At 48.9% G+C, this 57,671-nt stretch carries 47 protein-coding genes and 1 tRNA gene (1 of these 48 running past the window's edge); 21 read left to right on the top strand and 27 right to left on the bottom strand.

The features are described from left to right. Positions 1-75: 75 nt before the first annotated feature. Positions 76-8,610, top strand: a complete 8,535-nt coding sequence (locus ACP15Y_RS14655; RefSeq protein WP_424983854.1) for a hypothetical protein — start codon at positions 76-78, stop codon at positions 8,608-8,610. 47 nt (positions 8,611-8,657) lie between these two features. On the opposite strand, the gene ACP15Y_RS14660 is transcribed toward ACP15Y_RS14655, so the two are convergent. Continuing rightward, a complete protein-coding gene (locus tag ACP15Y_RS14660; RefSeq protein ID WP_424983855.1) occupies positions 8,658-9,989 on the bottom strand; it encodes an HlyD family type I secretion periplasmic adaptor subunit in 1,332 nt (443 codons plus the stop codon). A gap of 117 nt (positions 9,990-10,106) precedes the next feature. Between ACP15Y_RS14660 and ACP15Y_RS14665 the strand changes: the two genes are divergently transcribed. From ACP15Y_RS14665 to ACP15Y_RS14680, 4 genes are all read left to right on the top strand, one after another. Beyond that, complete coding sequence (locus ACP15Y_RS14665; RefSeq protein WP_424983856.1) at positions 10,107-12,365, top strand: peptidase domain-containing ABC transporter; 2,259 nt, start codon at positions 10,107-10,109, stop codon at positions 12,363-12,365. A gap of 9 nt (positions 12,366-12,374) precedes the next feature. Beyond that, positions 12,375-13,139 carry a hypothetical protein gene (locus tag ACP15Y_RS14670; RefSeq protein WP_424983857.1) on the top strand — a complete coding sequence of 255 codons (765 nt, stop codon included), beginning with the start codon at positions 12,375-12,377 and terminating at the stop codon, positions 13,137-13,139. Positions 13,140-13,251: 112 nt separating this feature from the next. Further along, entirely contained in the window at positions 13,252-14,637 is a 1,386-nt protein-coding gene (locus ACP15Y_RS14675) for a hypothetical protein (RefSeq protein WP_424983858.1), read from the top strand. Between the two features lie 6 nt (positions 14,638-14,643). Beyond that, entirely contained in the window at positions 14,644-15,057 is a 414-nt protein-coding gene (locus ACP15Y_RS14680) for a PilZ domain-containing protein (protein WP_424983859.1), read from the top strand. Positions 15,058-15,121: 64 nt separating this feature from the next. Here ACP15Y_RS14680 and ACP15Y_RS14685 read toward each other — a convergent pair whose 3' ends face one another. Further along, on the bottom strand, positions 15,122-16,186 hold the full coding sequence (locus tag ACP15Y_RS14685; RefSeq protein WP_424983860.1) for a DUF2336 domain-containing protein: 1,065 nt from the start codon (positions 16,184-16,186) through the stop codon (positions 15,122-15,124). Positions 16,187-16,682: 496 nt separating this feature from the next. On the opposite strand from ACP15Y_RS14685, the gene ACP15Y_RS14690 reads away from it, so the two are divergent. Next, positions 16,683-17,894, top strand: a complete 1,212-nt coding sequence (locus ACP15Y_RS14690) for a tyrosine-type recombinase/integrase (protein ID WP_424983861.1) — start codon at positions 16,683-16,685, stop codon at positions 17,892-17,894. 384 nt (positions 17,895-18,278) lie between these two features. On the opposite strand, the gene ACP15Y_RS14695 is transcribed toward ACP15Y_RS14690, so the two are convergent. Beyond that, entirely contained in the window at positions 18,279-19,877 is a 1,599-nt protein-coding gene (locus ACP15Y_RS14695; RefSeq protein ID WP_424983862.1) for a winged helix-turn-helix domain-containing protein, read from the bottom strand. Positions 19,878-20,121: 244 nt separating this feature from the next. Here ACP15Y_RS14695 and ACP15Y_RS14700 point away from each other — a divergent pair, with 244 nt between their 5' ends. Both ACP15Y_RS14700 and ACP15Y_RS14705 read left to right on the top strand, forming a co-directional pair. Further along, on the top strand, positions 20,122-21,036 hold the full coding sequence (locus tag ACP15Y_RS14700; RefSeq protein ID WP_424983863.1) for an MliC family protein: 915 nt from the start codon (positions 20,122-20,124) through the stop codon (positions 21,034-21,036). Positions 21,037-21,123: 87 nt separating this feature from the next. After that, positions 21,124-21,582: a hypothetical protein gene (locus ACP15Y_RS14705; RefSeq protein ID WP_424983864.1), complete on the top strand. Its 459-nt coding sequence runs from the start codon at positions 21,124-21,126 to the stop codon at positions 21,580-21,582. Between the two features lie 750 nt (positions 21,583-22,332). Here ACP15Y_RS14705 and ACP15Y_RS14710 read toward each other — a convergent pair. Further along, on the bottom strand, positions 22,333-23,184 hold the full coding sequence (locus tag ACP15Y_RS14710; RefSeq protein ID WP_424983865.1) for a LysR substrate-binding domain-containing protein: 852 nt from the start codon (positions 23,182-23,184) through the stop codon (positions 22,333-22,335). Between the two features lie 125 nt (positions 23,185-23,309). Between ACP15Y_RS14710 and ACP15Y_RS14715 the strand changes: the two genes are divergently transcribed. Both ACP15Y_RS14715 and ACP15Y_RS14720 read left to right on the top strand, forming a co-directional pair. Beyond that, positions 23,310-24,014, top strand: a complete 705-nt coding sequence (locus ACP15Y_RS14715) for an SDR family oxidoreductase (protein ID WP_424983866.1) — start codon at positions 23,310-23,312, stop codon at positions 24,012-24,014. Beyond that, positions 24,004-24,255: a DUF6552 family protein gene (locus ACP15Y_RS14720; RefSeq protein ID WP_424983867.1), complete on the top strand. Its 252-nt coding sequence runs from the start codon at positions 24,004-24,006 to the stop codon at positions 24,253-24,255. The genes ACP15Y_RS14715 and ACP15Y_RS14720 overlap by 11 nt, the downstream gene beginning before the upstream one ends. A 79-nt stretch (positions 24,256-24,334) precedes the next feature. Here the strand turns inward: ACP15Y_RS14720 and ACP15Y_RS14725 are convergent, their stop codons facing one another. Beyond that, positions 24,335-24,613, bottom strand: a complete 279-nt coding sequence (locus ACP15Y_RS14725) for an ArsR/SmtB family transcription factor (protein ID WP_424983868.1) — start codon at positions 24,611-24,613, stop codon at positions 24,335-24,337. 304 nt (positions 24,614-24,917) lie between these two features. Between ACP15Y_RS14725 and ACP15Y_RS14730 the strand changes: the two genes are divergently transcribed. The 4 genes from ACP15Y_RS14730 to ACP15Y_RS14745 all read left to right on the top strand — a co-directional run bounded on the left by ACP15Y_RS14730 (position 24,918) and on the right by ACP15Y_RS14745 (position 31,013). Further along, on the top strand, positions 24,918-26,231 hold the full coding sequence (locus tag ACP15Y_RS14730) for a putative bifunctional diguanylate cyclase/phosphodiesterase (protein ID WP_424983869.1): 1,314 nt from the start codon (positions 24,918-24,920) through the stop codon (positions 26,229-26,231). A 167-nt stretch (positions 26,232-26,398) separates the two neighbouring features. Further along, positions 26,399-27,550 (top strand): HPP family protein, encoded by a 1,152-nt coding sequence (locus tag ACP15Y_RS14735; protein WP_424983870.1) that lies wholly within the window; start codon positions 26,399-26,401, stop codon positions 27,548-27,550. Between the two features lie 315 nt (positions 27,551-27,865). After that, positions 27,866-29,701, top strand: coding sequence for a putative bifunctional diguanylate cyclase/phosphodiesterase (locus tag ACP15Y_RS14740; RefSeq protein WP_424983872.1), 1,836 nt, complete (start codon positions 27,866-27,868; stop codon positions 29,699-29,701). Positions 29,702-29,933: 232 nt separating this feature from the next. Next, positions 29,934-31,013, top strand: a complete 1,080-nt coding sequence (locus tag ACP15Y_RS14745; protein ID WP_424983873.1) for a GGDEF domain-containing protein — start codon at positions 29,934-29,936, stop codon at positions 31,011-31,013. 302 nt (positions 31,014-31,315) lie between these two features. On the opposite strand, the gene ACP15Y_RS14750 is transcribed toward ACP15Y_RS14745, so the two are convergent. Further along, complete coding sequence (locus ACP15Y_RS14750; protein WP_424983874.1) at positions 31,316-32,158, bottom strand: SDR family oxidoreductase; 843 nt, start codon at positions 32,156-32,158, stop codon at positions 31,316-31,318. Positions 32,159-32,388: 230 nt separating this feature from the next. Further along, a complete protein-coding gene (locus ACP15Y_RS14755) occupies positions 32,389-33,117 on the bottom strand; it encodes a DNA alkylation repair protein (RefSeq protein ID WP_424983875.1) in 729 nt (242 codons plus the stop codon). A gap of 167 nt (positions 33,118-33,284) precedes the next feature. Between ACP15Y_RS14755 and ACP15Y_RS14760 the strand changes: the two genes are divergently transcribed. Further along, the gene (locus ACP15Y_RS14760; RefSeq protein ID WP_424983876.1) at positions 33,285-33,641 is read left to right on the top strand and encodes an iron chaperone; all 357 of its coding nucleotides are present in this window, start codon (positions 33,285-33,287) and stop codon (positions 33,639-33,641) included. A gap of 274 nt (positions 33,642-33,915) precedes the next feature. Here the strand turns inward: ACP15Y_RS14760 and ACP15Y_RS14765 are convergent, their stop codons facing one another. The 14 genes from ACP15Y_RS14765 to ACP15Y_RS14830 form a co-directional block, all read right to left on the bottom strand. Further along, the gene (locus ACP15Y_RS14765; RefSeq protein WP_424983877.1) at positions 33,916-34,494 is read right to left on the bottom strand and encodes a super-infection exclusion protein B; all 579 of its coding nucleotides are present in this window, start codon (positions 34,492-34,494) and stop codon (positions 33,916-33,918) included. Positions 34,495-34,505: 11 nt separating this feature from the next. Then, the gene (locus ACP15Y_RS14770) at positions 34,506-35,834 is read right to left on the bottom strand and encodes an ATP-binding domain-containing protein (RefSeq protein ID WP_424983878.1); all 1,329 of its coding nucleotides are present in this window, start codon (positions 35,832-35,834) and stop codon (positions 34,506-34,508) included. After that, positions 35,824-37,665, bottom strand: a complete 1,842-nt coding sequence (locus ACP15Y_RS14775; RefSeq protein ID WP_424983879.1) for an ATP-dependent nuclease — start codon at positions 37,663-37,665, stop codon at positions 35,824-35,826. The genes ACP15Y_RS14770 and ACP15Y_RS14775 overlap by 11 nt, the downstream gene beginning before the upstream one ends. A gap of 583 nt (positions 37,666-38,248) precedes the next feature. Further along, complete coding sequence (locus tag ACP15Y_RS14780; RefSeq protein WP_424983880.1) at positions 38,249-39,091, bottom strand: HpcH/HpaI aldolase/citrate lyase family protein; 843 nt, start codon at positions 39,089-39,091, stop codon at positions 38,249-38,251. 9 nt (positions 39,092-39,100) lie between these two features. Further along, on the bottom strand, positions 39,101-40,309 hold the full coding sequence (locus ACP15Y_RS14785; protein WP_424983881.1) for a CaiB/BaiF CoA transferase family protein: 1,209 nt from the start codon (positions 40,307-40,309) through the stop codon (positions 39,101-39,103). Continuing rightward, the gene (locus ACP15Y_RS14790; protein WP_424983882.1) at positions 40,306-41,214 is read right to left on the bottom strand and encodes a ribokinase; all 909 of its coding nucleotides are present in this window, start codon (positions 41,212-41,214) and stop codon (positions 40,306-40,308) included. Before ACP15Y_RS14790 ends, ACP15Y_RS14785 begins: the two co-directional genes overlap by 4 nt. Next, positions 41,214-42,278: an ABC transporter ATP-binding protein gene (locus ACP15Y_RS14795; RefSeq protein WP_424983883.1), complete on the bottom strand. Its 1,065-nt coding sequence runs from the start codon at positions 42,276-42,278 to the stop codon at positions 41,214-41,216. Before ACP15Y_RS14795 ends, ACP15Y_RS14790 begins: the two co-directional genes overlap by 1 nt. Before the next feature lie 11 nt (positions 42,279-42,289). After that, a complete protein-coding gene (locus ACP15Y_RS14800) occupies positions 42,290-44,386 on the bottom strand; it encodes an ADP-ribosylglycohydrolase family protein (RefSeq protein WP_424983884.1) in 2,097 nt (698 codons plus the stop codon). Positions 44,387-44,407: 21 nt separating this feature from the next. Next, positions 44,408-45,607 carry an ADP-ribosylglycohydrolase family protein gene (locus ACP15Y_RS14805; RefSeq protein WP_424983885.1) on the bottom strand — a complete coding sequence of 400 codons (1,200 nt, stop codon included), beginning with the start codon at positions 45,605-45,607 and terminating at the stop codon, positions 44,408-44,410. After that, entirely contained in the window at positions 45,604-47,013 is a 1,410-nt protein-coding gene (locus ACP15Y_RS14810) for an extracellular solute-binding protein (RefSeq protein ID WP_424983886.1), read from the bottom strand. The genes ACP15Y_RS14805 and ACP15Y_RS14810 overlap by 4 nt, the downstream gene beginning before the upstream one ends. Before the next feature lie 29 nt (positions 47,014-47,042). Then, positions 47,043-47,939 carry a carbohydrate ABC transporter permease gene (locus ACP15Y_RS14815; RefSeq protein ID WP_424983887.1) on the bottom strand — a complete coding sequence of 299 codons (897 nt, stop codon included), beginning with the start codon at positions 47,937-47,939 and terminating at the stop codon, positions 47,043-47,045. Then, a complete protein-coding gene (locus tag ACP15Y_RS14820; protein ID WP_424983888.1) occupies positions 47,939-48,844 on the bottom strand; it encodes an ABC transporter permease in 906 nt (301 codons plus the stop codon). The genes ACP15Y_RS14815 and ACP15Y_RS14820 overlap by 1 nt, the downstream gene beginning before the upstream one ends. A gap of 87 nt (positions 48,845-48,931) precedes the next feature. Next, complete coding sequence (locus ACP15Y_RS14825; RefSeq protein ID WP_424983889.1) at positions 48,932-49,999, bottom strand: LacI family DNA-binding transcriptional regulator; 1,068 nt, start codon at positions 49,997-49,999, stop codon at positions 48,932-48,934. A gap of 355 nt (positions 50,000-50,354) precedes the next feature. Continuing rightward, positions 50,355-50,687, bottom strand: coding sequence for a helix-turn-helix domain-containing protein (locus tag ACP15Y_RS14830; RefSeq protein ID WP_424983890.1), 333 nt, complete (start codon positions 50,685-50,687; stop codon positions 50,355-50,357). Between the two features lie 87 nt (positions 50,688-50,774). On the opposite strand from ACP15Y_RS14830, the gene ACP15Y_RS14835 reads away from it, so the two are divergent. Together ACP15Y_RS14835 and ACP15Y_RS14840 are read left to right on the top strand one after the other, a co-directional pair. Continuing rightward, the gene (locus ACP15Y_RS14835) at positions 50,775-51,053 is read left to right on the top strand and encodes a hypothetical protein (RefSeq protein WP_424983892.1); all 279 of its coding nucleotides are present in this window, start codon (positions 50,775-50,777) and stop codon (positions 51,051-51,053) included. Continuing rightward, positions 51,050-51,424 (top strand): hypothetical protein, encoded by a 375-nt coding sequence (locus ACP15Y_RS14840; protein WP_424983893.1) that lies wholly within the window; start codon positions 51,050-51,052, stop codon positions 51,422-51,424. Before ACP15Y_RS14835 ends, ACP15Y_RS14840 begins: the two co-directional genes overlap by 4 nt. Here the strand turns inward: ACP15Y_RS14840 and ACP15Y_RS14845 are convergent. The 3 genes from ACP15Y_RS14845 to ACP15Y_RS14855 all read right to left on the bottom strand — a co-directional run bounded on the left by ACP15Y_RS14845 (position 51,421) and on the right by ACP15Y_RS14855 (position 53,728). Beyond that, positions 51,421-53,022: a tyrosine-type recombinase/integrase gene (locus ACP15Y_RS14845; RefSeq protein ID WP_424983894.1), complete on the bottom strand. Its 1,602-nt coding sequence runs from the start codon at positions 53,020-53,022 to the stop codon at positions 51,421-51,423. The two genes, ACP15Y_RS14840 and ACP15Y_RS14845, sit on opposite strands and share 4 nt — an antisense overlap. Positions 53,023-53,024: 2 nt before the next feature. Further along, positions 53,025-53,387, bottom strand: coding sequence for a helix-turn-helix transcriptional regulator (locus ACP15Y_RS14850; protein ID WP_424983895.1), 363 nt, complete (start codon positions 53,385-53,387; stop codon positions 53,025-53,027). 251 nt (positions 53,388-53,638) lie between these two features. Continuing rightward, a tRNA-Ser gene (locus tag ACP15Y_RS14855) sits at positions 53,639-53,728 on the bottom strand. Positions 53,729-54,018: 290 nt separating this feature from the next. On the opposite strand from ACP15Y_RS14855, the gene ACP15Y_RS14860 reads away from it, so the two are divergent. The 4 genes from ACP15Y_RS14860 (at position 54,019) to ACP15Y_RS14875 (ending at position 55,930) form a co-directional block, all read left to right on the top strand. Further along, positions 54,019-54,276 carry a hypothetical protein gene (locus tag ACP15Y_RS14860; RefSeq protein WP_424983896.1) on the top strand — a complete coding sequence of 86 codons (258 nt, stop codon included), beginning with the start codon at positions 54,019-54,021 and terminating at the stop codon, positions 54,274-54,276. Between the two features lie 15 nt (positions 54,277-54,291). Then, positions 54,292-54,930 (top strand): peptide-methionine (S)-S-oxide reductase MsrA, encoded by a 639-nt coding sequence (msrA, locus tag ACP15Y_RS14865; protein WP_424984023.1) that lies wholly within the window; start codon positions 54,292-54,294, stop codon positions 54,928-54,930. Between the two features lies 1 nt (position 54,931). Further along, positions 54,932-55,282 carry an MmcQ/YjbR family DNA-binding protein gene (locus ACP15Y_RS14870; RefSeq protein ID WP_424983897.1) on the top strand — a complete coding sequence of 117 codons (351 nt, stop codon included), beginning with the start codon at positions 54,932-54,934 and terminating at the stop codon, positions 55,280-55,282. A 75-nt stretch (positions 55,283-55,357) separates the two neighbouring features. After that, positions 55,358-55,930 carry a DUF2799 domain-containing protein gene (locus ACP15Y_RS14875; protein WP_424983898.1) on the top strand — a complete coding sequence of 191 codons (573 nt, stop codon included), beginning with the start codon at positions 55,358-55,360 and terminating at the stop codon, positions 55,928-55,930. A 70-nt stretch (positions 55,931-56,000) separates the two neighbouring features. Here the strand turns inward: ACP15Y_RS14875 and ACP15Y_RS14880 are convergent, their stop codons facing one another. The 3 genes from ACP15Y_RS14880 to ACP15Y_RS14890 form a co-directional block, all read right to left on the bottom strand. Continuing rightward, complete coding sequence (locus ACP15Y_RS14880; protein ID WP_424983899.1) at positions 56,001-56,636, bottom strand: peroxiredoxin; 636 nt, start codon at positions 56,634-56,636, stop codon at positions 56,001-56,003. A gap of 141 nt (positions 56,637-56,777) precedes the next feature. Further along, entirely contained in the window at positions 56,778-56,978 is a 201-nt protein-coding gene (locus ACP15Y_RS14885; protein ID WP_424983900.1) for a hypothetical protein, read from the bottom strand. Positions 56,979-57,145: 167 nt separating this feature from the next. Next, positions 57,146-57,671 carry the 3' portion of an amino acid ABC transporter permease gene (locus ACP15Y_RS14890; protein ID WP_424983901.1) on the bottom strand. The gene runs 302 nt beyond the window's last position, so only the last 526 of its 828 coding nucleotides appear in the window; the start codon falls outside the window, past its right edge; the stop codon is at positions 57,146-57,148.

The raw sequence follows: 57,671 nt of genomic DNA on the forward strand, positions 1-57,671 counted from the left end.
GCTGGTGCTGATGCGCTTGATGGGGGTGCGGGTACAGACACAGCCTCTTATGCCGGGTCGGTCTCTGCGGTTGATGTGAACCTTTCAACAGGTGTTGGCGCAGGTGGTGATGCCGCTGGGGATACGCTGACCAATATTGAGAACCTATTGGGGTCATCAGGGGATGACACGCTAACAGGTGATGCCAATGCCAATAGCCTCACTGGCGGGTCCGGGAATGACATTTTGATCGGCCTTGGCGGCGGGGACACTCTGGATGGTGGCTCGGGATCAGACAGTGTGGATTATTCCGCCTCAGCGTCAGCGGTGACCATCAATCTGGCCACCAACACCGCTTCTGGTGGCGATGCGGCTGGGGATAGCTTTACCTCCATTGAGAACATTTTAGGCTCGGACTTTGATGATGATCTGACCGGCGACAGCTCTGACAACAGTTTAACTGGTGGCGCGGGCAATGACCGTCTGGTGGGCCTTGGGGGTGCGGATACCCTTATTGGTGGCACCGGAACAGACACAGCAGATTACGCCGCCTCCTCTGGCGCGGTGAATGTGAACCTATCCACCGGCACAGGTTCGGGTGGAGATGCCCAAGGCGACACGCTTTCCGAGATTGAGAACATTGTGGGCTCTGCTCAAGATGATGGTTTGACCGGCAACAGCTTGGACAACCAACTCTTAGGTGGCGATGGTGATGATAATCTTTCCGGCAATGGTGGATCTGATGATCTTCAGGGGGAAGCTGGTAATGATGTTCTTGAAGGTGGTGCGGGCGCTGACACATTAGATGGCGGCACCGGAACAGATACAGCAACCTATCAAGGTTCAGGGTCAGCGGTTAGTGTTGATCTGTCCACCAACACCGCATCTGGTGGGGATGCCGCAGGGGACAGCTTTACCTCAATCGAGAACCTTGAAGGGTCTGACTTTAACGACAGCCTGACAGGCGACAATAACGCCAACACCCTGAGCGGTGGTGCGGGTGATGACACCCTGATTGGTCTTGGCGGCGCAGACACTCTGGACGGTGGATCAGGTATCGATACCGCAGACTATTCCGCGTCAGCTACAGGGGTGGACATCTCTACCGATGGTTCCGTCGGATCTGGCGGCGATGCCGATGGCGATAGGCTGACAAGTATTGAAGTTATTAATGCCTCAGGCCAAGATGATGTGCTGACTGGCTCGTCCGCCGATGAAGGTTTCTATGGCAATGCTGGCGATGACCTCATTGAGGGTAAAGGCGGTGCCGATGTGATTGATGGCGGCACAGGTACGGATACAGCGTCCTATGCCTCCTCATTGGCTGGCGTGAATATCGACTTGGCGGCAGGCACCTCCGCGGGCGGCGATGCCCAAGGCGACAGCTTCAATTCTATTGAGACGATTATTGGCTCATCCCATGCAGATAATTTGTCCGCTGCCGCTGCCGGAAATACGCTTATCGGCGGCGCGGGCGATGATGTGCTAACTGGCAATGCTGGTGTTGACGACCTTCAAGGTGGAGCCAATAACGACACGCTTGCCGGCCTCGGCGGTGCGGACAATCTGGACGGTGGCACAGGAACAGATACCGCCGACTATTCTGCGTCTGACAATGGGGTGCAGATCAACTTGGCAGCAGGCACCGGAACGGGCGGTCACGCCGCCGGCGATACATTGTCCAATATCGAAAATGTCACGGGGTCTGACTATGACGATAGTCTGGTGGGTGACAGCGCAGTGAACCAACTGATCGGTGGCGACGGCGACGATTTGCTGGAAGGCGCAGGCGGTGCCGACAGCCTTGATGGCGGTGCAGGCAATGACACGATCACCTACACCAACGCCACGGCGGGCGTAAATGTGTCGCTGACCACAGGCAATGGGACAAACAACGAAGCTCAGGGCGACTTTATCCAGAATGTTGAAAACATTATTGGGTCTGGTTTTGCCGATACATTGACGGGCGATTCCGGCATCAACGCCCTCACAGGGGGCAGTGGCGATGACACGCTCATTGGATTGGGCGGCGCTGATATATATGATGGTGGCGCGGGCACGGACAGCGTGGACTACACAGCCTCAGCGTCAGCAGTAACTATAAATTTGGCGACAAACACGGCTTCAGGTGGCGATGCAACCGGCGATAGCTTCACGTCTATCGAGCGCATTGTTGGCTCTGCATTTAACGATGCTCTAACTGCGGCGGCAGGTGGCAGCACGTTGCTGGGAATGGACGGCAATGACAGCATAACTGGTGGAGCGGGCAACGACACGCTGGACGGTGGCGACGGTGACGATACAATTGATGGCGGCGACGGTGATGACACAATTGATGGTGGCGCCGACGATGATAGCATCGTTGGCGGTGCAGGTGCAGATGATATTGATGGTGGCACGGGCACGGATACTGCAAGTTATGCCGCTTCAGAGGCGGGTGTAACAGTAAATTTGACGACGGGCGTGGGCACTGGTGGTGACGCGGAAGGTGATCAGCTTAGCTCGATTGAAAACTTGGTGGGCAGTAGTTCAGCCGATCAGTTGACGGGGAACACCCAGATTAATGATCTGGATGGCGGTGATGGTGACGATATCCTTGATGGCGGTTTTGGGGCTGATGTACTCGATGGCGGCTCAGGCACAGATACCGCTAGTTACGCCAATTCAAGTTCAGGAGTGACCGTTAACCTTGGCAGTGGGACGGGCATTGGCGGCGATGCGCAAGGCGACAGCTTAACCTCGATTGAAAACCTAACTGGTTCTGCCTTTGACGACAGCTTAATCGGTGATGCTGGCGTCAACCTGCTTACAGGTGGTGACGGTGATGACAGCCTTGAAGGGGCTGCAGGTGCCGATGTGCTGGATGGCGGTTCAGGGTCGGATACGGCCAGTTACGCCAATGCGGCAAGTGGCGTTACGGTTGATCTGGGCACCCCGGCAAACAATACGGGTGATGCGCTTGGCGACAGCTATATTTCGATTGAGAACCTTGAAGGTTCTGGCTTAGCTGATGAGCTGACGGGCGATGCAAACGCCAATATTCTGTCCGGTAATACAGGCAATGACCAAATCTTCGGCGGTGATGGCGATGACACGTTAGAGGGCGATGCAGGCGACGATATATTGGAAGGTGGCGCTGGCGCAGACAATATTTATGGCGGCGTGGGCACCGATACTGTCACCTACTCTCTTTCGAGTGCAGCGATTGTCTTGTTCCTTTCTGGCGCTGCGAGCGCTGGCGGCGACGCCGAAGGCGACCGCCTATATGATATCGAGCATGTCATTGGCAGCGATTATGATGATGTTTTCAACGGCACTGCGGGCTCCGAAAGTTTCGAAGGTGGCGATGGAGATGACCGCTTTAACGATTCAATGGGCGCGGATATCTATGTCGGTGGCAATGGTATTGATATTGTCAGCTATTCCAGTTCGTCGTCAGGCGTAACCGTTAGCCTAACGTCTGGCACAGGTGTGGGTGGCTATGCCGATGGCGACAGCCTGAGCGAGATCGAAAATTTAAGTGGCTCCGGATATGGCGATGTTCTGACGGGTGATGCAAATGTCAATGTTATCAGTGGTGCAGGCGGTGATGACACCATCTATGGCGGCGCAGGGAATGATGATCTACGCGGTGGCTCTGGCGATGACACCATCTATGGCGAAGCTGGCGACGACACACTAAGCGGTGGCGATGGCTCTGATCACCTTTATGGTGGCGCGGGCGACGACAATTTGGACGGTGGCGACGGTGACGACACACTGAACGGCGGCACAGGCGCCGATGTCATTGATGGCGGCTCCGGCGTTGATACTGTTGATTATTCCGATGCAGCATCGGCGGTTGCGGCAGATCTGGGCGCCAATGTTGGAACACTTGGCGATGCGCTTGGTGACACCTTTACTTCGATCGAAAATATCACGGGCTCCGACTTCAACGACACTTTGATCGGCGGAGTAGGCAACAACGTCATTTCGGGCGGCGATGGTGATGATTTTATGTCTGGCCGTGAGGGCAGTGACACGCTAATCGGCGGGAATGGTGTGGACACCGCTGATTATTCGACCGGTGGTGTCGCGGTGAATGTGTCATTGCTGAATGGCGGTACCGCAGGTGATGCGCTTGGTGACACTTTCGATTCAATCGAAAATGTGACCGGCACAAATTACGGCGATACGATTGAAGGCGACAACTTCAATAACCAGATTGATGGTGGTGCTGGCGCTGACACACTTTACGATCTTGATGGCGATGATGTGGTGAATGCGGGCACCGGCAACGACTTGGTTTATGACGGTGCTGGCAACGACACACACAATCTGGGCGACGGCAACGATGAGATTTATGGCGGCGCGGGGAGCGATGCCATTGATGGTGGTGCGGGCACTGACACTTTGCGGTTTGACAATTCCAACACTGCGGTGACCGTTGATTTGCTCAATGGCACAGGCACTGGCGGCAATGCCGATGGCGACACATATGCCAATATCGAGACCCTTTATGGCTCTCAGGGCAGCGACACACTTACAGCCGATAATAATGGGAATTTGATTTACGCCGAAAATGGCAATGATGTTGTGACCGGTGGTACGGGCATTGATGAACTTCACGGTGACGATGGCAACGACATCATAGATGGCGGCGGCGGGGACGATCGCATATATGGCGACGATGGTAGCGACACCTTAACCGGCGGTGATGGCGACGACCAGATTTATGGCGGCAATGGCAATGATGTGTTCATTGGCGACGCGGGCAGCGATGCGCTGTTTGGCGGCAGCGGTGGCGATGACAGGGTTGATTATTCCGGGTCAGGTTTTGCGGTAAATGTCGACTTGGAAGGTGCTGGCACTGGCGGCACCGCTGAGGGCGACACATACAGTTCTGTCGAAAATGTCGATGGCACCGATTATGATGATACGATTTTAGGCAATAGCAGCAATAACGAGTTAATCGGTGGCGATGGTGATGACAGTCTAAATGGTCGGGGCGGCGCCGACATCCTAAATGGTGGCTCCGGCACAGATACTGCAGATTATTCAATTTCAGGTGCCATCAATATCAATCTGACCACAGGAACCCACACGGGCAGCCATGCCGCAGGTGACACCCTAATTTCCATTGAGGAAATCATTGGGTCAAGCAACAATGACAGTTTTACAGGTGGTGCCGCAGGCATCACATTTGATGGTGGCGATGGCAATGATGTTGTAGCCAGCCTTGCAGGCAATGACATTTTGATTGGTGGCTTGGGCGTAGATACGCTTAACTATTCCGCATCGGCATCAGCGGTAACCATCAACCTCGCAAGCAACACTTTGTCCGGCGGTAATGCGACAGGTGACACGATTTCAGGCTTCGAAAATATCATTGGCACAGCCGGGAACGATGATCTAACTGGCGATGCAAATGCAAATGATTTTGCAGGCGGTGCAGGTGATGACACGATGGACGGTGCAGCCGGCAACGACACAATTGATGGTGAAGATGGTGACGACACGATCGATGGTGGTGATGGGAATGATGTGATCACTGGCGGCGAGGATAATGATACTATTTACGGCGGCGCAGGCACAGACAACCTTTCTGGCAATGACGACGACGACATCATTTATGGCGGTGATGACAATGACATCATCGACGGTGGCGACGAGCAAGATCAACTCTTCGGCGATGCCGGGGATGACACCATTATTGGTGGGGCGGGCGACGATATAATCGCTGGCGGTACTGGCAGCGATAATTTGGATGGTGGCACTGGCAACGATACTTTGGATTATTCAAGTTCAAGCGCCAGCGTAACCATAGATCTAGGCGCGAACAGTGCGACTGGCGGCGATGCAACTGGCGATACAATTGCAAACTTTGAGCACATCATTGGGTCTGCCCAAGCCGATAATCTGACAGGTGATGCGAACAATAACAGCCTGACGGGCGGTGCGGGTGACGACGTATTGATTGGCCTAGGCGGCGCTGATGAATTGGATGGCGGCGCCGGCACCGACAGCGTAGATTATTCCGCGTCTGGGGCGGGTGTAAACGTACAGCTAAATGGGCTGACATCAAGTGGTGGCGATGCTGAAGGGGACTTGCTTACCTCCATCGAAAACATCACGGGTTCCGGTTTCGACGACACCATCACTGGTGTTGGCGCTGATGAAACTTTATCAGGTGGCGATGGCAACGATACGCTCAGCGGCAATGGTGGCGCAGATGTGCTCAATGGCGGCGACGGCGACGACATTTTGAATGGCGGTGCGGGCGCGGATGCGCTTGATGGCGGTGCAGGCACTGACACCATTGATTATTCAAACTCCAGCACATCGATCCAAATTGATCTAGACGCGGGCACAGGCACTGGCGGCGATGCGCAAGGCGATACGATCTCCAACATCGAGAATGTTACCGGATCACTGGTTTCGGACACGATCGCAGGGGATGGCAGTGACAACCGCCTGGACGGCCATGCAGGCAACGACACTATTACTGGTGGCGCAGGCAACGACACACTGATCGGCAGCGATGGGAATGACGACCTGCAAGGCGGTGACGGTATCGATACGATTTCCGGCGGCAATGATGATGACACCATCTCTGGTGGTGCGGGCGATGATATTCTGGATGGGGATGCCGGGGACGACACATTCACTGCCGATATTGGTGCAGACACCATTGATGGCGGCACTGGCACGGACACAGCAGACTATAGTGGCGCCTCCTCTGCCGTTACGATCAACCTAGATGGCACAGCATCTTCTGGTGCCGAGGCTGCGGGTGACGTGTTGACAAATGTTGAGCGTGTGATCGGCACAGGCTTTGCTGACCAGCTGAATGGAACTGCTGCCAACGAAACGCTTGAAGGCGGCGCAGGTGCAGATGTTTTGAACGCAGGTGCTGGTGACGACGTGATGATCGGCGGCACAGGTGACGATATCTTCGTTGCCGACGCCGGCGCAGATACAATGGATGGCGGCATTGGCAACGACCAAATCGACTATTCATCGTCAGCCAGCGGTGTCACGGTTCATTTGGATGGCACCACTTCTTCAGGTGGGGACGCTCAAGGCGATGTGTTGACCAATATCGAACAGGTCACAGGATCCGCATTTGATGATCAACTTAACGGCACCGCAGGCGCAGATACGCTGATTGGCGGCGACGGAGATGACGTTATTGCCGGGGGCGGCAGCGGCGATACGCTGCAGGGTGGCAGCGGCAATGATACGTTGGATTATACGGGCTCAAGCGCGGGTGTAACGGTTGACCTTGCAAGCAACACAGCCAGCGGGGGCCATGCAACGGGTGACACAATCACTGGTTTTGAAAATGTCACTGGGTCCGCTCATGGTGATGATCTAACTGGCTCGAGCGCCAACAATGTGATCAATGCGGGTGGCGGTGATGACACCATTGCAGGTGGTGCGGGCAACAACACAATCAATGCAGACAGCGGCAATGACACCATAATTGCGGGTGCAGGCGTAGATGTTATCGATGGCGGCAGCGGCAATGACCATGTGGATTATAGTGGGTCTGCTGCTGGCATAACCGTTAATTTGGATGGCACTGCATCCAGCGGCGGCGATGCGGCGGGCGACCAGCTAACCAATGTTGAAGAAATAACAGGCTCCGCCAGCAGCGATGTCTTCAATGGTACGGGTGCAAGTGAAACATTCAACGGCGGCGCTGGCGATGACGAGTTTAATGCTGGAGCAGGCGATGATGTGCTCAATGGTGGTGCGGGCGATGATTTGTTCCACGGCGATGATGGCGCTGACATTATTTCGGGTGGCGCCGATACCGACAGCGTAGACTATTCAGGGTCGAGTGCAGGCGTCACCGTAAATCTCGATGGCTCTGTTTCTGCTGGTGGCGATGCCGCAGGCGATCAGCTTTCGGGTATCGAACATGTCATTGGTTCGGACCACAACGATGTGATCAACGGCACCAATGCCAACGAAACATTGGACGGTGGAGCTGGCGATGACATCTTGATCGGCGGCGGTGGTGCCGATGTGATTACTGGTGGCGCTGGCACGGATAGTGTGGACTATTCCGCATCTGGTTCAGGCATCACGTTGAATTTGGATGGTAGCGCTTCATCTGGCGGCGACGCGGCTGGTGATCAAGTTTCGGGCGTCGAAAATGTCATCGGGTCTGGTTTTGCTGACACCATCAATGGCACTGCAGCAAATGAAAGTTTCACCTCCAATGGCGGTGCGGATAGCCTCATTGGTGCAGGTGGCGGTGACAGTTTCTTGGTTGATGCAGATATGTTGGATCTGTCGGCCACTATTGATGGCGGCACAGGCAGCGACAGCGTTGAGTTTGCTGCAGGCACAGGCACCATTGACGATGAAGCAATTTTAGATAGTCTCCTGACCGATATTGAGGTGATTGACTTCACCAATGCTGGAGTGGACGCGGACTTAGAGTTAAGCGCGTCTGATATTCAAGGCATGACGGACAGCAACAATGTGCTTACGCTTGACACCGATGTCGGTGATAGCATTGCCATCACGGACCCAGGCGCAAATGTTGTTGTGACGTCTGGTGCGGGTACAACCACCTACACGATCTATGATGACGCAACTCACACCACAGAAATCGCGCAATTGGTGGTCAATAGCTAGTTAGCGGGGCGATTTCTGACGTCACCTCAAAGCTAATTAAATCGGGATTATTGTCTGAAAGCGTTCGACTGCAAGCGCCGCACCGGGCGGAGCAAATAGTCCAACACAGTGTGAGAGCCAGTTAAGATATTCACCTCAGCCAACATGCCGGGCACAATGGGATTGTTGTCGCCCAGTGTGGCGCCATCGGCGCGCACGCGAACACGGAAGTAGGGATTGCCCTTTTCATCTTGCAATGCGTCGGGCGATATCTCGACCACCTCCCCTTTTAGGCCGCCATAGACTGTGTAGTCATAGGCGCTAATCTTGATCACCGCTTCCAAACCTGGCCATACATTTGCGCGGTCCTTAGGCGAAAGGCGCGCATCAACAGCTATCGTTAAATCGTCCGGAACAATCTGCGCCAACACTTGGCCCGGCTGAACCACGCCATTCACGGTTGAAACAAGCAATCGATTGATCCGCCCGTCAATTGGGGCCACAACATTGGTTCGGGATTTCCGATCCACCATGGCAGTGATCGCCTCATTCAATTTAGCGATAGTCACTGCAACTGCTGCGGCCTCTTTTTCGGCCTCCGCGCGTGCGCGCGTGGTCAATTCATTTTGTCGGCGCGACACTTCATCCAGTTCGGATTGGATGGATGGCACGCGAAACTCAAGATCATTTATTTGCGTAACCACTTGCTGCAAGCTGCTTTCACGTGACAAGAGTTCGTTGCGCGAAGCGGCGCCAGATTTGACTAGACCGCGATAACTTTCAACCTGTTGAAGCAGTAGGTTATATTCTTTGCGCTTATTTTCGAGACGCAATTTGTGTTCCGACAAGCTCAGACGTTGTTGCCGTGCCTGATCTTCAAAAATCAAAAATTGGTCTTTTAAATTGGCTTGGCGGCGTTCGAAAATCTGCTGTTCATTCGCAACGGCCTGTGGATGGTCTGCAAATAAATCATCGGGGGGCACCATTTGGGTTGCGCCTTCTGCTTCAGCAATAAGCCGCACTTGTCGAGCACGCTGTGATGCAAGTTCTAAACGAGTTTGTTCGAGTTCAGCTCTGGAAAAACTATTTTCGATGCGAAGCAGTACGTCTCCTCGCTGAACACTCTCCCCTTCTTGCACCAAGATATCAGAAATGAGCCCGCCCTCCATATGCTGGATGTTGCGATTTTGCTCAGTCGAGATGATCCGACCGCCACCACGCGTCACTTCATCAAGGCTCGTAAAAGCCGACCAAATGATAAACAGGAACAGGCCTGCACCAATCACCATCAAAAACAAGCTATTTGCGTGACGATCAATTTGGTCCGTACGGCGGGCAAAACTAGAGTCCCGCTGGATTGGATTGATCGGCGTAGGCAATGTTGGATTTGCGTTGTCCATTGGTGAAAACCGAGTCATTTCGTGAATGAAACGATTAGACCTTATTAACCTTAACTAAATATTTAAACAGGTCGGGTTAGCTAGAAATAACATAGTGATTTAAAAAAGTTACATATTTTGTCTCAGCAACTGGCCAAATCGATAGATGCGGGTGCAGCGTCGAACAAACCATCGTCCGTGGCGGTGGGTGAGCTAGATTTGCGCAAAGAGAAATGGACAGGGACGCAAAATCCCTCCACTTCTAACACCGTCGCCATTGCTGGTTTCTTTTTCCCGATTGCTGTTTGCAAAATTGCCAAAACCTGGCTTGGGCCCAATGCGCCTTTAGAAAGCGAAATTCTAGCGCGGTTTGGTGCCTATCCAGCACAGGAAACTTTAAAGAGTTTGGCAAATGAGGTGCAGGCTGAACTCGGCTTTCACCGAGACCGTCCGCAGCAATTGCTACGTCAAACGTTCCCACTATTGGCTGAACTGAATGACAATAAAGCACTCATCATATTAAGTGCTGAACATGACCACTTTAATGTGCTGGGAGAAAAAGGGCGGCAAAAGATAAGCGCCGAGCAGCTCGTGCCAAACCTCACGGGCAATTGGTTGCGCGTGCACCAAACCATCGCATCTGATCAAAACACAAATGGTGGCAGCGATCAGGCAAAATCGGTGCCGCAAGAAACCGCACTGTGGCCAGCCTTAAAGCGTTTGATGGCGATGGCGACACAGAATTACCGTGCATTTTTTGTACGGTTGCTTACAGCGGCATTTTTATCAAACCTTCTGCTTGTTGTGCTGCCCTTATTTATCACCATCGTTTATGACCGCGTGGTGCCGCACGGGGCGTTTGAAACATTGACGGCGCTGACCCTCGGTGTGGTGCTCGCGCTCATGATTGACGTCGGCCTGCGCGCAGCTAGAGTGAATATGCAGGAGGCAATTGGCGTCAAGCTCGGCCTTAATTTGCAATCGGCTCTCTATCGAAAGTTGGTAAGCGTACCTTTGGCAACGGGCCAACAATTTGCGAAGGGCTTCACTTCCACAATTAATGAGATGGACCATGCATCATTGCTGGTACCAACCCTAGTTACTGGGCTATTGGCGGACCTGCCCTTTGTCATCTTAATGCTGGCATTGGTTTATGCACTCACTGGCATCGTCGTTCTGGTGCCCATATGCGGCATTTTGATCATTGGTGCCGCAGTGGCTTGGGGAAGTTTCAACACGCAAAAGAATGCACGCGCGACACATGATGCGCGTATCGAGGTGCAAGATCAAGCCATAGAAACCTGCGCCACTTTAGCAACCGCAAAAGCGACGAGAACCGAGCATTTATTGCTCGATAAATGGGAACGCCGCACGGATAATAGCGCCTATCTAAATCACAAAACACGCCAAGCCAGTGCGTTTTCTACGCAGCTAATGCTCAACATCACTCAATTGACAATCGTCATGACCATTGTGGTTGGTGCGATTGAAGTCAATGCTGGTATGATGACATTGGGCAACCTCGCGGCCGCCACCTTGCTCGTGGGTCGCATTATCTCTCCCATCAGCCAATTGATCATGCAATTGGGCCAAATTGGCAATTTGAAAAGTGGCATCACCAAGGCCATGGCTTTATTGGAACTGCAGGAAGAAACTGGCGGTGACAGCGCACATTCTAGTGCGCGTATTGAGGGCAATATTGCCTTGCGTCATGTGCAATTTTGCTATCCCGGAGCCGCCGATCCGAGTTTAAAAAACATTAGCCTGGATATTCGGGCCGGTGAACGCATTGGTGTGATCGGGCGCAATGGGGGCGGCAAATCCACTTTGCTCAAACTTATTCCTCGCCTCTACGCACCGACCCAAGGGCAACTCATGTTTGATGGTTATGATGCGCGTCAAATATCGCCATTTTTGTTGCGTCAATCCATTGGGTATATGAGCCAAGATACAGTGTTGGTGAACGATAGCGTTCGCGCAAATATCGTGAACGGCGTGGACAATATTGCCCATGATTGGATGGCTAAAGTTTCCAACATTTCTGGAGTTAGTGACATCGTACAGCGTCATCCACAAGGGTTTAACCTTACGGTCGGTCCGCGTGGTGAGCATTTGTCTGGTGGGGAACGGCAAGCGGTTGGCTTAGCGCGCACTTTGGCTGCCAATCCGAAGATATTGTTGCTAGACGAGCCAACTTCGGCCATGGACAACACCACCGAAGCCGCATTGATACAAAAGCTGCCCGAAATCTTGCAGGATCGCACCTTGATTTTAGCCACTCATCGGATGCAACTTTTGCGTTTGGTCGATCGGATCATTTGGATCGAAAACGGCACCATCATGGCAGATGGTCCCCGCGATCAAGTGCTGCAAAAGCTGCAGTCAAAGGCGAGTTAGGAGAACATCATGGCGCGCCGACTTGAAGAAGAAGACAATCACTGGCCCGGCTTTGTGGATGCGCTCTCCACCATCGTAATGGTGGTGACTTTTTTGCTTATTATTCTCGGCATTGTCATTTTTGCTATCTCTCAGCAGATTGCAACAACTGTCATAACCGCCGACGTCTCAGGTAAACCGCCAACCGAAAAAGTTGAAAACGACATTCTTGAAGCCGACACGCCGCAAGTTGCTGAGGTGAAACCCGAAGCGGACCCCGTTGAAAAACAACCCACTCCCGCACAAAGCGAAGTGGGCGTGATAGAACCTCAGCAAAGTGACACTCTCACCCAGTCAGAAGCAATTGATTCTGACAATGAACTGCAAATTCAGTCGCGCCGCATCATCGAAGAAAAGAAAATTGTGGTGGCAACCGAGGAGGAGAACTCCAAGCAGACACCTGACGAGGTTGTTGTTGAAAGCGCAGCGCAAATTCTCACTGTGTTGTTTAAAGGCAAAGGTCTGGAAGTAACCGACGAAGCAGGAGCTGAGATTCAAACCTTTTTGGATGAGAACCGTGAGCAGCTACGCGGCGCGAAACTCACCGCTTGGGGCTTTTACGATCCAGCAAGCACGGCCCAATCTCAAGCAAAGCGCAAGGCGTATTTCCGCGTTCTTTCTGTGCGCAATGTCTTGATCAATTCTGGCTTCGAAGGCGAGAGCCTCACAATAAATGTACGCCCCGCAACGCGCGATGAAGAAATCGATCAGGTGCGCGTTTTCGTGGGTGAATAATTCTTAAAACTGAATGTCATAAATAGACTGATTAGTTGCAGCTTTTATTAACTAAATCTGCATTTATCCCTGTCAGCCTTAGACCAAGTTTTGCGTATCTAGGTATTTTCGAATGATCAAGACCATTCACACCCCGCTAATCCGCATGTCCGTCGTGTTCGGCGTATTGATGCTGTTGTCGCTTTGGCAGTATGAATTCATCATTTCTGCGACTTCTGCCAATGTGATGCTCAATGTCACGATTTTTGCGACATTTTTCTTTGGGGTTGCACTAACCTATCGCAATATTCTACGCCTTAAGAACGAGCAGCTTGCCTATCTGGCAATGCGCGAGCATTACGATGATTGCATGATTGAAAAACGCGGCAATGTTTTAGATCCATTGTGGCGTCATTATCGGTGCAAAGAATTGGCGGCTGTTTACCAAAAGCCGGAAGTGCTTGGCCCGACCTATCAGCTCATCACCGAAGAGTTGATGAAGAATAAGGACATTAACCTCTCGCCTGCCACCATGCAGACCTTGTTGGATGCAATTGATGCGCGGTTGGCCGACCGCAAATCATTGACCCAATATGTTGCAGGCATTTTGGTTTTGCTTGGTTTGATCGGCACCTTCTTGGGCCTCATGGTGACATTGGCTTCTGTTGGTGAAATCTTGGCGGCTATTGATCTAACCGGTGGCGATCCTTCGGCTGCCATTCAAAATCTGATGAAAAAACTTCAAGTGCCGCTCCAAGGTATGGCAACGGGCTTTAGCTCATCATTGTTTGGTTTGGTGACATCGTTGGTTCTGGGGCTTATGGTGCGTTTTAGCTCAATGGCCTTTTCTGAATTTGTGCAGGATATTGAAGGTTGGATGTCCACTATTGTGGAGATCGATGCGGAGAGCAAAGTGACCGCTGGCACGCCTGCTGCACAGGCAATGATTGAAGAAAAACGGCTCAGCTTGATTATGCGCACTGCCCGCCTTAGCGCGGCCTCCAATACACGCATCAACGAGAAGCTGTCGCGCCTGACCGACGCTATTGAAGATTTGACATTGGATACGCGCGAGCAGCGCCAAGCCCTCAACGCCTTGGTCAGCGTGCAAAAGCAGACGAATGAATCTCATCGCCTTCTGCACGGCGCAATGCATAAAACGATCGATGCGGTTCACTTTATTTCCGCCAATCAGAATATGAAAAATGAATTGGTGGACACAGCCAACAGCTTGTCTCGGCAACTTGAATTGCGGGATGAAGCCGTAACTGATCAGCTTAGAAGCATTGACTTGCAAATCGCCAATCTCAACCGCAATCATGAGCAGGTTTTAAAGGTTGAACATGAGATCGATGCGCTGGATCCATATGCCTTGCTAAAAGAAATTAAAGCCAGCCTATCTGAAGGTGACATGCAGGGCGTTCGGCATCACATGGCCGAGCATGAAGCGCCCACACCTCAAAAAGAAGATGTTAGCGATGCACAACAGCACTCTTCTGCCACAAATGCTGCGCGTTAGGAGGACATGATGCACAACCCTCAAGGTCAAGACATGCAACCTAAGCCTGTCAACGAAATAGTCGCAAAGCAATCCGAAACGTTGCGCCGCCGGATCGATAAAGATCAGGAAAAGAATGCACACAAACGCAAGTTTCAGCGGCACCCAACATTTGCGGTCTCCACGCTCATGCTCTTGGACAATTCTCACATCTTTGATGGTGTGATAACTGAGGTGTCCTCCGGCGGTGTGAAATTCCGCCCTGCATCCTCGTTCTTGCAAGAGAGAAATGGAGAGCGCGTGGCCGTCAAGATTGATGAGATCCAATCAACTGGCGTTATTCGTGCGTCACGCGCAGACGGATATGGCATCCAACTCCTTGAGAAATTTTCAAATGAGGAGATGGATCATATTCTGCAAAACTATGGTGTGAAGGATTAATCACATTTAGGGCGTGGCCAAAACGGGATTAGCCTCAGAAAACCACACAGAGATGTCAGGCCTATTAAGAGTGGGCGCTCACTACATTCGCTAGACGCAACACGCGCTGTGTCGCCTCTTCTTCCAAATTGCTATAATTGGCATAAGACGAATTTTTGTCGGGCGTTGGCAAGCGCAGTGTTTCGCAACGCAGGGCCTCGACTTGACTGTAAATCGAGAATGGCATTTCCGTTCCGCGGCATATCATTGCAAGCAAGTCACCACTTACGCTTAGCAAGCTATGATAGACCTTTGTTTCGGAAAGCTGTGATTTTTGCGCAAGCAGATACGCAATGCATTTTGGACGGCGCTCCTGCACCAAGCGTATAATTGCTTCTTCAAAGGACATGCGGCCCTGTTCGATATCGGCATAGATCGACTTCGCATCAATCCGAAGCTTCACATGATTGATCTTTTGGTTGCTCGCCATTTCCTTAGACTTGGCAACAAGCGCACTAAATTTTCCATCTTGGCCTTTGAGCATGTTTTCCAAACTGGCTTTTCCAGTTTCATCCAACTGACTCATGATTTCGTCAGCGACGGACTCATCAATATCATCCCGACTAATCAGAGATTTCAGAAGCGTCTCATCCCGTGCGGATTGTTTCGACAAGCTGGCAAATCCGTCGGTTGAAATCTTGGCAGAAGTGTTTGCTGCCACCGTGCGTAAAACTTCTACTTCATTATGGCTGATCAGTTGATCGGTGACTTTTTCCGACAAGTTCTCTCGACGCCCAACAGCTATGCGGTGTTCTTTGCTTTTTCGTGCGGTGATGTTCAACAGATCTTCGTCGGTTAGAACAGTTGAGAATTCCAAAATTGGCTTCGCGATCTGGATGTCTTCTTCGGCCAAATCTCGCGTCAGATTATGCGGCGCATTCGGTGTATGCGCCATTTGCGATGCAAGTTGCGCTTTGCGATCGGGCGCCATACTCACCAATAATTGACACAAAATGTCGCCAAACTGGTCTGCACTTTTTTCAAGATTTCCTTGTCGTTCTGCCTCAAAAAATAAGTTGGCAACTTCGTAAGCGACTGCTCTTCGCTCTTCGCTGGTTAAACCAGATTTAACTTTATTCAATAACGACATACATCTGAAACCTTAAGTTGTCTCTGTGCAGATGCTAACGAAGAACTGTTAAGAAGATATTTCACAATATATTGAAGTGACAGCACATTTTCGCATTTCGTCAATGATGCAGCTGAAATCAAAGTCGGCAAATGGCTGCACATCCCAAATGATAATTCAGTGTACCTTCGCAACGTTGCACTTCCGAAGCGAACCTTTAAACATCACGATAGCGAATTGGAATTTAAGTTAGCCAACGAATTTGCTGTGCTTCGCAAAATGCTGAAAGAGCTGTAGTTGAACGCAATCAGCACTTCTTACAAATGGACTTAATCTGAGAAAGTGAATGGCGGAGAGAGAGTCTGTATTTTAAGGTGTAAATATCAATCAAAATCGGTCAAAATCGATCCGACTTATATCTTTATATTCAACACCTTATTGATTTCTTCTATCAAAATATGTCAAAATTAAAATCAGTAAATCAAACCTAGGCTGGTGGGCTAGATGGTGGGCTGAAATGACATTGACAGATACTAAACTAAAGAAGATTTCACCAAAATCTAAGCCGGTCGCGGACGTTCATGTTCAAGGCCTATATTTTTATCCTTCTGCTACAAAGGTTGGTAATGGGAAATGGCTTTTTCGTTACACTTCCCCACTCACGCGAAAGCGACGCGAAATGGGTCTGGGAACGTTTCCTGAAAAAAGCCTCAAAGTTGCAAGGCGAGAAGCATTTGAGCACCGCATTGCTGTGGAGGACGGGCTAGACCCTTTGCGTGAAAAGGAACTCGCCGAAGCCAACGCTCGTGCTGAACACGATATTCCCGATTTTGCTAGTATTGCCCGCAAGGTTTATCGAGAAATTTCGCCCTCTTTTAAGAATCCAAAGCATTCTGCCCAGTGGATAAACACCATAGAAAAGTTTGTTGTCCCTCAGATTGGCTCGATCAAAGTCAATGATCTTCGTCCAGTGGATTTTGCCGATTGTTTGAGGCCCATTTGGCTGACCAAGCCAGAGACCGCCTCTCGCGTTAAACAACGTTGCGACAGGATCATGAAATGGTGCGCTGCCCATGGCTACATTTTAGCAAGTCCTGTCAGCGTTGTAGATGACCTTTTACCTCGTCAGCCAAGCAAGAGAGAACGTGTTGTTCATCATCCAGCGCTCCCTTGGCGTGAGGTCCCAGGCTTTGTTGTAAACTTCCTGACTGAAGGGCACCTTAGCTCTACGCAAATCCTTCTCAAACTGCTGCTGTTAACGGCAACACGCTCAGGTGAAGTTCGGGGAATGAACTGGTCAGAAGTTGATTTCGACAATTCAGTTTGGATTATCCCCGCAGATCGGATGAAAGCGAGCGCTGCACATAGAATTCCACTTGCGAAACAGGTTGTCGAAATTCTTCACGAAATACACTGTCACAGAGATATCGATACAGACTTGGTTGTTCCTTCGTCTCGAAATAGCCCACTTAGCGATATGGCATTCACCAAGTTTTTGCGAGAGCAGAATATACCGAGCGACATGATTGACAGACATGCCACCGCACACGGTTTCCGCTCCTCTTTTCGCGATTGGGCATCAGAGAATGGCTTCCAGCGCGATCTTGCTGAACGTGCCCTCGCCCACACAATTAAGAGCAGCACCGAGGCCGCATATCACCGCACTGATTTACTCGAACAGCGCAGAGCAATGATGCAGCATTGGGCTGATTTTTGTTTGGGGAATTAGTTTCACATTTTCAATTTTGTCTTCAATTATAAGAACAACTTCCGGCCAGATTTGTTATAATGACAATAATGCGGAAGCGTTATTTTGCTTTGCACTGAAATCCTCCAGGGAAAAATTCCCAAAAGCAGAAATTGGGATCACTTGCATTGCTTCCTCAAAGCAGACCTTCGACGAATGCCTTGCCCGGATTTGTTTTAAAGGCGGCTTTGCGGACAAAGCGACCAAGCCCAAATGTGAGGCATGCGGTCGCCTGATTGATCATGCGCCTGAAGATTTAAATTCGAAAAGCGGATATTGGACGAAAGCAATGTACCCGTTTTCGGTAGACCGCTGCGAGCAAACATCGAGTATTCAGGAACATACTGAGTGTTCTCATTGGAGCCACTAAACTTGTGCCAAGGTCCTCGAACTTGCTTCAGCATTCTCACTGTTTCGTTTTAAGAACCGAGTGATTTCCTCAGGAACAATTTCTGTGCCAAACTGCCTTGAGAAAAGTGATACTGGCGTGGCATACGCGTTGGCAGCATGAGTGGGGTTCTTAAAAAGTCGCCCATAGACATAGTGCATAAGCATAAGCATACCGTTTGCTTGTGCGGGTGACATGTTGACTAGCGCTTGCTGAGCAATTTTGGATGGTTTTTCTTCACTGGTAAACAAGACATGCATCAAGACCTCGATTTGGGGAACATAAGTGCAAACCTTTTCTAGAATTTGGTCCAAACCATGACGATTTGCTACTGCGACCATGGCTTCACATTTCAAGATCAACAAATAGACCTCATATTGCGATCCTGGATCACAAAGCTCTAAGGCATGATCAAGCGCAACTTGCCCTTCTGTATTATGCCCAGCGAACACTCGCATCTGTCCAACCACAGGCAGTGATGCTGCTAAGGAAGTGCTTTCCTTGTGCAAGCGCTCTGCCATTTTAAAAGCCATATCATTATATCCGCGATCAATAAAATACAGCAATTTGGCTGCTGGCAGCAAAAATGATGGTTGGTTTTGAAGGTGTGGCAAGCTTGAAGTGACAAGCGCTTCAATTTCATCTTCATCGCTTTTGCGAGGATCGTGGTTGGAACTGAAGATTTGCACACTGTCTTGCAGATACTTGGTGTGGATGTTCGTCGCGAGCATAATTTTGGCGTGATAATCAACTGGATTATCCTCTACCTGCTTGCGCAAGCTCTTTTCACCCTCTGACCAATGTCCTTTTATGCCCGTAAATGTTTTTCCGGCTTCGATCATGCCAACGGCCAGGGGAACGTGGCCTTTTGCCTGCTTCGCAAGTGCAGTTCTTAGCGTACCGGAAATCTCTTCGGCTATGGTTTCAATATTGGGTTCCAGCGATTTGGAAACACAAATTCTTTTCGCAAAAAGAGTTTTATCTGAACTGAATTGATAGCCGCGAAACACACATTCTAATTCGCCATCGACGAGAACATAGCTGAGCTCAACACCGACTTCCGGTGCTTCCGATACAAGCGTTTGCGACGCCTGAACATCAGGATGAAACTCAATAAGCAATTTATCGTCAAAGTGTTTTTCGAAATTCTTGTGAAACTGCTTGGAAAACGCAAGGGCTGCGGCTCGCTCCATGCCGATATGATTGAGACCCAAAATAGGACCGACGACAGCATGGCAATCTTTTGCCAAGGATTGCTCATTGGTTTGTTTGGCCAGCCAGATGTATCCCTCCCCATATCGAGTAGCGATAAAGACTGGTGTTTTGGCATTGTCGCCAAGCTTTTGCCTTAGACGATTGATCAAAAAATCAATGCTTCGATCTAATTTCTCGTCGCTACCGAAGCTAACCACATCTAGTAACTGGGATCGACTTTGAAGTCGCATGGTATGTTGAGTGAAGTGCCTAAGTAGACTCGTTTCCGCCTTGGTAAAGTTTACTTGCTTACCATCATCGCAAGTGGCCGAGAAGAATGATTCATCAAACTTCAGATGTCCAAGTCTAATTGAACGCTCCATGCAATTACTCCCCGACGCGTCACACAATGGATTTTTAGACTATGTACAATATCTACCAATCTCAAGGCCTGCAAATATTTCTACAACAATTGTTGCCTAACGTTTCTCATAGACATTTCAATATGTTTGCAAGTGAATGATCAACCAGACTGCATTCATATTGAAACTACTAACAGTATTGCGTTGCTTGCTCGCGGTGAAAGAATAACGGGTGCATTGGCCTACATTTGAATTCGGAGTTGTTATGCGCGGTTTGCTTATATTTTTCCTTCTCACTCTTTTGTTTTCCCCCACCACCATTCAGGCATCCCCGGATGTTGATTTCCCTCAGGAGGGATATTCCTATGGCGGGAAAGTCCGAAGTGGGCCGTCAATGAACCACAAACAGGTCGGCAGTCTTTTCGAAGGCGACCGCATCCTCATTTTAAATGGCACAGGTGCCATGATGAACGGATACGAATGGTTCAAAATCCGCTATCGTAATGGTCGTGTGGGTTATCAATGGGGTGGGATCATGTGTTCACAAAACCCATATCCTACCATTTTCCGTGTTTGCAATGGCCCAAAACTGCAACCGGAACAGCCTGTAAGCCAACAATTCCCAGTGTTTCCAAGTGTGAACGGATACGTAGTTAGCCAAGTCAATCACGCATTGGGCAGCTTTGCAAATGCAGGCAACGGACAATGGCATGAAATAGATATGCAAGGACAAGTGACTTTTCAGTTCCAAGAAGAATATCGGGATGAATGGTCCGTCTATCTATTTGACGCATCGCGCAATGTATCCATCCAAATTGACCTTTATCGAGGTCAGATTTCTTACGCTGTAGGATCTGATCCAAAAACTGATCTTTATTCCATAACCGATGCATTTGATATGTCAGGAGTTGCACGGACAGGCGGCGACACGCCTTTAGCGGCGACGTCAACCACCGTGCGTTACACCTGCGCAGAAGGCCTGCCGCTGACGGTCACCTATGTGAACAGAGGCAATGGCCACGTGATCTTCAGCATCGACGGTTCGCCGGAACGGCGCCTCGAGCAGGCTGTTTCCGGCTCCGGGTCCCGTTACACGGACGGTAGGTTCACGCTCTTGAGCAAAGCGAGTTACGTGACGCTCCAGCACCCTAGTGGTGTCGACAGTTGCGTTGAACAATAACCGGCAGGTAACCACTGAATATTTCAAGAAAATATCCAACACGCCCATCGACGATGCACTGGGCGTTCCAACCAAAAGGAACATAAATTGATCCGTAATATGAACAAGAATCAGACAAACAACCTGGCTAGAGCGGCGCTTTCAGTTGCGTTTTTGCTCGCGGCAAACGCGGGGACGCTGACAAGTGCATATGCGCAGCAAATTCTGCTCACCTGCACGCCGCCCCTGGTGGCAAACAGCGACGGTACTGATTGCGTGCGTCCAGCCGCCCAGCAAAAGACGCCTGACCGCCTGACGGCATTTTCAATTCGGGCCGGGGATGGAAGGCATTTAGGTCTTTATGTAAAAACAGGTAGCAATACTTGGACAGGTCCAAGCCTGGATTCCAACGTTACAGTCCAATGGTCACAGGAAGATGCCGGTTCAGCGAGCTTGGTTCTTTACACCGAAACACCCAGAATTAGAACATTAATTGTTCATGACAATGACGATGTCAGTTCCTCTGGCTTGCCGGGCGGTTCAGTGCTGGGAGAACGGGCCTACTAACGGCCATTGTCAAGCTACGCTGTTTCCGATCATCAAAGCGAGCATGTACGGTGAAGTTGCAAAGGCACCGTTGTTTCAGGCAAGAAGCCGAGCGCCGGCTTTGCTCGGAACAACCATTGTCCTTCGACCTTACCCACACAGCATGTTTGCAACACTAAGCCTCCTTCACTTGTCTTTGGGTGATGGAGCCGCTCAATGTTTCGCTCGAACTGGAGTAACACCATGAGAATTCTTCATTCTTCTCTGAAACTCGCTTTTGCTTCCGTCGCTTTATTGGCCCTTTCGAACACGGCACAGGCTGAATTCTGCAGCAAATACAAGCAAACGCACTCAAATGCGGGCCAATGTGACAATTGCTACGTAACAATAAAGTCCCTACCAAGCCAACAGCTATACTCCGCTACTGGGAGCAACGGATGGCATTCTGAATTGAATTGGGTCGAAGGCGACTCTTCCGTCGCCACTGGTGGTGGCCTGTGGGTCGGAGCACCAGAATCTGAATTTTTTCAAATGGACTTGGAGCAACAAGGCTCAGAACTGTTCATGACTATGCAAATGTATAAGAACAAACAACGAGATATCTTAGTAAAAGCACGCTTACGCTGTATAAAGCCATAACTGCAAGTGTCTAAGCATACTTGCTGGTAAGAAGTGTCGAAGGTCTTGAATAGGCTCACAATAGTCGTCGGCTTGACGGACCTTGCTGCCGTTGGAGAGAATGATCCAAATTACCGCATTCAATCAACGTTCTCAGATATCTTCGGTAGAGCATGACTTGAGCCAAGCCATGACGTTGGCCACCGACTCGTTCTCTTTGGCAGTTCGCGGCATGAGGACATAAAAGTCATTTTTATCTGCGTTCCAGGCTGAGCCAACCTCGACTAAACGTCCGGCTTCAAGGTCATGTGTCACTAGAAATCGGCTTACCAAAGCTACACCTTGCCCGGCGATGGCTGCATCAACCGCAAGCGACGTTTGGTTCAGATGAAAGTGTCGAGTAGTCTGATCTTGTACACCCAAATGCGCAAGGTAGCTGGGCCATAGATCATGAGTGTCATGGATTTTTGGCTCGTTAGCGAGAGTTTCTGAATCAAGAAGATTATCGCCTTTGCCCCTAAATTTGGGCGCCGCTACCGCGATTAGCGATTGTTTGAACAAAAGCGTTGCATCCAAAGATGCGCCAAACGGCGGCGACCCTTGGCGCACTGCGAGGTCTATTCCGTCGCTATGGAAGCTCGAAACTTTTTCCGTCGCCATAATCCGCAAATCGATATTTGGGTGTGCTGCCGTGAACTCTGGTAGGTTTGGGATCAGCCATTTTGCAGCAAAGGTTGGCGTGACGCTGATAACAACTTTGTCCGGCTCTGGTCTAAGTTCAGCCGTTGCGGATCGAAGTTTTGCGAAAACCGCGGTAATACGGTTGTGAAAGCGGCGTCCGGCAGAAGTTAACCTCAGCCCCTTCGGCACCCGTTCAAACAAGGTCACATTGAGATGTGCTTCGAGCAGGCGCACTTGTTGCGCAACGGCGCCTTGCGTGACTCCCAATTCATCGGCAGCCGAGCGGAAACTGAGACGGCGGCCTGCCGCATCAAAAGCACGCAAACTGTTGAGTGGTGGGAGCTCAGTCATTCTGCGATAGTATTTCTATTGTCATGCAACACAAACTCTCAATCGAATTTATTCATTAAACCCATTATAAACAACCAAAATTCGAAAGGATACCGAAAATGACAGTAGAAAAAGTGGCATTGATTACAGCAGGCGGCAGCGGCATGGGTGCGGATGCGGCTCGCAAATTGACGGGAAATGGGTTCAAAGTTGGTATCTTATCTTCGTCCGGTAAAGGTGAAGCACTTGGCAACGAACTTGGCGGCTTTGGCGTAACTGGTTCCAACCTTGATTGTGAAGCGCTTAACGCTTTGGTCGAGGGTGCGAAAGATCGATGGGGTCGCATCGACGTCTTAGTGAACTCAGCCGGCCATGGACCAAAAGGACCAGTGCTCGAAATAAGCGACGACGATTGGCATCAAGGGATGGAAATCTATCTTATGAACGTGATCCGCCCGACCCGGCTTGTCACACCTACAATGCAGGCGCTTGGCGGCGGAGCAATAATTAATATCTCAACCTTTGCGGCATTCGAACCAGATCCGATTTTTCCGACCTCAGGCATTTTCCGCGCCGGGCTTGCTGCCTTCACGAAGCTCTTTTCGGACAAATATGCGTCAGAGAATATTCGCATGAACAATGTCCTCCCTGGCTTCATCGACAGCTTGCCTGAAACGGAAGACCGCAAGGCGCGTATACCCATGGGACGTTACGGCCATGCTTCAGAAGTATCGTCACTCATTGCGTGGCTGGCCTCAGAAAATGGTGGCTACATGACAGGACAGAACCTGCGCATCGACGGAGGGTTAACCCGTGCAGTCTGATACCGTGGCCCTCGCTTCACCTCGCAAACGCATTGTCTTTGCGGTCAAGTGGGGAGCGTCCATCGTTCAAATCATGGGATACACTGCGACGGGATTTGGCTGGACGCCTTGGAACCTCTACCTGCTTCTCGTTGGTGTCGTGGGATGGTTCGCCGTTGGCGCGCTATGGAATGATAAGGCGCTCATGCTTGTCCATCTTGTCGCGCTCGGCGCAATGATTGCAGGTATGGCAAGCAGCTGATAAGCGAAAGCGGCGCTTCGGACATTATGTAACATTCGGTAGGTATTGTCTCAAACAGTCATTTGGTGCTTGGGTCTTGTCAATTGCGCAACAATGCACATAGTACGGATCTTACATACTCTGTGTGTTCCAGGCGGTAAAAATTGGAATGTCCACGCCTGAACGCGCGTACAATCTTGAGACGCCTTAACAATTGTAAATGTTGAGAACAGTTTGCCGCGGTATATTCAGTTAACTTAGCAAGTTCCTCGACACACCTTTCGCCTTGAAGCAGTTCAAGGAGAATTTGCATGCGAGTGGTGGACGAAAAAGCATGGGCAAGACTGGCAGCATCTTCAATTTGTTCACGGCTTAGCATACCGACCTCTCTTCAAGAAACGACTAATACTATTATGCATCTAATTTTTTGAATGTGGATATAATGGGGCACATTGCCACCTGATATTCAAGTATAATTGTTTCACACAAAACAAATTACAGCGTCATTTTATTTCGTAGTGCGAATAAGCCGATCGTTGCTGAACTGTTCGTGGAGGAGATTGCGCAGAAATTCAGAAATATGATGGCGTTTATTCAGTTCGCAGTTAACCCAACGATAATTGTAACTAAGTTATGTTTAATTAAACTCGAATTTCATCGACTTCTCACAATATGGGGTTTTTGTGGAAATCCAGACAGAATCCGCTTCAGATTTTAGTCAGCGAATGGCAAAGGCCTACATGTATGGGGCGCTGTCTTTTGTGGCGATTGGCATTGCATGGGCCGCTGTATTTATCATTATGGGCTGGTGGCTTGTCGTCGGGATGGACTTAATCATCGTGGCGCTTGGAGGTGTTATCTACTTTTCTATGCGAAAAGGTCACCTCAGGTTTGGAGTTTTTTTGGCTCAGGTCGGACTTCTGCTTGTTGCCATCACAATGGGCATCCTTTTAGACGTCCCAACGGCTGAATATCCGCGGGTGGTTCATATATATCTGCTTTCACTTGCTTCGCTTGGGTATCTTAACTATCAGCGAGAGAAATCTAACATCCAACTCCTGATTATTGTGATTTGTTTGTTGGCCTTTATTGTCTTGTCTTGCGCACCCTTGGCATCACCTTATGTTCTACAAATGCCAGATTTACTTAGGACAGTTGGTACATGGGCAAATGCGACAATGGCCACAATCATATTGGCAGCGTCAGTTCATGCGATCCATTCAGAGCTCGTTCGGAAGGACAAAGATAGTCGACGCCTAATGTCGGCTTTGTGGAACAAAGAGTTTAAACTGGTTTTCCAACCGCAGGTAGATAAGTCAAGGAAAATCATAGGCGCAGAAGCTTTGATAAGGTGGCATCACCCTGATAAAGGCGAAATCTCACCAGCATCGTTTATTCCTCAGGCTGAGCAGCTCGATTTGATGCCGGATATTGGCAAATGGGTGCTTGAAGAAGGCTGCACTGTGTTGAAATCATGGGAGCAAAACCCCAAACTTCAACATATGAATTTGTCTCTTAATGTTAGCGCAAAACAGCTAATGCATGACGAGTTTGAAGAGAATTTGAAAAAGATATTGAATCGCACAGGCGTAAATCCCGAGAGGCTCACATTGGAAATCACTGAAAGCGTGCTTGTAACCGGCTTTGAAATAGCGAGAACAAAATTAGCAACATTAAATGAGCTGGGCATCACCGTTGCGCTAGATGACTTTGGAACCGGTTACTCCTCTTTATCCTATCTTCGACAATTGCCCGTTCAGCACGTTAAAATCGACCGCAGTTTTGTACGGGATGCATCACTGAATGATGGCAGCAAAACCTTTGTCAAAAACCTGGTTCAGCTATGCAATGATCTTGGACAAAATGTAGTGGCCGAAGGTGTGGAAACCGAAGAACAGCATAAGCTTTTGTGTGAATTTGGCGCTTCCGACTTCCAGGGATATCTTTATGGGAAGCCTACAGATTTAGAGAATTTCGAGAGCCAAAATCTCGCTTAGAAGATTTGTAGAAATTTGGGCACTAATCCCAATACTCGTCATCTTTTTGTTTTGAGACACATTTTCTATTTTTTCGCCGAAAAAAGCCAATGCATATCTGGCTTTTTCTAAGATGACAGATATGTTCCCTCAAGATTGACAACATAGCGTGACGAATTTTTGTGAACTTGAGTAAGCCAAATATTTTTCCAGCCCTTGCCCCTGTGAGTAAGCGCGAAATGTTCCGCGCGTCATTAGGTGCATTTCTTGGTCTTTTGGTCTCCGGGTTTACAACCGGCATGTTTATGACGGACCAAGCAGCCATTGGTATACTTGTTGCACCGATGGGCGCCTCTGCTGTCTTGCTATTCGGAGCACCAACAAGTCCATTTGCTCAACCCTGGTCAATATTAGCTGGCAACACTGTCGCACTTTTGAGTGGGTTAATCATCTTACTGGCCGTAGACGATGTAGTTTTAGCAGCCTCATTGGCTGTTTCGCTCACAATCGGCTTAATGTTCTTTTCAAATTGCATACACCCACCTAGTGGTGCTGTAGCACTTACCGTTATCTTAAGTCAGCCTACAATATCTGAATTCGGATATCACGCGGTTGTTGCACCCATTTCCCTGAATTCATTGATTTTGCTTTCAATGGCAGTCCTATTTAACAATCTGTCAGGCAAAAAATACCCGCATATTCCAGTAACTGATACAGGTGAAAGGAGCACTCAATTAGATAGTCTTCATTTGTCCACGCTACCGGATGATCTGAACCAAGCACTTAAACGGTATGATGAGGTTTTGAACGTTAGTCCTGACCAATTGGATTGGATAATGGATCAAGTCCAATTGCAATCATATCAACGCAAGTTAAAAGGTTTTTCTTGTGGTGATATCATGGAGCCTTGCGGCATCACATTGTCACCTAGACTTCGCCTCAACAAGGCATGGTCAACCCTTAGAAAGTCTGGATTAAATGCACTGCCGGTCGTTGATGAAAATTCCCGCCTTGTGGGCATTGTTAGCCAACATGATTTCGTAAGATCTCGTGCACTCAGTGTTGAAGGGCAAGTTGGGGGCACACTCACCTCAAATGTTGAAAGTCTACTTTCTGGAACACGATTTTTGCGAGTGGAAGACATCATGACCCGAACTGTTGTCTCTGCAGATTCAGACACACCTATTGCGAAGCTGGTGCCCGCACTGGCGGAAAAAGGACTTCACCAAATTCCGATCATCGATATAAACAGTAAAGTTATCGGCATGGTCACACAGGCAAATCTTATAGGTGCCCTGCTCACTAGCCAGGAAATGGTGACATCTAGCAAATGCGCTTAAGCAGGTATCAATAATTCCTTCATTTGCAGGATGATTTCACAACACACCTAGACGCAATCCGCATCTAATAGCAGACACAACCTAAGCAAAACATCAAAGACCCTCCCCCGGCTTATTCAATTGGCCAGGCGGTTCTCGTGCGAACTCTTCATCAAATAAAAACCAATACTGGTTAGACTAACACGCCATTAGGCAAATTGGTGGATGATGATATCGCGCGCTATTAGCAAAGTTGGCACATATTTTAGCTTGAGGCATGACTCGAGCGCAGTGATCTTCGCGCGCCATAGAACGGCACAACGTCAAGTTCCGCTCATGTATTTGATTTTGAGCATCAATATGCTCTCGCTTTGCGTGACGCATCTTAATTTGGCGCCGCGTCATTTGACAGTTTATTTCCCTGCTTTCCTACTCTTGTTGAGCGGCGTGAGGACACTTAGTTGGCTTCACAAACGAAACGCCCAAATCAGCCTCAGACGGGCACGAAATGCGCTGAGAATAACGCTCATATTTGCAATCGTGCTATCAGCAGTTTTTGTAACTTGGTCGCTATCCCTGTTCACTTACGGCGACGCATACACAAAAGGTCAGGTTGTTTTTTTCATAGGCGTTACCCTTACAACAATTATCACCTGTCTGATGACAATTCGGCAGGCCTCAGCCATTATGTTTGCCATTGTTGTCATACCGACATCTTTATTTTTGATAACGCAACCGGAGCCCGTTTTCCACGCGATAGCTGTTAATATGGTGTTGGTCATCGGCGCTATGATCTTTGTCCTTGATCGCGCCAATCAACATTTTCGAAACAGCATTGAAAAACAATCAGAGTTAAATGCGGCAAATACTAAAATTCGCAAAATTGCAAATTTGGATAGCTTAACTGAGCTAGCAAATCGAAGACATTTTTTCCACTTCCTCCAAACTCGAATTGAAGATCCTGATTGTGAGAAATTTGCACTAGTCCTTCTAGACCTAGATGGGTTTAAACCTATCAACGATGTTTTTGGGCACCCAACCGGCGATAAAACGCTGGTTGAAATCGCGGCAAGACTGAAAAATTGCTTGCCTCCCAACTCATTCCTTGCCCGTTTGGGGGGAGATGAGTTTGCAATCATCATTTGGGAAACGCCACACCAAGTCGTTGTTGATGTAATTGAGAGAACTTTAGGCGTTATTTCCTATCCAATTTTATTTAACGAAGGCAGCGCCGTTGTGTCAGCCACGGCTGGCATCGCATACTTTCCTGACGCCGCTGAAGAAGCCGGATTGCTTTTTGAACGGGCAGATTTTGCACTTTGTTTTGCAAAGCAGGAAAAAAGAGGTGAGATTGTTGAATTCAATCTACATCATGAAGAAAATATTTTATCATCAGCAAACTTGGCAAAGAACCTAAGAGAATCCGACTTTGAAGCAGAATTCTCGATGGTGTTTCAACCCATTTGGGATATAGCGTCCATCAACATAATTGGCTTTGAAGCACTAGCTAGATGGAACAGCCCATCCATGGGGGCAGTCCCGCCAGATCATTTCATACCTGCTGCTGAGCAAACGGGCCTAGTAAGCAATCTGACAAAAATTCTAATTGGCAAGTCGCTTGATGTTGCCGAAACATGGCCCCAAAATCTAAAACTAGGGCTCAATCTTTCGGCGGTGGATTTGTGCTCACACGAAGCCATAACCCAAATATTGTCTTTAATAAGGGATCGAAAATTTGATCCGAAACGCATTACGATTGAGATCACAGAAACCGCAGTGATGCGAGATTTTGAACGCGCCGTCCAATCGCTTAATCGATTGCGCAAAGCTGGTATGCAAATCGCGTTAGATGACTTTGGCTCTGGCAACTCGAGCTTAAGCTACTTGCAAAAGTTGCCTTTGGATCATGTCAAAATCGACAAATCGTTCATACAAAACGCCGACCATGATCCTCGCGCCCACGAAATCACACTGACCATAGTGAGACTGTGTGCGTCGTTTGGCATGACTTGCATAGCGGAAGGTGTAGAAACAGCAGATCAAATAGAGTTACTTTCAAAAATTGGCTGCTCTACGCTGCAGGGATATTTTTTTGCCCGACCAATGTCTGCAAATCGTGTAGATCAGTATATTGCAGAAAACTCGCCAGTACTCTCTATTGGATTCGGTTAAGTCTGAATCACAAATAAGTAATACGATTTCCCAAAGCGGACCTTCAAATCATGTGAAGCGCATTTTACTGCAACGCACTATACTTTTGGAAAAGTTCGCCTTTCCATGCAAACACAATCCGCACTTGAGTGACGCTTTGTTAACCTCCTTAAAGCAATGCACCCAGATGCCTCAAATTTGTTAATATTCTGAAGGCAACATCTTTACGAGCACATTTTTGTTGGGGGAGAATATGTTTGAGTTCAAATTCATCGTAAGTCTGATAGAAGCCATGGGGATATTGGCACTGATATCACTCGTTTACGGCGTGATTGTGAGAATGAACTTAGGCTCCAACATTAAGTCGGTGTTGATCGGATTGCTATTTTCATCTGCTGCACTTCTCGCAATGTTCACACCCGTTGAGTTTGCGCCTGGCATCATTTTTGATGGGCGTGCCATCATGGTAGCGCTAGGTGCAGCGTTTGGGGGGTTGCCAGCCGCGGTAATTGTTGCAATTTTTGCGGGAGCTGCTCGGCTGTATATTGGCGGCGCCGGCGCACTCAGTGGGACCGTTGGAATTCTACTGTCAGCGTTGCTCGGATATCTCTGGATGCGTGCCTACGCGCGCAGCACCAGACCTAAGTTTGTCAAGCTTGCTACTGGCGGTGCGTTCATTTCACTTGAATTTCTGGCGATCTTTATCTTGCCGCACGACATTGCTATTGGTCTATTCCTGAATTTGTATCCAATTATCATCACTTCGTTCATCCTTATCACCGTGATTTTAGGGCTATTAATTGAAAGAGAACACCAGATCATTGAATTCACAGACCAGCTAAATACCGCTGCAAACACCGATCATCTAACTGGCCTCTTGAATCGGCGCGGATTCGAAGAACATCTAGAAACACTGTCAAAAAAAGATGATTTGTCGTCCCTTATTGTGCTCGATCTTGATCATTTTAAAGCGGTGAATGATGACTATGGCCATGATGGTGGCGATCGCGCATTGGTTTCGATTGCCGAAACGATCAAAACATATACTCGCCCCCAAGACATTGTTGTTCGACTTGGCGGAGAAGAGTTTGCAATCTACATGCCAAAAGTAGACTCCAAAGCCGCGACAATTTCTGCGGATCGGATTCTGGATCACATCCGATCTACTAAAATAGTTTCAGGAACTCACAAGTTTTCAGTCACAGCTAGCGCCGGGATAGCAGACTATTGCCCAAAGCTGACAGAGTTCTGGCAAGCTATTAGAAATGCTGATCAAGCACTTTATCGCGCTAAGCGCGAAGGTCGAGACCGCGCAATGTCAACACTCACTTGACAAGCTCACTTCAAAGCTAAGGCCTCAAAAGTATTTCCTTACCGACTAACATTAGGTTTCAGCTTGAAATCCTTACGAAAAATAGGTGAAACACACTCAATCTGCTAACCTGCGTCAGCAGACATGTTGCAACATATTTTAGCACACCCATTTGTCACGTAACTTCCTTGTAAAAAAAAATGCCGCATTTTGTTCTCATTGAGAGCGAAGCTAATAACTCTATGCCGCAAGAAGGCATTCGCTTTGCGGAGGAGAGATACGCGTTTTAAGTTATTTGTATCTCCTGCAAGACACCTCGTTTCTCACCTGTGCTTGTTCAAAAGCTCAATTCGCTTTCGCAATGCGAACTCCTCAATCGTTTCCGCAGACCGACCAAGTATCTTTTCGATTTCAGTAGCATTGTTTTCCAGCGGTTTGGTGAGGCGAGGAAAATAGTGAAGCAAGAGCATCACAAAAATATAGCTCCATTTTGCATTTTGGCGTTTCATATAAAAAATGTATGGAAACAATAATGCCGGCGTGTACTGAAACGAAGTCCCAATTGTGGTGTTGATCTTATCGCAGACTTCCTCGAACCCCAATTTATGCCCGCTGCTCGCCGTAATCTGATTTGCACTAGTTTCACGCAACAATGCCTTTGTACAAAGCTCTGCAACATCTAACACAGAGATCCAATCAAGTTTCAAATTGCCAGCTGGCAGATAGACCCGGTTTCGCTCGGAAAGCTCTTCAAACAAAGTCGTTGCAAGGTTTTCCATGAAATAGCTTGGGCGGACAAAACAATAGTCAAACCCCATTTCGACTATCACTTTTTCGATTTTTGCGTGAGGCAGATAGCTCAACTTATCCGCGCCCTGCACACTCAAAAATACAATTTTTGTATTGCGTTCAATTGGGTCAAGAAGTCGCCTAAATAACGCTGGATCAGTCAATTGAGGCGGACGAACCAAGAATATTGCGTCAAACTTTGTTTGCAGCACTCCAGGTTTTTCAAAGTCCACTATATTGGACGGGTTTATTGGCGAGGCCCAGTCATTTGGTAGCTTCCGAACACCTGCAACAGCATCATGTCCTTGAGCTCTTAGCAGCTTAAGTACTTCACTGCCGACATTGCCAGTTGCGCCAGTAACAAGATAACTTGCCATTTCTCCACATCTTCACGTTATGCATTGACTTGGTATGGCTATCACACTTTTTATGGCGCGTAACTTCATAAGATTTCTACCTAAAAAAAGCGATCCAAAGCTTGTGCTCAGCCAATCCCAATCACGATCCAGGGTTAACAAAAAACCACGAGTGACGGCGGAAATCTTTGCACGCGTTATATTCAACATTGGAATTTGACCCACCAATTTCATCTGGACGACCACAAACTTTAAACCAGCCCAAGCTTCTTCTGAACATACTCAGCAGTAAGGTGTTTTGACACATCCATAGGATCACATCTGCCATCTGGATCAAAGTCGACTGGGCCGATTTTTTTCGCAACTTTTACGGCAGCTGCATTTAAAGCCGCAGTACGTTTGCCGATCCCCATAAGGGCAGAAGCCATCGCCATGAGTATATTGATGCTTTGGCTGTTGTAGCGCTTATCTATCTTATCGATGTGCGCCAGAAAATATCGCTCGTCAGGTGCACTCTTGCGCTGATCTTTTGATATTTCATACAGCAACCCGTAACCACAACGCACGCGTTGATGGTCGTCACTTTCGATCCATTTATCTGCCAATTCCACAACAAAAGGCGTTTTTGCCAATCTCGCATCACACGAAGAAAAAACATGCGCCAAATATCCACCATTCAGCTGTTCCACTTGGCGCTCGGCCTGCTCGATAGTGATCTTTTTGGGATCATCGATAAGCAACGACAAAATTTTCATTTCATAAATATCAGTTTGCCAAAGCTCGTCGGCAAACTCCGCGTCGCGGCCTATCGTTTTGGCAAATTTTCGCAAACGCGTGAGACCAATACCGAAACTTTTCAGGCCACCTGATTTATCGACATGCTTTTGCCAATGGGCCATGCCACGTTCATCTTGGTTCGACTGCAAATATTCAAGGATGTCTAATTTGTTCATGCTGCTCGCCTCGCCACTTGATTGCATTCAGTATGCATCTAAATGCTCGATTAGGACATAACTGCCATCCAAATTATTGGAACACTCAGTTCACGCGTTTTAAGTGCCCGCATCGTTCATCAACAACAGGCATCGTGCCGTTAGCTCGCATTTCGTTTTGTTGTACACTAACTACTTTTGACCTAGGCTAAAGCATGCCAAAATTTTCTGATCATGATGCATACATAGCTGCAGCGCCAGAACAGTACCGTCCACTTTTGCGCCACCTGCGAAAGCAATTGGCACAAGCCCTCCCTGACGCAGAAGAGCGGATAATGTATGACATGCCGGGTTTTGCGATTGGAAACTCAATTGTCGTCGGCTATGCAGCGTTCAGCAAACAATGCGGGTTGTATTTCAGCAAAGGTGCCATTGCATTGCATGCGAAAGACATCACCAATGCGGGCCTCAAGGCGAGCAAGACAGGCGTGACCTTCACAACCCGCTACCCCATTACGGATGAACTGCTTAAGAAACTGGCCATATCTTCGCGTAAAGATCTTCGCCTTTAAAGATCAAGGCCAATTTCAGGGCATCGCAAGCATAATTTCTACCTCACAGCTGGAAACTATTTTGTTTTCCGAATTTCGTTCTTGCTGACTGATTTTCACTATATGCTGATTATCCCAATAGCTGACATTCCTTGAGTGTCCTTTGCGCTTAATACTCCATCCCAATAGCTGACGTTAAACACCTAGCAGATTGCAGCAATAGTAGCTGTGTGAAGTGATTCTTGCCCATCTGAAATCGTGACTTACAGATATATGATCGCTGGGCAGATTAACTTCAAACGCGCCAGTCTGTAGAACGGCGCACAATCTCTCGGACATCATCTTCAAAAGTTGCAGAGTTCCGAAAATCCTCGGGCATGCGTTCATAGCCGAGCTCCGCTACAAGCTCGTAAAGTGCGTCTGACATATAGTGATGTGCCTCATTCACGTTGTGGGGGCCGGGCAACAAGTCCAAGGCATCTTTTTGTCTGAGTGATACCATCACATGGTTATTATAATCAGCTTTTATAGTTTTCGTGCCGTGTTGGGTCATTACCCAAAGCACACAAAGCTCCTCGAGGTTTAAGGAATAGAATATCTTTTCAATACGTTCATGATAAGCCTTCTCTTTTGCGCGCCTTTGGAAGGGAGCACGGATTGTGAGAACCGCCCAAATCACGATCTCCAAGACAAGAATTGCCGAAGACAAATAGAAAACCAATAAGATTTGCGTCTGGTAAGTATCAGTAAACTCGGGCTGCTCTAACCCCAATCTGTCAATAGGAACAAACAAGAGCGCTCCACTAAACAAAAACAGTACAAAAGCAGTTTTGGGCGACTTCAACGCCTGAAAGAATTGGGTGATGAATTCCATGCAAAACCTCTTTAAGATGGTGCGAACGGGACCGAATTTAGTCGCCCTTGTCCAAGAACAATGACCGTACAATGGTTTTTCGCTCGGGTCATTGCATTGTATAGCAAGCGCCTCTTGTGCTCATCGCCTCCGGTAACCGACTGCGGCCACAGAACGATAACCCTGTCAAACTCTCTGTTTTTTGCTCCATGGATGGACATGGCCTTAATCTTCGCACTTTTCTTGAAGCCAAGACGTGTGTTGGTTCTGACCGCATCAGAGATAAATGACACCAGTTGAGCTTTCTCGAATTCTCTTTGGCCCGTTACCTTGTGAAGTCTGCGGACACGCCGGTCTACTGATTTGACCGTTGGCTCCTCCAAGTGCTTTTCCAGTAATTCACACACCTCATCGTATGAAGCCGAGGCAGGAAAACCTATCTCCGCCGACAAATCATCCGCAATGCTGTTGTCACGGCCTTCCCAACTGACTGGGAATGCGTTGTGTGGCCATGGACCTTGCTTTTCTGTGACCGAGTTTATTGCGTTACGTATGATCGTGTTCTTCGAGTCCGGAGTGAGGATTGCAACGTCGTGAGAGCCACGTCTCAATTGAAACGCCAAATTCCAGGCGAGCAACCCTGGATTATTGGCCTTGGCTGGAACTTCCAAAAGTTCGATACCTTCACCGACCCAATGAACCCTGTCAGTCTTCCCGATAGTTTCCTCATTCAATACGTCTAGTGTGTTTTCACCTCTCCTGACAGCCAATGCGGCGGCTAGCAAACCTTCCTTTGTTGTCCTGTGACACTGGGTGAGAGAATGAGTGGTTCCCGCGTGTTCTAGCTGGGCGATGAAATTCGCTGTCTCTTGACCGTCAGTCAAGCACTGGAAGCTGTCTGCAGCAACAACAGCCGTGCAATACTCCTTTAGACCGAGAATTATTCCTTGCCGATGGACATCAAGGTCTTGAGCCTCGTCGACCAGAACCAAGGGGTAAGTTCTTGCCACCCAACGGAGCACCTCTGCATCTTGCAAGAGTTGGCTGGCCAAGAAACAAGGCCCGTTAAATTGGCCCAACTCCTCTGCCTGCCGCCGCATTTCGTTGGTCAATTTAGCGCTTCTACGTCCGGCCAATGACTGAGCAAAAGAATCAAACGTGAGACAGTCGAACTTCCGTCTGAATGACGCTTCGGCATTTAGGCTTGCAGTCAGCCGTCGTCTCGCGCCATTCATAAAAGTAAGGGCAAGCATACGCTGCCCCTCACTCAACGCATCGTTCTCGATTAATTGACGGGCGTGCGCCACCATATTGAAGGTCTTTCCTGACCCAGCAGGTCCTTCGAAGAAATCAAACGTCATTGGGCGGATCGAACCGGAAGGTGGGCATTGCATCGCTATCTTCGGCCTCCCGAACTAAAATTGGAGAACTCTGAACTGACGGATCAAGTAAAGTGTCGCAGAGCGCATTAAGTAGTTGCGCTGCCCGCTTGCGGCATGCGGCTTCGCTCATCAGAATTGCCGACGTGATTTCTTGTGTGGGGGCGTAGGACTTCCTATCTTCCAAGAAAGCAGAAAGCTCTGCCACATTACCGATTGTCTCGCCACTGGCTTCAGCTATCCGGGGTAAAACCTGAGCAATGTTCGCTTCCGCGATCCACGTGACAACGTGTTCTATTTTCCAATCGTTTGGCCATATGATTGCCGCCCTAGGCGATGGATCAGCCGCGTTCAGTTCCGCTAGATACTCCTTACCGGCTTGATCTCCGTCAACAAGGATTGAGCAATGACGATGGACCTGTCTAACCACATCGTGCGTCTCAGCGATCTTTGCGTCGTCTGTGGGCACAACCCCAACAAACGTCGAAAACCTCGATTGTTCGTCTTCAGGCGAATCCCAACTTTGCCTAAGCTCCAAAGCAGTTTGGAGCGCCTCTAACCAAGCGACATCACTGATACCCTCTGGGATCAAAACACGCTGATGCATCAACGCCGCAATCAACTTTTGTCGCCAAGCAAAAAAGAGGTGTTGCTTGTGATTGGTCGGACCAGCGGGTGTTGTCTTTGACAATGGCGAAACAGACATTTGTCCACCGTCATTATCAACAAAGTAAGTTGCTTCGACAGGGAACATCGCCGCGACAAGTGGTGAGTGTGTAGTGACAATAGTCTGATCGCAGAGCGCGTTTAGCCGGTTGACTAGCCGCTTTTGTTGAGAAGGTTGAATGTGTAGTTCAGGCTCCTCAACCGCAAGGACGAATGACTTATTCGCATCTGCTCTGGCTTTTCCGAATTGCATCAGCAATAGAAGACTTTGCAATGAAGTCAGACCAGTTCCCTGCCGGGCGGAAGGGAGGGTTGGGCCGTCGCCGTGCGCAAAGTGAGGCACAACACTTTCAAGAACTGAGTTGCTGTCTGTCCCTGTAATCCGAAGCTGAAGCCTTGGTGATGAAGGCATGAGCTTTCCAAGTTCATCATTGGCCTGCTCTACAATTGCCGTGAGGCCATCTTGTTCTTCTAGTCGCTGGCCTGCTCCCGGTTCCCAAAGACGTTCCCGTGCATCGCGAATTGCAGTCGCAGGTAAACCACCTAATGTCGCTACGAGACGCCGAAAAAGCTCTGACGTAAACGAAATCCACTTGTCCCATGTGCGGGACGCCGGAACCATGAAGAATCCAAGTTCTTGAAGCGTCTTTGATGAAATCAGAGTGTAGTTTGTGTCTTCATGGAACGGATCACTAAGGGTTGCTTCATCATCCACAAAAAATCTGATGGTTTCGGCTTCGAGTTCGTGGATGTCAAATCGGGCCGCGAATGCAATCTGAACACTAAGATCTGTGTGTTCCTCATCCGCCGATGCGGCCAGCTCACCTGTGCTTGGGTTGAGCCACTTTTCAACCCCTCCGTGGCCCATCGCAAACCAAGAGGGACTATGCTGCGGATCGTTCTCCGGAAAACCTGAGACGGTCGCAATAATTAGGATCCGCGATGTTTCGATGGGACGACTTTGGTGAAAGTCATGTTCCGTCAAGCGCCGAACCAAACGATCCCGCCCAAGCAGCAGAGCAAGTGCCTCGACAATTGTTGTTTTGCCGCTATTATTTGAGCCAACAAGAACGGAGTGTTTCCCAAAAGTAAAATCTGCTTTTTGCACCCCACGCAGGCCCGAAATCTTGAGACGATGGATATGCATCAAATATTCCCGTATTGGTCAAGGTTAGAAATCTGGTGACTAGTATTTGGCGATCTTATATCGATGTGCATCGGTTGGAAATGCGATCCGCACTTAAAACTACCATTATGCAACAATCTCGAAGGGCGAAGCGTCAATTCAGGTAATGGAGATTTCCATAACGGTGTGATTTCATATTATGCAGCTAGCCAAAGCTTGCCTTGTCCGCATAACTCGCGTTGATGCCATTTGTCGCGAAGGTCCGCTCCGCGTACTTGGTGGGTACTGGCGACAAAGACATCCAACGGCAGCTTTCCGCCCTATTTACCAATTCGAAGTTCCTTGCAATGTATCAAGATGTTTGCATCGTCTGCCCCTTCTTCCAAACAGTCACCAGACTCTACGCCGAGGGCTCCGACGAGTTCAACATGCAATGTGATGTGCTAGCCATTCTTGCTCTTTATTTGGCCCCTTTTTAGAGACCTTGAAGTGTCATTTCCGTAAAACATTAAATAATGGAAACCACTCGCAGTGCGCAAATCAACGCTTTACTAATGCACTGAATGTTTGCTGAGACAATTTAAATTGAAACTTGGTAATCTTTTCATATCAAATCGTGATTGGCAGTAGCCAATATCTTGCGCGCGCGCTCAAGCACGGGTGCGTCAACCATTTTGCCTTCAAAAACAAATGCGCCACTCGTGATATTTTTGCTCCCCGCAATTAGACGCTTTGCCCAAGCAACATCTTCGCTTGTGGGCGAAAATCCTTTATTGAGCGCGGTAACAGCATTTGGGTGGACACAGGTGGCCCCATCAAAGCCATGAGATTTGGCTTCGGCAGCGGCAGCTTCTATCGAGCAAACATCGTTGTAGTCAGTTACGCTGCGGAACAGACCAAATGACATTTTTCCGTTCGCCTTGGCAGCATAGTGTAAGAGCAACTTGGGATATTTCAAAGTGCCGGGCACTGGATCAGCGCCAATTGATGTGGCGAAGTCCTCACTACCTAGAGCCAAACCCAATATACGATCAGATTTAGCAATTTCGTTGGCCGAGATTAAGCTTTCAGCATCTTCGATCAAACCAATAATACTCGTTGACACCTTCGCATTACCCCGCTCAAGCGCACCCAAAGTCTTTTCAACTCGACTCAAACTTCTGATGCTAATTTTGGGCAAAAAAAGCGCGGTCGCATTTGCGGCGATTGCGCTATTTAAATCGAGCTCCAGATTGGCTTCGTCGGCATTAATCCTCACAAAAACTGGCGCGTTTAACTGCCCGGCACTTTTTACGGCTGCATCAAGATTTTCTCTCGCAAATGCCTTGTGTTCAGGCAATACAGAATCTTCTAAGTCCAAAACCACAGCATCAGCACCGCGCAAATGCGCCTTAGCGACAAAATTCTCATTATTTGCAGGCACATATAGCATTGAACGGAGGCGCATTCTGTTCACCTATTCCACAGACAAAGCGTCAGCAATAACGTCACTCGATAGACCCAATTCAGCCAGAATAATTTGCCCATCCGCGCCCAAATCAGGCGCAGCGCGGTAAAAATTCCCAGGGGTTTCGGAAAGGCGCGGCAAGATATTATGCATGGGCATAAAGCCATGCTCAGCGTCTTCAAGCTTCGTGAAAACTTCACGCTGATTGAAATGCGGGTCGTAATTGGCGTCGGCGATCGAGTAAATCGGCCCAACGGTCGCCCCCGCATTCCGCATGATTTTCAAAGCTTCATCGCTATTGTGCGCCGCAAACCAACCACCAATGGCAGCATCTACCAAAGAGCGGTTTTCGATGCGTGCCGAGTTTGTTTTGAAACGCGGATCCTCATTCATATCTTCGCGACCGATAATGTTGAAAATCCGTGCGGCAACACTTTGCGTTGAACCAGACAAGGCCAAATGCTTACCGTCCTTGCATTGATAAACATTGCGCGGACATGAAGTATGAGAAGCCGAGCCAAACCGCTCTTTCACCTGCCCCGTATGCTGGAAAATCGCAGCTTCCGGCCCAAGCACAGAAAAGATCGGTTCCAGCAAAGAAAGGTCAATCACCTGACCTTTGCTCGTGCCCTTCTCACGCGCCAAAAGTGCCGTTGCAGTCGCCGAGGCGCCATAAATACCAGCAATCATATCTGCCAGCGCAAGTGGCGGCAAAACCGGCTCACGATCAGGAAATCCGGTACGATAAGCGTAACCCGACATGGCCTCAACTATGGTGCCGAACCCCGGCATTTGCGCATATGGGCCGGTTTGGCCAAACCCAGAAACCCGCACTAAAATTAAATTTGGATTACGCTCGCGTAACTTTTGAGGACCCAAACCCATTTTTTCAAGTGTGCCCGGCCGATAGTTCTCAATAAGAACATCCGCACCCTCAATCATTTTCAAAAGTACGTCCATTGCGGGTTTACGCCGCAAATTGAGCACGATTGAACGCTTGTTGCGGCCATAAACTTTCCAATAAAAAGATACATCATTCTCTTTCCACGCCCGCAGCGGGTCACCTGTCGGCGGCTCAACTTTGATGACGTCCGCGCCGAAATCTCCCAACTGCAAAGAAAGCATGTTCCCGGCGACAAGACGCGACAAATCGATAACCTTTATGCCCTTCAAGGGGCCTGGTGCATCAGGCGTGAACTTTCGGGATTGTTTTGTCAATTTATTGTTTCCAGTTCGACCAGTGTTGGCATTCCTGTCTGCGCGCCTAGGCGTGTGCATGCGACGCCCCCCGCTTTACACGCCTTGTGAAGTGCAACTTTCAGGTCAGTTTTCTGCGCCAGCAGCGCTGCCAAAGCGCCCACAAATGTGTCGCCTGCCCCGGTCGTATCGACCACGTTTATTTTGGGCGACGCCGCACCAATCATCTCGCCATTCGGCAAAAAGCATTTTGCGCCATCGGGCCCTAACGTAAGGATCAATGTGAGATCAAACCGCTGAGCAAGCGTGCCAACTTCTTCATTCAAATCCATAATGTCCTGAAGTTCTTTCGCTTCATGTTCATTGACAACCAGAAATTGAATTTGCTCAAGAACAGCTTCAAGCTGCTCGCTTTGAATCTGCGGTACTGGCGCAAGGTTGAGCATAACTTGACCGGCTTTATTGGCATCGCGAAAACGCTCTATCGCAGCTGCTGTTTCTTCAAATGCAATTTCCCCCTGGCAAAGGAAAATGTCAGAATTTGTGAGCACTCCATCTGCCAACGCATCAGCGCGCACCAAATCATTCGCACCACCAATCAAAGTGATGGCGTTCTCGCCTTCGCTGTCGAGCGAAATCATCGCCACGCCTGATGTGCCCTCATGTTGCGAGACGCCCGATGCGTCAACACTGTTGTCTGCAAAATTGCGTAACACATCTTCAGCATATTCATCATTTCCAACCGCGCCAATCATCAAGATTGGCAAACTGGCTCCGGCAACCCGCGCTGCCGCAACAGCTTGGTTCGCGCCTTTGCCGCCAAACGTTACCGCTTCTAGCTCGCCTTTAATCGTTTGGCCGGGACGCGCCGTTTGGTGAACGCGGATGACTTGATCTACATTAATTGAGCCAAAAACACTGAGCATTAGGCAATCCTTTGCCCGCTTTCAGCATTGAAAAGAAGCGCCTTATTTGCCTGTGGCATAATATGGATTTGGTCTCCTTCATTAAGCGCATCCTTTTGGTGCGCAACAACGGAAATTTCGATCTGCCCGACCTTAACGGAAAGTTCTTGCTCCTCTCCAGTTGGTTCCACCAGAATGACTTCACCAGCCAAACCAGCATTTGAAGTTTCGATATGCTGCGGTCGAATGCCGTAAGTGACCGCACTACCGGCCACTAGTCCGCTTGGCGTGGCCAATGGCAATCGCGTACCATCCGCCAATTCAACTTCGATCGCATCTGGCCCAAGGCTAATAGCATCTAAGAGGTTGATTTCTGGGGTGCCGATAAACCCAGCTACAAATGTATCAGTTGGGTTTTGATAGACTTCAAGCGGCTTACCAACCTGCACGATCTTTCCGCCGTTCAAAACAACAATACGGTCAGCAAGTGTCATGGCTTCGGTTTGATCGTGTGTCACATAGACCATGGTACGCTGAAGCCGCTGGTGTAGCTTTTTGATCTCACCCCGCATTTTAACCCGTAACTTCGCATCAAGGTTCGACAAAGGTTCGTCAAACAAAAACGCTTGTGGATCGCGCACAATGGCTCGGCCCATGGCCACGCGCTGGCGTTGCCCGCCAGATAGCTCGCGCGGCAAACGATCAAGCAGTTGATCCAGCCCCAAAATTTCAGCCGCTAAATTCACACGTTTGGTGATTTCAACCTTGGGTATGCCAGCAAGTTTCAGCGCAAAGCTCATGTTGTCGGCAACTTTCATATGCGGATAAAGCGCATATGATTGAAACACCATGGCAAGATCGCGCTGCTTGGCGGGCAACATATTCACAACCTTGCCGCCAATTGAAACAGAACCGCCGGTAATGTCTTCCAGCCCTGCGATCATGCGAAGCAATGTTGATTTGCCACAACCGGACGGGCCAACAAGCACAATGAATTCGCCCTCTTCAATTTCAAGTGAAATGTTATGCAGAACGTCAACCACGCCATAGCGCTTTTGAACATTTTGTAAGCTGATACTTGCCATGGTGTAGGTTCCTAATGCTCGTGAATTGAAAACGCGCCGATGGAGATGCGCCCTGCACTTTTAAGACGGACACCAGATTGGCCATAGGCGAAGCTATCGTCTTTCGCCTCAAGCAATTGTTTGCCATCCACGCTGAGCGAAATTTTGTCGCCAATCACATCCACTTCCACCTGGTAGCTCTTACCGAATTCCACCGGGAAGTTGGTTTCAGCGAGTACAGTGGTGCCAAAATCTTCTTTCAAGATGACCGCTTTGCCATTTTCAAAACCAGCAGCATAAAAGCGGCTAGTGCCTTGGGCACGAACGCTCAAAAGATGTGATTTGCCAGATTGAGGACGCATATTGGCGCTTGTTTTGGCATCTCGGGCATAAAGGTGGCCTGTCCAGATATCCGCGTCAGAAGCGGTCAAACCCTCAATGCAACCATCTTGAAGTGTCCAATAGCCACGGTTCCAAGTGAAGCGCGAAATCGCTTCCCATTCTTCCACTTCTTTAGCTGGCACAATGTTGGTTTTGCCAGCACCAGAAACCTCAAAGTTTGCCAAATACACTTTGCCCAAAAACTTCTTCCGGCCAAAATACTCTATTTGCAAACCAATTTCGTCAGCCGCTTCATCGTCGAGTTCAGGCACAACAAATTCAATGCGTGTCCATTTTCCTGGTTCTGGCTGTTCCCATGCGCCGGTCTCTTCAATCCGCTCAGACATGGTTGCCCGCACATATGGGGAAACCCGAAGGTGTTCATCGCCTTCCCAAGGCTCAAGCAAAATGTCAAAACTAACCTTCTGCCCCGCAGCAACGAGTGGCGAGAACATCGGGCGGTAACGCTCATCATCAAAATCTGATTTACGATAAAACGGCTTCCAGAAAACGCGACCTGCATGACCGCGTTCAAATCGATCTACTAAAATTTCAAGTGCACCATTGCCATTTTCTGTTTCTTTGTCCGCCCATTTAAGCTCAAGCGTATTGATGCCTGCAGTGCGGAACCCGTGGGTTGCGCCATTTAGCGCAAAGTCAAACCGCACACCACGACGCACCATATCATCAAGCCATACTTGCGGCACATCTTGGCCATCGAGCTGCAATGCAAGCACTGTGAGTTCCCGCGCAAACGTTGGAATATCAACAATATTCAACGCGCCCGTTACACCGGAAGTCACGATCATATCATTGATGGGCTTACGATACTTATCCCATTGTGGCTGCACACCTTGCAAAGTGCCGATGATCGCACCTGCATTACCTGCGTTGCAGTCGGTGTCCCAACCCGCCATAGTTGCGATTTCGACAGTAAAGGGTAAATCACCCTGCCCGTAGACCATGGCCATCGCTAAGACACCCGCGTTAGGAATGATATGGCAAACGCCCGGGTAGCGGTCATATCCAAAATCTGCGTGCAGCATTGCCAAGCAGGCACGCCAATCTTCCGGGGTGACTTTATGGAAATCGAGAACTGCGTTCACAACACGCGCATAAATTGATTTTTCATCGATCACCGAAAGACCAACATCAAATAAGGCTTCGACCGTTGTTTCGGTAAACGCAGCGGCGATCATTGCCGCAACAAAACGCGCGCCTTCAAGCCCCTCTCCGTCATGGGCAACGCTTGCGGCCGCAGCAGACATTTCGGCAGCACGTTTAGGATTACCCGGGTTAACCCAGCCCCAACTATCGATGAAAATTTGCCCGCCAATTTGCTCGGCAATCGCGTGCCCATTTTGTTCAATTGAACCAGATTGCGGTGCAGGAATGCCCGCACGCAGGTTCAAATAAGCTGTGTGTTCGGTGGAGCGTCCATAGCCGCCCCACCAATACATTCCATGCCCTTCAGCTGCATAGTTTAGCCAAGTTTTAGCCACCTCTTGAGGCGTTGGGTGCAACTGATAGTCGCGCATCGCGCGTATAAAATAGACCGGGCCATTGGTGTCATCATCGGCCGCAAAGTTTTTGAAGTCGCGCACATATTCGGTGATTTCACCATAAGTATCGCGCACACGCTCATAGCTCCAAATGGTCGGCTCAACCGGCGCGCCCAAACGCACGCCAATTGCCTTGCCTATAAAGCCAGAATAAATGCGGTGAATAATGTCGTTGCTATTTAGCATAGTGATCCTCGGTCGATTTATTTAAGCGTCTTGAGACGCATTCACGATCAAGCTACGTGCCTCGGCAGCTTGTTTTTGGCGTTTTGTGTCGTCAGCTAAAATGTTTATGGCCGTTTCGGCAAAACGATCTGCTTCAGCAGCAAGATCAATATGATTGACCTCATCAATTTGTTCCGCTTCTGCCGCGTTGATAACGGACGTGCCATGCAGCGCACCCAAAATTGCGCCAGCCATGACGCCGATAGAGTCTGCGTCCCGCCCGGAATTTATGCCTGCTTCAATTGTTTTTCTAAAATCGCCTTCGCAAACAATCGCGTATCCAAGCGCTAGCGGCAGCTCTTCAATCGACCAAAAGCGCGATGGCTGATAATTTGGTGTGGCGCGCCCTGCTTTCACCACCGTGTGGTCGAGATCATCCCCCAAAGGTGAAAATTTGGCGATCACTTCATGGAACTTATCGGTGACTTCCACATGGTCCGCCCCTTTATCGCGCAGAATAATCGCAACCTCTGCAATCGCTTCAATCGCGTCTTTCGTGCCGTCTTTTGCGAGTGCCACTGACGTCTCAACAATTTTGTCTACATTTGTACCTGGCATAAAGGCTTGAGCGATTGCGCCCGCCAACACGCCCGCAGCCTCCAAGCCATAGCTTTGTTGGTGGCCGGACGCGAACGCGATTGCTTCATCATATGCCGCTTCCGGGTTACAGGCATTCACAATTCCGATTGGCGCGATATACATCGCCGCACCGCAATTCACCATATTGCCAACGCCGCCCTGACGCGGATCACAAGATGACAATTGGTGCCGCTGAAAAATCCACTTTTCAGGATAGAATAAACGCTCAAGCACAGCGGTTTCGCGCTGCAATTCAGGCACATAGCGCGTCACCCATGCTATTTGCGTTACGAAACCATCCGCCATGTCCCATGCATCAATATGGCGTTTGACTTCATTGTAAACTTCCATCAAACAAAGGGTCATCAGCGTGTCATCGGTCACAATGCCATTGCCACGCACACGTCCCTTGCCGCCAGCCGGATCATTTTTTGTACGGTGCCAGGCGTGGTTCACACTATTCACCCAACCGTAGTCTCGGCGAATTTGTGCTGGCGATAGTTTTTCTACCGGTGCGCCCATGGCATCGCCTAACGCGACGCCATGAATTACCGCCTGGACCCGATTTTTAAAACTCGGGCCCGAAACGTTGGTTAGTTTCATTTCAGAACGGTCCTTGCATATTCTGTCAGACGTGCGCCACCAGCTGCATTCCAGCCAGCAACATATTCGTCCCATTGGTCCATCGACCATTCTCCAGATACAAAGCGATAGACGCTTGTGCGGTAATAATTGTTAGCAGCATCCACATCTGCGGCATAATCTGCTGGCCACACAAAGCTATTATCTGGTGTGAAGTATTTTGCGCCCTGTTCAAGCGAAGCTGCCGCAACCGGAGACATAAGGTCTGTCGGTGGTGTCCAAGCCGACGGTTGTGCAATCATGAAACGTGGATACCAAGTGCCGATTTTCTCAGTTGTCGCATACTCACCATTTGAAAGTGTGTAATGAGTGCCTTCAAAGCCCATGCGCTCCATCATTTGGCCCTCAGGACTTGCCAAGAAATCCATCAATTTTGCTACCATTTCTTTATTTTCGGAAAGAACTGACATCGCAAAACCGCGAGACTCTTTAGACACATCCACAGCCTGCAAGCCTGCTGGCGGTTCAAGAAGCGCAAGTTCTGTATCTGGGTGCACCTGACGCATTTTTGTGCGGTAAATATCAACAACCGGACCTGAAGTGCCCATAACGACAGCAACACGACCAGTATAAAATTTGTCCTCTTTTACTTCCCAGTTGGAAGTCACAAACTCTGGATCCAATTGACCGCTTGCAAACATGTCATGATAAAAGGCCAATTTTTCGCGCTCATTTTCAGAAACGCGTGAACTTATCCAATTGCCATCACCGTCCTTCAACCAAGATTTTTCAATACCAAAAGCACGGTTAAACACCGCATCAAGTTCTGCGGTAGTGTTTGGCGTAATGATCGCGTGGGTATCATTTTTACCATTGCCATCATAATCCGTTGCTGAAAGCGTATCGAGCAGTTTCTTCCACTCATTAAGGTTTTGCGGCGAGTCCATGCCGGTCATTTCCAACCAGTCTTTACGCATTACGGGCGATTTTGTGCGCGCCGGGAATACATAAAGCAAATATGGGTAGTTCTCGAGGCGTTCAGCATTATGTGGCCACATTGCGCCGGCAAGATTTTCACTGCTTTCGATATATGGACGCCAATCTTCTAAAAGACCTTGGTTGGCAAACTGTTCATCACCACCTTGGAAATAGATCAAATCCGGAATATCACCGGACAACAGCATTAGCGCCAGTTTATCTTGGTAACCTGATGCTGGTAGATCGACGATTTCGATGTCGATTTCATTACCTTGTGCGGTCATCGCCTTCTCGATGCGCTCAATATGAGCAACATCTTCTGGGTTTGTGGTCAAAAGGTCTTTAGCCACAACTCGAATGGTAACGGGGTCGGCGTATGCCACATTGCCGAATGCGGCAACGCTAAGTGCAATTGCAGCAACCGACTTTCTAAGTATTTTAGCAAGCATAAAATGTCTCCTCCTAGAAATGCTCGTTGTTATCCTTTAAGCGCACCGCTCATGGTGCCTTTTGTGAAGAATTTTAAAATGAGGGGATAAACCACCAGAATTGGCGCAATGGTGAAGATGATCATGCCTGCTTTAAGCGCGCGCATGCTGATCTGACTGGCGCCTTCGTAAGTGTTCATCGCCTGTACGCCCACAATCGCCGCCTTGTCGCCTTCCACCACAAATTGACGCAACACAACTTGCAACGGCCACATGCCTTGGTCGTTCAAATAAATCATTGGACGAAGGAAATCGTTCCAGTGATAGACGAGGTAAAACAGGGTAATTGTTGCCAATGCAGATCGGGTGACCGGCAAAACAACCTTCCAAAATGTTTGGAATGCATTCGCGCCATCAAGCTCTGCCGCTTCCAGCAACTCTTCAGGAATTTCCTCAAAGAAACGGATGAGAATGATCAGGTACCACGCATTTACCATCTTGAACAAAATGACCGACCAATAGGTGTTGAGAAGGCCAAGCTCTCGAATGACGAAATAATCAGGAATCAAACCCGGCTCAAAAACAATCGTCGCCAAAACAAGTACAAAAAGCACTCGACGCCCCGGCAATTTTGGCCGAGATAACGCCCACGCCATCAGCGCGGTGAACGTGACGTTCAAAATGGTGCCCGTAACCGTAATGAATATTGAATTTAACAAGCCGCTTTGCACATTTGGATGGGTAAAGAGCAAATGCCACACATCAAATGATAGGCCGCTTGGCATGATAGCAAGCCCGCTCATACCCGGCACCTCTGCCGGGTCAGATAGCGAAATCGCGAGAAGGTTTAAGACAGGCTGCACGGTCACTACAACCATTAGCAAAAGCGAAGAAACAATGATTGCCTGTTCAACACGTTCAAGCGGTGTACGATTGGAATGGGTCATTACCAAACCCCCTTGCCGGTCAACCGCTTAGAAATGGTGTGCGCGGCAAGAATGAGCACCATGCCAATTAGTCCCTTGAAAAGCCCAGCGGCGGTTGCAAGCGAGAATTGTCCCGATTGCAATCCTAGGCGATAAACATAGGTATCCAAGATATCGATCTGATCGCGAATGGCGTCGTTGCTGAGGTTGAAAATTTGATCAAAGCCAGCGCTCATAAACAGGCCAACATTTAGAATGAAAAGCGTTGCAATTGTCGGTGCGATGCCTGGCAAGGTCACGTACCAAATCTTTTGCCAGCGGCTAGCCCCATCCATTTCTGCCGCATCATACAGCTGCGGATCGATCGCCATGATGGCCGCAAAATAAAGGAGGGAATCCCACCCTGCACTACGCCAAATTTCAGAAAACACAACAACCCAACGGATCGATGCTGATTGCGTCATAAAGGGTTCGGGCGATAGCCCAAACCAACCGCGCATTTCATTGATCACCCCGTCGGACGGCGAAAGAGCAGCGATAAAGATACCGGCGATCACCACCCATGAAAGGAAGTGAGGCAAGTAAATTGCAGATTGTATGACCTGGCGCAGTCGCGTTCCGTTGACCTCATTGATCATCAAAGCGACCAATATTGGAACCGGGAACACAAATATGATCTTCATCCCGGAAATCAGCAACGTATTTAGCAGCACACTAAAGAATACCGGTGAGGCGAATAGCGATGCGAAATGCTTAAAACCTACCCAAATGTTAGGTCCAAAAATCCGAAAATCTTCAAATGCCAGTTTCGCCTGCCAAATCGGAAAATAATGAAACAATGCGAAGTAGATTACCCCAGGCGCCAGCATCAAATAGTATGGCCACCAAGTGCGGAACTGCACTTTTACACGCTGCCAACGCGTCATTGCTGCACTGTTGCCTCCATTGTTGGGAACGTTCCCATTTTCAGCTAAATCGCTTGACGCATTACCTGGCGTTGCGGACATAATGACTTACCCTCTTTCAACTATCGCTATTTTAGCGCCAGCTCTTGCTTCGGCTAAAGATGCACGCTCTGTCACCGCACAAGGCAACAACACATGGCGACGCTCCAACCGTCCCTCAATTTCGTCTTTGAGCAAACGTACGCCTTCTATGCCTATCTGTCTTGATGGCTTGGAAATTGTTGTCAAACCTGGAAAGGCATATGCCCCCGCCGGAATGCCGTCGAACCCCAAAACAGAAATATCTTCAGGACACCGCAGACCCACTTCCTGAACGGCGATTACTGCTCCAAGCGCCATCAAATCGTTTGCCGCAAAAATGCAACTTGGCAACGCTTTACTCTCACTCAATAAACTTTTGGTGGCATCAATGCCAGACTGAACTGAATACTCACCTTCCCTTGTCGCAAGGGCCTCAGGATCCACTCCGTGCTCGATACACCAATCATGCACTGCACGGAAAAATCGTACCCGCGCCAAACGATTTTTCGGCCCCATAATTAGTGCCGGCGGCCGATGACCGATCTTTGCAAGATGCTGCAATCCTAGCTCGACGCCTTGCTTAATATCGCTACCCACACTTGAAAGCTCTGGAAAACGTTCAGCGGAAGAACCAATCAGCACAACCGGCAATCCAAACCGCCCAAGCCCATCAATATAGTCAGATACTGGGTTCACCAATGCGCCATCAACTCGCGCTTGTCGTAAGGCCTGCAAATGACTCGCCTCCCGCCCGGCATCCCAATCAGAACTAAAAATTAACAGCGACTGACCAGCCTGCGCCGCTTCATCCTGCGCCCCCCGCGCCACCTCCGCCCAAAAAGGATTGGCAATATCTGGAATTACAAGCCCCAGCATACCGGAACGACCAGAGCGGAGCGATTGCGCTAGGTGATTCCGCTCATATCCCAACCGAGCTGCCGCCTGCATCACACGCTCACGCGTGGTGTCGCTAATGCTCTCAACGCCTGAAAGCGCCCTTGCCACGGTACTTTTGGAGACACCTGCAAGCTCAGCTATATCGATAATGGTTGGACGCCTCTGTCTCAACTGCTCGACCCCAAATACATTTCTCAAACTTTGGGAACGTTACCAATCATTCAAGTTTTTGTAAATATGAAAAGAATATGACGTTGAAATTGTTGATAATTGAAGACGCATAATCATGAAAATCCAGCACATAGATTGGCAAAATGAATTACTTCACCTCCTTCTAAGCCTTCATTCCCGTAACAATATCGTTGAATAAACTTAGTATTATCGCACTAGATGAACATTAGTAACGAAACCGTCCAACGGCATCTTCACGCCGTTTATGGGTTTCGCGCCGAAATCGCCCCATGCCCGCTTCCCGCCCAGTGATGACATTGCTTAGGATCCCGCCCACGAATAAGGTCACTCCTATGAGCTAGGAGAAGTTTGTCGATCTAGGTCATCTACCGCTGAAACTTGATAGCGCCTCAATTTGATCAGCGAGCAATCGCAATTGATCTTCGCCAAGACTATTGAGAGCATTTTCAATTCGGGCGATGTTCATTTTCTTTTCGTCCGATGCGGCGCTCATAGTATCGAAACCCAACAACCAATTTGGTGTCGTACCCAACCTATCAGCAATTCTACATAAAGTTGCCAAATCGGGTTCACGTTGACCAGCGACATAGTAGGAATACCTTCGCTCCTCCAATCCAATTCGCCTTGCAGCCTCTGCATTGGAAATATTTAGCTGTTGTGCACGCTCACGCAAACGATCAGACAGTTTCTTCATAAGAACAATATGTTCTTAGTTGACACATATGATCCACGAACAATATGGTCTATTATGAGATCATATTGTTCTTATTGGATTTGTATCATGAAAACTCAAAACGCCAGACCACTGAGACCAAGTAAAAATGACATGCACTTTTCCCTCACCAAGTATTTTATCGCGCTGACCCTTTGCACCATTGGAATGCCAGCAATCGCATTATTGCTTGGGCAGTTTACCGGCGGCTATAGCAGCCCAATTGTGGGTCCAGTCAGTTTGTTTCTAGACCATTTCGGTTATGTGATTGGTCAGGTTTGGATGCTCTCAATTTTAGGTGCGGCTATCTTTGCCATTTGGCGCTCAGTCGGTGCATCAAGAAAATGAAGTCACATCCCCTCTATTCATTTGCTGCCGCAATAATATTCAACGCTACCCTCGCCAGTTCCAGCGCCTATAGCCAAACTTATGCTGAGCCAATAAGTGAAGAGATGATATTTGGGGCAGGCACTGTAGTCGCCTATCAAGAAAAGTGCAGCCTAACACTAGTTGATCCTCAAACTCGAACGCAGGTTGAGCTGATTAGGACAGCTTACGTTCGCGATCATCGATTTATTGACGGATATCGCTATGGCTTACAAGCAGTCGATATGAGCAAATACATCTATGGCGATCTCGTCTGTCACGCGCTTGTTTCTGTCGTGAATGCCGATCGGGTTGAAAAAGGCTTTCCACCGTTATTTGCAGAGCTCGACTAGTCTAGTCCAAGCTTCTTACGAAATTCGCTATCAAGTGCAATCGCCCTCTTAAATTCTGGCGTGTCTCGAACCAGTTGATGATAGTGCAACCGAAGCAATAGCTCGTTTGCCTCCTCAGTGAAAGTTATGCCATTACGAATATTTTCAAATTCCCTTCGACACCCATCGGTTGTCATCCTAGCGTAGTGCGCTTCAGTGGTTTGCATGGTCTCATGCCCTAGGCTCGTCGACCACGCCTTTCGCTGCGCATTCGTCAACTGCATTTTGTCACCGAAATCTTTCAAGAAGTGGCGCGCCGAATGTGGAACAAACTTCTTGAGTCCAGCACATTCGCAAGCCCTCTCAAAAGCATCTGAGATAGCGCTCGTCGACTTCAGTGGATCAATAATTGGCCGATTTTCTGCAACCAGCATTGTGGGCTTATTCAATATCTCAATTGGTGGGAACAGCGCATCATTGTCTTTAATACCGCGCTCTAGCAGCATCTGCATGTAATCAATCAAAATCTGATCAAAACGGTCATTCAATGGGAACCAAAATGTTCGCATTGATTTTGAGTTCTTAGTTCTCACCTCAGTTGCGTCTTGATTGACCTCTTTTTTGTCAATATCAACATGTTTGAGCCTCAATGAGACTGTCGCGTCTGCCCTCGTTCCAAAAACGAAACTTGCCGCGACTATCGCGCGGTCACGTTGCTGGGCAAGTGTATTCGCCGGCATACTGGAGATCATCAATTCAACTTCATCCATAGATGGATAATCCCGAATTTTTGTCCCTGCCGCCCCTGCCAGATCAGCTCTTGATAGTTCTAAATAGTCAGGAATTGACCTATTTAGACGCCGATAGCCTTCCTGCTTGGTCAACCAAACGATAAATTTTCTCAGATGGGATGCCGCATGTGCAATTGAGCTTTTGCTTCTTCCGTCCATACCTTCAGCGACTAAATAGCGTCGATAGCGGGTTGCATCGTCAGTTTTGAGTTTATCAAATGGCTTCCAGTGCAAAAACTCCTCAAAAGCACGGATATCTGCTAGATAAACATCCTGTGTCTTTTTGTTGTACCGTTCGGTGTATTTTTGGAACTCAAAAATGATGCGCTCATTCTCAGCGCTATATTCGACAACTCCACTACCCTGATCTTTCACAACATCACCGGGAACCAATTTATTATCTTCGTCTAACAATTGCAGGGTGATGTTGGACTCCAGCGCCTTGCAAATTTGCCGATATTGCGCACCAGAAATAACTTTCTGAACGACCTTTTCACATTCTGGGCACGTCGCGTGTGCCCAGAAACGGCTCGATGTTCCCTCTTCAAAGTTCCAACTTCTAGATTCAGGCCAAGTTCTTGCTTTGCAGGAAAAGCACTTGAATTGCCCCAAGCGAAGTTTCTGCTTTTGCTCCAATTGCCGCTGCTTGAGAAAAAGGCGCAGTTCACTTCCTTTAAAAAGAAGTGGCTGTCGCTCATCAATCGAACAAAGACCTGACTTTCGCCAGTTCGTGACCGTGTTTTTATGCACGCTAAATGTTTCGCAAATCGCTTCTACGTCATAGACACGATTTTTCTTAGCGCGCGTATAATTATACGCCCGCACCATGATTATCCACCGAGGTGCTCTTGTTCAAACTGAATGATGTCTGCTGCTCGCCAGCGCGTGGTTCCTGGCGTGATACATACGGGCTTGGGGAAGTTCGGTATATTCTTTAGCCAGTTCCAGATGGTCGCTGGCTTGACGGAAAACCGTTCCGCAACTTCCTTGACCGAGAAGTAGGCCTTACCTGGCTGCAAACACAGCGCCTCTGGCGCTGAGCGAGGTTCTCGTGGAGGATTGGATTCCTGCGATCCAGCCAACTTCTTGGCCGGTGCATGATCGGATTTGGTTTTCTTTGAAGATTTTTGGCCTAAATCTAAATTCGGGTCCAAAAGCGATAGGGTATTAGTATCCTTGACAGCGCGAGGCATAACTCACCTTTCCTTCACCCCATAGGGCTGGGTGGAAATGTGAAGCCCCTCTTGCGCTTCGAAAAAACTACGATTTGAGCTAATCTTGAGTGATTCTGACGGGAATTGCCAAGATAAAAATTTAGATCAGCTAAAGCCTGTGAATAACTTTACGGTAACCTAGAGCGTTAATTTGGTGGTGGGCCGACTGGTGGGCTGAAGTGCCATTCCAGAATTTTTATCATGTAAATTCAATTAGTTAACAAAAGGAGTGGCGGAGAGAGAGGGATTCGAACCCTCGAGACGGTTCCCCGCCTACACGCGTTCCAGGCGTGCGCCTTCGACCACTCGGCCACCTCTCCGACGCGACAGTTTGCACTGCCAGAACCTCTGAATTTGCCCTTGTCCCAAGTAGGGGAAAGCGCGAAGCAGAATGCGCTGCAATATACTGATCACAATCAAGATCGCAAGTGTTCACGAACATGTTTCTGCCGTTGAATTGCATTTATTTATGTTTATCTTGTTTAGCAGGCTATTGTGTGGCCCATGGGGCCTGAGCAGAGAAGGTGAAATCGTGCGACTAACCCTTAGACTCATTGGAACATTTTTCCTCGCAATCACCCTATTATTAGTGGTGATGGACGGTGCGCGCATGTTTGCCAGCTCTAGTTTTGTTTTTACCCCGCTGGGTGAAACTTGGTTTAAGCTTGACCAGTCGCTTGGCACGTTGACCTTAAATACCTTGCAAGCCATCATCCAACGCTATGTGCATCCTGCGGTATGGGATCCATTCTTCGTGACCATTTTAGGTGCGCCGGGCTGGCTTGTGTTTGGCATTTTGGGGTCGCTGTTCCTGTTCTTAGGCCGCACACGATCACACAAGCGTTTTATGAATGTTGAAGGGCTTTAGGGCCGAAGGAGTCATCTGATGTTTATGACCAAACCCAGCCATATTGTGAGCAAAAGCGATGCCCTGCCAGGTCGCGATGCGGTTTTGCCCACATCCGAACATCATTTTGTAAATGGTAACCCGCTAAAAGGCCCCTATCCGGAGGGCAATGAGACGCTTTATATCGGCATGGGCTGTTTCTGGGGCGCTGAGCGACTGTTCTGGCAGTTGGATGGCGTATGGGTCACCGCTGTGGGTTATCAAGGTGGCCACACCCCTAACCCGACCTATCATGAAGTTTGCACCGGCAATACCGCACATACTGAGGCGGTTTTGATCAATTTTGATCCGAGCGTAATTTCATTGGATGAAATTTTGCGGAAGTTTTGGGAAGAGCACGACCCCACTCAGGGTATGCGCCAAGGCAATGACCGTGGCACCCAATATCGCTCGGCGATTTATGCGACCAGCTCAGAGCAGTTGGCGGTTGTTGAAACATCTCGCGATGGATTTCAAGCACAGCTGGACAAAGCCAATATGGGCAAAATCACAACTGAGATTGCCCTCGCTGGGGAGTTTTATTTCGCTGAAGATTATCACCAGCAATATTTGGCAAAGAATCCCGGCGGCTATTGTGGTCTCCGCGGCACTGGCGTGACTTGCGCAGGATCATAATGTGATCAGCCGAGAAGACTTTGAAAAATTTTGCTTTGCCCTGCCGCACACAACCCATGTGGTGCAGTGGGGAAATGCCTCTGTGTTCAAGATTGGGGGCAAGATTTTCGCGATCTATAGCCGTTGGGACAATTTGGACAAAGACATTGTTAGCTTTAAAGCCAGTGATGATAGTTTCCGCATTTTGCCCGAGCAGCCGGGTATTGCTCCGGCGAAATATTTGGCCCGGGCCAAATGGGTTCAGGTGAATGAAGAGGCTGGGTGGGATGAGGCGACATTCCACGCCTATATTCAAAACGCTTACAATCTCATTTTGGCCAAATTGCCAAAGAAAATACGAGAAAATTTATAATTCAGGCATTTATGGGCTCGCAAATCTTTGCGGCAGACCTTATCTGGCTTGATAGGCAGGAATAAGGATCCCACCATGCGTTTACTTTTATCTATCGGCTTGTTTGTTGGCCTCGCTTTTTTGGCGGGCTGCGCCACGTTAAGCAAATCACAGTGCCAAACGGGCGATTGGCAGCAAATCGGATTTGGCGATGGCGCTTCTGGAGCAGATTCCTCACGCTTTGCTGACCATCAAAAAGCCTGTTCAGAACACGGGATTACAGTGGATCGCGCGCAATATATGCAGGGCTATAATCGTGGTCTACGGCAATATTGCACCCCTGCGAAGGCAGCTGAAGTGGGCTTAGACGGCCGCAGTTATCGCAATGTGTGCCAAGGCGAAGAAGGCATTTCTTTCCAGCGCGTCTATATCGCCGCGAAGGAAGTGCATGAGGTGGATCAGGAAATCCAAAGCATTCAAAATGAGATTGAGCAAATTACGAAGAAAATTGCTGATCCTGCGACGAGCCAAAAAGAACGTGAGAAGCTCGCGCGTGATTTGAATTGGCTCAATCTTGATTTGAACCGTGAATATCGTGCCCGCAGCCAAGAGGAACGCGAACTACGCAATATTCAGGCTCAAGAAGAGGCGCGCCTGGCAAGGCTCTAGCTGGCTTTATCGGACATTAAAAAAGGGCGGCCAATGAGCCGCCCCTTTTTTACAAACTTTCTTGCGAACCTTATGCGCCAGGTTGTTTTACGATGCGCAAATAGGGCTTCACTTCATTCCAACCATCTGGGAACTTTTTCTTTGCGTCTTCATTTGAAAGCGCAGGCACGATGATCACATCTTCACCGTCTTGCCAGTTCACAGGTGTGGCGACTTGATGTTCTGCTGTTAGTTGCAGTGAATCGATCACACGCAACACTTCGTTGAAGTTCCGGCCTGTTGAAGCAGGATATTCGATCTTCAACTTGATCTTCTTGTCCGGACCAATCACGAAAACAGAACGCACGGTCAATGTGTTGTCTGCCTTCGGGTGGATCATTGAATAGGCTTTGGCCACTTTGCCTTCAGGGTCTGCGATCAACGGAAAGTTTAAGGCTGTGCCTTGCGTTTCCTCAATATCGCCAACCCATGCACGGTGGTCTTCAATTGGATCAACAGAAAGGCCAAGAACTTTTACGCCTCGCTTTTCAAACTCAGGCTTTAGCTTTGCTGTGAAGCCCAATTCCGTGGTGCAAACAGGAGTAAAGTTTTTAGGATGCGAAAACAGAACGGCCCATGATCCATCGATATAATCGTGGAAGTTGATGTGGCCTTCGGTTGTATCCGCTTCAAAATTCGGGGCTTCATCGCCAATAAGCAATCCCATGTCGTATTCCTTTCGGTTTGCCAAAATTCTTAAATTTAATATGGGCTTTTACCAGCCGGTTTGAAATAGGCAAAGGCCGAAAGTTTTTGCAATTTTTGACAAGGGATCGAAATTGGATTGCGCGGAACTGTCAATCTGCGGCTAAAACATTCCGGCGAACAAGGTGCCACCATTCTTGGTGTGAAACATGAACACAATGATGGGCAAGGTGGAAAAGGTGAGCGCCACGGGCCAGCGCGCCGAAAGGACGCGCGCAATGGTGTAAAGAACCAGCGCAACAGCGCTGAGCACAAGAATAGGCAAGCTATTCATTTCAACAAATTGAACCAGCCGCGCCAGCATTATTTCACCCCAATGTGAATTAATGTGGGTATGGTTAGGGTCTGCTTCTAAAGTTAAGCTCAAGCATATAGATGGCATTTTTCATTAATTTGAATAGTCGCAGAATGTCGGTGATGGTCTATCAGCGCGAGTAAACTGCTTGGCGCACTGCGGCCCCATGGCGGTTGTTAATTGGAATGATCGCGATGGGATTGGTCAAATATGCGCTCGAACCAGCGCACGACCAAGGTGAGCGAGATGGTCATCACCAGATAGAGGAATGCCACCACATTATAAGTTTCAAAGAATTTGAACGTGGAGGCGGAATAGACTTTGCCGAGTTGTGTAATGTCTTGCACCCCAAGGGCAGATACAAGGGCACTGTCTTTGATCATCGCCACCAGCTCATTGCCCAGTGGCGGCAGGATCAGCCGCAAAGCCTGCGGGGCGATGATAAAGCGGAAAATATGTTTGCGGCTGAGGCCCAATGCGCGCGCGGCTTCAATCTGCCCGCGGTCCACCGCTTCAATGCCGGCGCGGAAAATCTCAGCCAAAAAGGCAGAATAGGATATGGTGAGGGCAATAATGGCGCGCCATGTAAAATCAAACATGCGCACGGTCATTTCGCCCATCAGTTCCCGTTCTTGCAACGGCCCGGTGACCGTGTTGAAAAAATCTACGAACCAAGGCGCGCCGACAAAAGCGATATAGAAC

Origin of the sequence: Maritalea sp. S77 (assembly GCF_049801075.1) — a bacterium.
GTDB lineage: Bacteria > Pseudomonadota > Alphaproteobacteria > Rhizobiales > Devosiaceae > Maritalea.

Bases quoted from the DNA above. Each gene is read 5' to 3' on its own strand.
- ACP15Y_RS14795 (WP_424983883.1), bottom strand. From the start codon at position 42,278: ATGGCAAGTATCAGCTTACAAAATGTTCAAAAGCGCTATGGCGTGGTT.
- ACP15Y_RS14830 (WP_424983890.1), bottom strand. From the start codon at position 50,687: ATGAAGAAACTGTCTGATCGTTTGCGTGAGCGTGCACAACAGCTAAAT.
- ACP15Y_RS14840 (WP_424983893.1), top strand. From the start codon at position 51,050: ATGAAGTCACATCCCCTCTATTCATTTGCTGCCGCAATAATATTCAAC.
- ACP15Y_RS14850 (WP_424983895.1), bottom strand. From the start codon at position 53,387: ATGCCTCGCGCTGTCAAGGATACTAATACCCTATCGCTTTTGGACCCG.
- ACP15Y_RS14685 (WP_424983860.1), bottom strand. From the start codon at position 16,186: ATGTCGTTATTGAATAAAGTTAAATCTGGTTTAACCAGCGAAGAGCGA.
- ACP15Y_RS14715 (WP_424983866.1), top strand. From the start codon at position 23,310: ATGACAGTAGAAAAAGTGGCATTGATTACAGCAGGCGGCAGCGGCATG.
- ACP15Y_RS14845 (WP_424983894.1), bottom strand. From the start codon at position 53,022: ATGGTGCGGGCGTATAATTATACGCGCGCTAAGAAAAATCGTGTCTAT.
- ACP15Y_RS14800 (WP_424983884.1), bottom strand. From the start codon at position 44,386: ATGCTAAATAGCAACGACATTATTCACCGCATTTATTCTGGCTTTATA.
- ACP15Y_RS14755 (WP_424983875.1), bottom strand. From the start codon at position 33,117: ATGCAATCAAGTGGCGAGGCGAGCAGCATGAACAAATTAGACATCCTT.
- ACP15Y_RS14885 (WP_424983900.1), bottom strand. From the start codon at position 56,978: ATGCTGGCGCGGCTGGTTCAATTTGTTGAAATGAATAGCTTGCCTATT.
- ACP15Y_RS14860 (WP_424983896.1), top strand. From the start codon at position 54,019: ATGTTTGCCAGCTCTAGTTTTGTTTTTACCCCGCTGGGTGAAACTTGG.
- ACP15Y_RS14765 (WP_424983877.1), bottom strand. From the start codon at position 34,494: ATGGAATTCATCACCCAATTCTTTCAGGCGTTGAAGTCGCCCAAAACT.
- ACP15Y_RS14815 (WP_424983887.1), bottom strand. From the start codon at position 47,939: ATGACCCATTCCAATCGTACACCGCTTGAACGTGTTGAACAGGCAATC.
- ACP15Y_RS14680 (WP_424983859.1), top strand. From the start codon at position 14,644: ATGATGCACAACCCTCAAGGTCAAGACATGCAACCTAAGCCTGTCAAC.
- ACP15Y_RS14745 (WP_424983873.1), top strand. From the start codon at position 29,934: ATGTTTGAGTTCAAATTCATCGTAAGTCTGATAGAAGCCATGGGGATA.
- ACP15Y_RS14875 (WP_424983898.1), top strand. From the start codon at position 55,358: ATGCGTTTACTTTTATCTATCGGCTTGTTTGTTGGCCTCGCTTTTTTG.
- ACP15Y_RS14725 (WP_424983868.1), bottom strand. From the start codon at position 24,613: ATGCTAAGCCGTGAACAAATTGAAGATGCTGCCAGTCTTGCCCATGCT.
- ACP15Y_RS14770 (WP_424983878.1), bottom strand. From the start codon at position 35,834: ATGACGTTTGATTTCTTCGAAGGACCTGCTGGGTCAGGAAAGACCTTC.
- ACP15Y_RS14660 (WP_424983855.1), bottom strand. From the start codon at position 9,989: ATGGACAACGCAAATCCAACATTGCCTACGCCGATCAATCCAATCCAG.
- ACP15Y_RS14695 (WP_424983862.1), bottom strand. From the start codon at position 19,877: ATGGAGCGTTCAATTAGACTTGGACATCTGAAGTTTGATGAATCATTC.
- ACP15Y_RS14675 (WP_424983858.1), top strand. From the start codon at position 13,252: ATGATCAAGACCATTCACACCCCGCTAATCCGCATGTCCGTCGTGTTC.
- ACP15Y_RS14690 (WP_424983861.1), top strand. From the start codon at position 16,683: ATGACATTGACAGATACTAAACTAAAGAAGATTTCACCAAAATCTAAG.
- ACP15Y_RS14775 (WP_424983879.1), bottom strand. From the start codon at position 37,665: ATGCATATCCATCGTCTCAAGATTTCGGGCCTGCGTGGGGTGCAAAAA.
- ACP15Y_RS14760 (WP_424983876.1), top strand. From the start codon at position 33,285: ATGCCAAAATTTTCTGATCATGATGCATACATAGCTGCAGCGCCAGAA.
- ACP15Y_RS14670 (WP_424983857.1), top strand. From the start codon at position 12,375: ATGGCGCGCCGACTTGAAGAAGAAGACAATCACTGGCCCGGCTTTGTG.
- ACP15Y_RS14740 (WP_424983872.1), top strand. From the start codon at position 27,866: ATGTATTTGATTTTGAGCATCAATATGCTCTCGCTTTGCGTGACGCAT.
- ACP15Y_RS14750 (WP_424983874.1), bottom strand. From the start codon at position 32,158: ATGGCAAGTTATCTTGTTACTGGCGCAACTGGCAATGTCGGCAGTGAA.
- ACP15Y_RS14820 (WP_424983888.1), bottom strand. From the start codon at position 48,844: ATGACGCGTTGGCAGCGTGTAAAAGTGCAGTTCCGCACTTGGTGGCCA.
- ACP15Y_RS14805 (WP_424983885.1), bottom strand. From the start codon at position 45,607: ATGAAACTAACCAACGTTTCGGGCCCGAGTTTTAAAAATCGGGTCCAG.
- ACP15Y_RS14700 (WP_424983863.1), top strand. From the start codon at position 20,122: ATGCGCGGTTTGCTTATATTTTTCCTTCTCACTCTTTTGTTTTCCCCC.
- ACP15Y_RS14835 (WP_424983892.1), top strand. From the start codon at position 50,775: ATGAAAACTCAAAACGCCAGACCACTGAGACCAAGTAAAAATGACATG.
- ACP15Y_RS14880 (WP_424983899.1), bottom strand. From the start codon at position 56,636: ATGGGATTGCTTATTGGCGATGAAGCCCCGAATTTTGAAGCGGATACA.
- ACP15Y_RS14790 (WP_424983882.1), bottom strand. From the start codon at position 41,214: ATGCTCAGTGTTTTTGGCTCAATTAATGTAGATCAAGTCATCCGCGTT.
- ACP15Y_RS14780 (WP_424983880.1), bottom strand. From the start codon at position 39,091: ATGCGCCTCCGTTCAATGCTATATGTGCCTGCAAATAATGAGAATTTT.
- ACP15Y_RS14810 (WP_424983886.1), bottom strand. From the start codon at position 47,013: ATGCTTGCTAAAATACTTAGAAAGTCGGTTGCTGCAATTGCACTTAGC.